Raw genomic sequence first — 46887 nt, 5'->3', positions numbered from 1 at the left:
ATCATTTGAGCTATTTTGAACTTAACTAGCACCATGGGTAAGAAACTATATTTTAGAATCTCACAATCACACTAGCAAAGAAAAAGATTACCAATATAACGATTAAAACCAGTAAATAGATAATCCGTTGTTTCCTCATTTGAAGTTCTTCTTTTTCTTCTGTCGTCATGGAAAAAACAGCCTTGTTTCGGTTTAATAAGTACAAAATCAAGCCTTCTCCCCGTTGACCGCCAGCTGCCAAAACTCCCCAGAACTTAGGATGCTTCATCCCACGCGAACTGCAGCGTCTAATTCAACTAGTTTAAACAATTGATACACAAACAGCCCATTTGTTACGACGAGTAAACCAATCAAGGTCAGCAGATAACTCTTAGAAATTGGAATGATAAAAATAAAGAAAAGAAACAAGAGACAAATATTACATATAAAGGCCAGCAAAATCTTTTTGTTGCTCTTTACAACGTTTGTCGAATCCTCTAAGTGCTGAATCATGCGCTCATATCCTTTCAGCAATTCATCCAAACTAACCTGATACAAATCACTTAACTGCAAAACATACAAAATATCCGGATAAAATTTTTCTGTTTCCCAATTTGAGATGGTTTGTCTAGATACATTTAATTTTTCTGCGACATTTTCTTGTGTCAAACCACTCATCTGACGTGCTTCTTTTAATTTTTTCCCAATTTCCATTATCCCTCTCCTATCTTTCTACCTTTATTTTACTATTTTCGTTTATAAAATCTAGCAAAATTTTTTATATTTAGAAAAAATCCTGCCAAATAAATTTGACAGAGGATGTAATGCTTAAAGCTTTAAACTAATTTTGATTGCTTTTTCCATCGCCTTTTAAAATATTCATCAAAAAGGAGCAAAGCGGTGGCCAGAACCAGTGAGACAAGTACGTAATTCACCCAGATCCGGTCTCCTTTTATAAGCGGAGGATGAGTCATCAATCCATAATTTCCACCAGTTACGGCATTGACACCAACTAAAAACAAATCCAAAGCAAATGTGTAGCCCACAATCTCATACTTCTTCAACAGCTGCTTGTCATAGTGGTTGATAAGATAAACCAGCGAATTAACCAAGAGACAGTAATGCCCCAGAAGAAAAGAAAAGCTGGTGATATGCGGAAAATCATAGGGGTCAAAAACTGGATAACCAATGGCAAAAATCGCCCCGCTGACACCTAAAAGTGCAAAATACTGCTTGCTTCGGCATTTATCTGGCAGCAGCAACATGGCAAACATAGCTAAGCGGCAATGATAAAAAGGCAGATTATTTACAAATGAAATATGGAAACCAAAATACCAAGAATAAAGTATAACTAATTGAAAAGCTTGTAAATATTTAAAAGTTTTCTGATACAGTGGGTTTTGCGCATAGCGAACTGAAATGTAAATGAGGAACAAGAGAATTCCTATCATCGTCACATAGCTCATAGCAGAAATGGGAGGTGGTGCTGTCTTTTGAGTTGTTAAAAAATCATTCAGATTCAGCACAGCTTAATTTTCCTGTCTTACTGTTTCTTCTTGTTCTTGTCTCATTTGTTTAAAAATCAAAGAAACCACGAAAATTGCTAAAATCAAGGTCAATGAAACAAAAATATAATTAGCAATCATTCCATGACTTCCAACTAAAGGTGGTACTTTCAAAAAACCATAATTTCCGCCACTCACCAGATTTACAAATATCAATAAAAGATTCATACTAAAGCTAATCTCTACAATTCGCCGTAAATTCAACTGCTCACTATCATAATGATTCAGCAAATATGTGAGAGAATTTCCCAAAAGAGCATAGTGACCAATCAAATAGGAGGCTAAAGTGATGTGAGGAAAAGCAAATGGGTCAAATAAAGGATAGACCAATGCACAAATAGGTCCAAACACTCCTAAAAGCGCAAAATACTGTTTATAGGTTGAAGAATCAGGCAGAAACAAAATAGCAAACATCGCCAATCTGCAATGATAAAAAGGAAGTGATTCAGAAATTGGTGACAAGGTCACAATATACCAGCCATAAAGCACTAAAATTTGTAAACCTTGTACAGCTTTCAAAAAGTTCTGATAGCGCCTGTTTTTATGATATTTTACAGCACTATACATGACATAAATGATTCCTAAAAACATCATTCCATACCAAAATGGAGTTAATTGAGGGGCCTCCGTTTTATGACTTGTAAAAAATTCTTGTAGATTCATCTCCTACTCATCCATCCTATTACTTAATTCTTTGATAACACTCAGCTTTCTTGTTGTAGCAACAATACCTAACTTTTTTTCAAGAAAATTATTATTTAACTTCTTTTTTCTGGTAGCTCTTGGTAAATACATATAAAGGCAAGCTTCTCCAACTGCAAATATTTCGTCTGTAAAGTTCATTGCTTGTAGTTCTGCCAATTGCTCCGTTGGAATGTGATTGTTTGTAAAAACGAGATGAATCCGTGACGAATCCAACTCCTCAGAAAAGGGATTTCCTAAAATAGCATTTTCTAAATCGGACTTTTCTTTTACGATAATGGATAAATTTGCACCAATGTTTTCCAATATCACCTGATGCATGTGTTGGGCTAATTCTTCAGCTGGTAGGCTTGTTTCGCAAATCACATTGCCTGATTGAATATAACTTGAAACATTATCTAAACCAGATTGTTCCAACATTTGAACCAAATCACTCATCTTAGGGATCCGATTTGGTCCTGTTGGCATCACGCCACGAAGGAGGGCAAGATACTGTACTTGACGGTTACTCTTCATTCTCCAATTTCTCCACTAGACTGGCTAAATTCATAGAGTTACTTCCTTTTATCAGCAATTGGTCCGTTGGTTTGAGTGCTTCTTTAACAGCCTTGACTAAGTCAGAAAATTGATCTTTTTCAGCATTTTTTACAAAATAATGGGCTTTTCCAGGCGGGAAAATTTCCTTAGCATAGGCAAATAGAGCAGCCATGTCCTCTCCATAAAGGAAAATTTCTGAGAGAATTTCTGGATTTAGGCTGGTTATCATGGCACCGTGCATTTGTTTAGAATCAGCTCCCAATTCTTTCATATCAGCTAAAACTGCCAGTTTCCGACCTTTTTCATTAAACGGAATCGTTGAAAATGTCTCCAAAATCAAGCGCATAGCGGTTGGATTGGCATTGTAAACATCTGAAAGGATATCTGCACCATTTTTAGCTTTCTTCCATTCGGTTCGATTTCGTGTTAATTCAAGCGTGGCAAATGCTTTTTGGATCTTATCTTGTGTTACCCCTTCTTTCAATGCCACATAAGCTGAAATCATGGCATTTGTTGCATTGTATTTCCCAGTTACTGGAAGGTCAATGGCGTTATCTAAGAAATTGGTTTCAAAAGTCAAACTATCTTTTCGTTCTTCTAATTTCGTTAGGAAAATATCTTCGTCTGGACCAAAACGGACTACATTTTGCTGGCTCGGTAGAAAATCATTGATAATCTTGTCCGCTGGAACGATTAAAAGCCCCCCTTCTTTCATGCCGTTGGCAATTTGCATTTTTCCTTTTGCAATTTCATGACGACTTTTAAAGAATTCTAAATGCGCTTCGCCAATCAGCGTCACAATACCTACTTTTGGCTGAGCAATTGTAGACAGAAGGTGAATATCCCCCATGTGATCTTGTCCCATTTCCAAAACCAATTTTTCGGTGTCATCTGGCATGTGTAAAACCGTATAAGGAAGACCAATTTCATTATTGTAGTTTCCTTGCGTTTTATAAGTCTTGTAAGTTGTTGACAAGAGGTGAGCCAGCATATCTTTGGTCGTCGTCTTACCGTTAGAACCTGTGACCGCAAAGACATCTACCTTCATTTTTTCCAGATAATACTGTGCCAAACGCTGCAACGCTGCCAATACATCATCAACTAAAATATAAGGATAGTCGTCCAATTCTTTTTCTGACAAGGTTGCCACAGCACCATTTTCAAATGCTGTCGCAATAAAGTCATGCCCGTCACGTGCTCCTTTAAGAGGCAAAAATAAATCCCCTTCTTCAATCAATCGGCTGTCAAATTCTACATTTCTAAATGTACAATTCGGAAATTGATGAACATCATTTTTGGCTTTCAATACAGAAGCTACTTCATAGAACGTTAATTGCATTTTTCTCACCTATATGTCTTAAATTTCTCTAACTCTCTCATTATACCACAGAATAACCTACTTTTACACATACTAGCTAAAGACATACTAAAACAATAGAAAAAAGAACCTTTCGGCTCTTTCAATCTTGTCTTACAACAAATGTTTTTCATGTTTTGTAAACGTTTCTTGGGCTAAAAGGACTAATTTCTCAATCAAATCCGTATAAGAAATGCCCATATTTTCCCAAAGCAGCGGATACATCGACCATTGAGTGAAACCTGGCATCGTATTTAGCTCATTAAGGAGAATCTCGCCCTTATCAGTATAAAAGAAATCGCAACGAGATAAACCAACACCGCCGATAGCATGAAATGCTTTTTCAGCATATTGACGCATAGTGGCAATGACATCTTCTGAGAGTTTTGCAGGAATATCCATGGTGATTTTGTTGTCAATGTACTTGGCTTCGTAGTCATAAAAAGCAACATCTTTCACTACCTCACCTGGCAAACTGCTTTTGACTCCTTTATTTCCAAGCAAACCGACTTCAATTTCACGCGCATTGACACCTTGCTCAATTAAGACACGGCTATCATATTTGAAAGCCAGCTCAAGAGCAGAGCGCAATTCATCTTGATTTTCAGACTTAGAAATGCCGACGCTAGAACCCATATTGGACGGTTTGGTAAAAACTGGGTAGGTCAGATTGGTCTCTACTTCTGCAATCTTTTCGTCTATGTTTTCCCCTTCAATCACTGCTACATAGGGAACTTGCGGAATGCCAGCAGAAGCTAATACACGTTTAGTCGTGATTTTATCCATAGCCACACTCGACGAAAGAATATTGCAGCCAACATAAGGCATTTTCAACACTTCAAGAAATCCTTGAATAGACCCATCTTCTCCCATTGGACCATGAAGAACTGGGAACACAACTGCCCCTTCTTCGTAAACGTCACTCGGCTTAATTTTTTGACTCTCAATGACGGTATCATTGGTCATCAATTTTTCATCAGCAGCCGGTTTCTTTGAAAATTCTTGTGTCTTGATGAAATCACCTGCTTGTGTGATGAAATAAGTCTTCACAAAGAATTTATCATAGTCAATCGCACGCATGACACTCTCAGCTGATAAGACAGAGACCTTTCTTTCCGCACTGCGACCACCGTAAAGGAGAATAATTTGTTGTTTTGCCATTTTTATACCTAACCTTCTTATCTTAAAAGAAATCTACAAATTTAATCGCTTTTTAGTATATCATATTTTAGATTGTTTTTGAATAGAAAAAGAGCTTCCATTTTCTTTTAAAGGAAAGCTCTATTTTCTTTTTTACAATTCTGTGCGATTCTCAATAGCCCGAAGCAGCGTCACTTCGTCTGCATATTCAATGTCAGAACCAACTGCTAATCCACGAGCCAGGCGCGTTACCTTGATACCAGCTGGTTTTAACACCCGCGAGATATACATGGAAGTCGCTTCACCATCTGCTGTCGCATTGGTTGCCACAATTACCTCTGTTACCTCACTATCCATCAACCGTGTAATGAGACTTTTCAGATTGATGTCATCAGGCCCAACACCATTCATAGGAGAAATCAATCCCTGCAAAACATGGTACAAGCCATGGTATTCTTGAATATTTTCCATAGCAGAAACATCTCGGCTATCTTCTACAACCAAAATAGTAGATTGATCACGTGTCTCATCGGTGCAGATAGCACAAGGATCATCATCTGTTAGATTACCACAAATAGAACAATAGGTCAGCTCACGTTTTGCTGCAAGCAAATTTTTAGCAAATTCATTGACATCATCATCACTCATACCAATCGTATAAAACGCCAAACGCGTTGCTGTTTTTATACCAATTCCTGGTAATTTAGAAAAGCTATCAATCAATTTTGCAATCGGTGTTGGATAAAGCATAGTATCCTTTCTAATTCATTGGATGTTGTTGTTGATACAAGTTAATAATATCACGAGTTATACTATGGCTAACGGTTGACGATAAGTTTGTATTATGCGGGAACACAACTGCCACTGCAATCTGCGGGTTGTTACTTGGCGCATAAGCCACTACATTCGTATTAATGGCTTCCTTTCCACCCGCAAAGGTTTCTGCTGTCCCTGTTTTGGCGCTAATCGGCACTGCTTCACCTTGTGACAAAGTACGCCCTGTAGTAAATCCGCTTGTACCATGAACTACTTGATAAAAACCTTGTCGAATCAAATCCATATTCTCTTTTGAAATATCAACTTTATTCAGCTCTTTGGTTGACTTGGATTCAATCAGCTTTCCAAGACCACCCGTCTCATTATTGTCATAAATTCCTTCTACTAAGTGTGGTGCAATACGAGTACCGCCATTAGCCACCGTTGCAGCATATTGCGCCAACTGCATTGGAGTATAGTTATCAAACTGCCCAAAAGCATTGGTTAAGTAGTTCGCAAACGTATATTTCTTAGGTGTGTAACCTTCTGATTCACTTGGTAAATCAATTCCTGTAGATGCTCCCAAACCATATTGAGCAAAAGCTTTACGCAATTTGTCCATAGAGGAATCCAAATTCGTCAAATCAATCGCCATATTGGGCGTATAAGGCGTTCCCATCATATTTAAAGCTAGTTGAACCATATAAGTATTGGATGAATATTCTAGTGCCTCTAAAGCCGTAATTTGACGAGCTCCATATTGTGTGAACCAAGAAGTGATGGCAGAGGAGCCTCCAAAAGAAATTGGTTGATCCGTCATGACTTGATTTCCTGTGATGGCTCCAGATTCCCAGCCAGCTGTTAAAGTAGCTCCTTTCACCACAGAACCCGGTACAAAGTTGTTCATAATCGTTCCAAGAGAGTCTGTTGTTAGTTCTCCTGTATTGGTATCGTGCTTCAGACCAGCCATGGCTAAAATAGCACCTGTTTTAGGATTCATCGCAACAGCATAGACCCCTTCAGAATATGTCGCATTTCCGCTCGCTAATTCCGCACTAAAATACTTTCTCAAAATGTCTTCTACACCGTTCTGAAAAGCTAAATCTGTTGTTAATTTTAAATTATTTCCCTTACTACCATTGGAAATATTTTTCACGCTTTCCATATTTCCATTTTTATCAAGATTGATTTCTTTGACTGCGCGTTTTCCTTGAAGTGTAGACTCATATTGTTTTTCCAAATAACTCGTCCCAACACGATCATTAAGGGAATATCCTTTTTTCAAATAAGTATCCACTTCTTCTGCGGGTAGCCCTGCCTTTTCACTTGAAACACTTCCGATGATAGAAGCCAAAGAAGTATCCAACACTTTCCTGTCCCAGCTGGTGGTAATACTGATACCAGACAGTTCTTTCGAGCTAGAGGCGATTGTCGCAATCTGATCAGCTGATAAATTATCCGTACGAATATTTCCCGTTTCAAAATTAGAAATAGCATTCATCTGACTGAACAAATAAATAGCTTTTTTATCTTCATCTGAGTAGTTTAACTTTGCTACATCAACATTCTTAACGGCATTATTATAAATCTGAGACTCTGCCAAACGATTTCCATCTGTACCATATTTTTTATTTTTAGGCAGCTGATTAACGACCTTCTTATAAACCTCGCTGTCTGCCAAATAATAATCTACTTGTTGACGCTCAGTAACATCTGCGTTGGAAATAGAAACCAATGGAAGCAATTTTTGAGCAATTTCTTTAATCTTTGCAGCCGTCATTTTGTTGCTACGTGTGAAAGAGACAACTTGCTTAGTTGTATTCTCAACCAACGGTTTCCCACTCGCATCATAAATCTGACCACGAACCGAACTGGTCGTCACTTTAGTCTTGCTAGCTGTCGCTAATTTTTTTGTATAAAAACTCCTATGGATAACCTGCATATAGCCCAAACGCACAATCAAACTCATAAACAGTAAAATCACAATTCCAAATAATAAATTCAAGCGTCGTGGGATTGAATGGCTATTAAATGTTCTTTTTTTCTTAGACATGGTATCTCTCATTCTAGTCAAAATGCTATCTTTTATTGTACCATAAATCCACCTAAATGAAGTCGTGGAAAATGGAAAACACTGAGAAAAAACACAAACTAGAAAGAAAAAACTCGCAACACTTTAAAAAGCCCTGCTTGCGCAGAGCTTACAATATTTTATTGGGCTTATTTCCCAAGATAGTATTCGTTGACAAGATTCAATTTTTCATCAAATTCAAATACAAGCGGTGGGAAATTAGGAATTTCCACATTCATGATTTCATCATCTGATAATTGTTTGATATGTTTTACAAGGGCACGGATAGAATTACCATGTGCACCTACGAATACATTTTTACCGTCTTTCAAAGCTGGAGCGATTTTATCTTCCCAGAATGGAAGAGCACGTTCCAAGGTTACTTTCAAGTTTTCTGCATCTGGAATAACAGAGTCATCAAGGTTTGCATAGCGACGGTCAGTATGTGCTGAATATTGATCATCTTTTGCCATAGCTGGTGGCAATACATCATAAGAACGACGCCAAATATGAACTTGTTCGTCACCCCATTTTTCAGCTGCTTCAGCTTTGTTTTGACCTGTCAAACCACCATAGTGACGTTCATTCAAGCGCCATGATTTTTCAACTGGTACCCAAAGTTGATCTGCTGCTTCAAGAGCAAGATTTGTTGTTTTAATAGCACGTGTCAAAACAGATGTGTATGCTTGGTCAAACTCAATACCAGCTTCTTTAATCAATTTACCAGCATCAATAGCTTGTTGCGTTCCCTTTTCAGACAAATCAACATCAGCCCAACCTGTAAAGAGGTTTGCTTTGTTCCATTCAGACTCACCGTGGCGAGCAAAAACTAATTTTACCATTAGAAATTCTCCTTTGATTTTTGAAAACTGTCTCACAGTCACTACTATATTTTACAAAATTTTTTCAAAAAAATCCAGTATCAGTGGGAGAATATTTGATTTTTGATAATTTACTTTATTCAAGCGTATACATCAATTCCTTAACTATTTTTCGAGCACTCATGACAAATTCCGTACATCAAGACTTGTGTCTTTGTAATTTTATAACCTGTTTGTTCTTCAGCTTCGCGCTTCAAATCAGGTATATCTACATCTTCAAAGTCTGCAATTCGACCACATTTTTCACAGACAACATTCAGATGTTCGTGCCCCATAAAATCAAAATAAGTCGTTTTATCATGGCTAATCTTAATTTCTTCTACAAAGCCCTCTTCCACCAAAACTTTGAGATTATTATAAACTGTTGCTAAACTCATATTAGGAAAGTCAGGAAGTAAATCATGATAAATTGCTTCCGCACTTGGGTGTTCATGCGTCCGAATCATATAGTCAATGACTGCCTTTCTAGTCTCTGTAATACGGACTCCCTTTGTTTTCAATCGTTGAATAACGTTTTCATAATCACCTTGAACCGTGAGTTCTAAATAAGGATGTGACTTCATTTCCTACCTGCTCATAATTTTTTCCTTTATTATATCACGAAAATAGGAAAATGCGTATTTAGAATGATTGCAAATAAATGCAAATGATAAAGTTAGTCTCCTTATCTGCCCTTTTACAAGAAAAAAACCTATTGTTCAACGCCGAAACGTTGAAACAATAGGTTTTTTTAAAAATTGCATTATTTAACAGCGTCTTTAAGAGCTTTACCTGCTTTAAATGCTGGTACTTTAGAAGCTGCAATTGTGATTTCTGCACCAGTTTGTGGGTTGCGACCTTTACGAGCTGCACGTTCACGAACTTCAAAGTTACCAAAACCAATCAATTGAACTTTTTCACCAGCTGCAAGGTATTCAGTTACTGCTGCAAATACAGCGTCAACTGCTGCTGCTGAATCTTTCTTAGTCAATTCTGTAGCTTCTGCTACTTTTGCAATCAAATCTTGTTTGTTAGCCATTTAACAAATCCTCCAAAAAATTTTATGAGTTAGCAGTTACTAACTCTAACAAGTATTATCATATCTAAAAATTACTATTAGGTCAAGCACAAAACGAACTTTTTTCTATCTTTCCGAAAATATCCAACTTATTCATAGCGAATAAGAACTGCCCAAGCATTTTCCCCAGTATGTGTTTGGATAATAGAACCCGTTTCTAAAACAGGAATCGGAGCTGTCACAAATTGTTGCAACACCTGTTTCATCTCATTTGCCAACTCAGCAGTCCCTGCATACGAGATTCCAATCTCAGCCACTTTTTTATCTTTTAAGCCTTCAGCTAAATCATTGACCCATTTTTTAAAGGTTTTTACACCACGCCCCTTAACAATCGGTTGTAATTCGTGGTTTTTCATTTGCATAACCACTCGAATATTAAGCAGCGAACTGAGAAGACCAGTCACACGACTAATACGACCGCCTTTTACAAGATTTTCAAGCGTTGAAACACCAATATACAATTCTGTTTTTTCGCGCACTTCTTCGATTTTTGCTAAAATAGCATCAAAGTCTGCACCTTCTTTTGCTAGTTTTGCAGCTTCAACCACTTGAAACTTCAATGCTTGATCCGTAAAGGAGCTATCAATCACTGTTACATCCACATTTGCCAAGGTTGCACCTTGACGTGCAGCTTCGACCGTTCCAGATAAAGCATGCGACATATGAATAGATATGATTTTATCGGCAGTTTCTCCGAGTGTTTCAAAGATTTCTGCAAAAACACCAACTGGTGGTTGACTGGTCTTCGGTAGATTTTTACTTGACTGCATCAGATGAAGAAATTCTCCTTCTTTTAAGTCAGCGTCTGAATAAACAACACCGTCTACCATTACAGACAAAGGGACGATTGTAATCTCTAAATCCTCTACAACTTGCGGTTCAATCGTAATAGATGAATCCGTTACAATTTTGATTTTTGTCATGGTTTTCCTACTTTTATAAATTTTATCTATTTAATTTATTATATCAAAAAAATAACTTTTTGTGGAATAATTTTTCTGGATAAAATATGTAAAAGATGTGTAAGAACCTCTTACTTTTCTAAATAGGCATAATTATTAAATTTTCAGAAAATAATTGACAGTCTTTTATTTTTTTGTTAGCCTAGTGATGTATCTTGCTGAAGCAATTGCTTTTAAGAAAGGGTTGATAAATGAAACAGACAAAATTTTTAGGAATTCTTTGTCTTGCTCTGGTTATGATTTCAATTACAGTTGGTTCTAGCCACTTTTCGTGGTGGCAACTGCTATATGGAGATAAGCAGACCGGGCTGCTATTTTGGGAGTCACGCTTGCCAAGGACAATTAGTATTCTCCTAGCAGGCTTTAGTATGAGCATTGCCGGGCTTCTTATGCAGACTGTTACACAAAATCATTTTGCTGCTCCTAGTACAGTTGGAACGGTCGAGGCTGCGAAATTTGGTATGTTGCTCAGTTTATTTTTCTTTCCGTCAGCCACATTAGCGCAAAAAATGCTATTTGCTTTTGTATCTGCTATTTTTTTTACAATTATTTTTATTAGATTTATCAGAAAATTCTCATTTAAAGAAAAATGGTTGTTACCGCTTGTCGGAATTATTTATAGTGGGGTGATTAGCGCAGCTGGAGAAATCATTGCTTATCGTTTTGATCTTGTCCAAAGCATGACTTCATGGACACAAGGCTCTTTTTCCATGATTCAGAAACATCAATATGAATGGTTGTTTTTAAGTTTAATCATCTTGATTGCGGTATGGAAACTATCAGCCACGTTTACCATTATGAATCTAGGGGAAAATGCCAGTCATAATCTAGGCATTTCCTTTTACCAAATGGAGGGAATGACGTTGTTTCTCATTGCATTGACAACAAGTGTGACGATGATTACAGTCGGCTCTCTTCCATTTATCGGAGTCATTGTTTCAAACATCATTCGGAAATTTTATGGTGACCATATCACGCGCATTAAGGGACTGACCGCATTAACTGGTGCCTGTCTCATCTTAGCCTGTGATATTGTAGCGCGTCTAGTCATTCGTCCCTACGAAGTCTCCGTCAGCTTGATTTTAGGAATTTTGGGTAGTTTGGCGTTCGTGTATCTTTTGTGGCGAGGTGCTGCTCATGAATAAAATGAAGAGTCAAACAAGAAATCTCTTACTTCTATTGCTTTTGTTAGCCAGCTTGAGTGGCTTGTTATATCTCATGCCGATGGACTATCCTTTACCAGGTTTTATTATGAAATTGCGCTTGCAAAAGTTACTAGCCTATCTCTTAGTCGCCATAGCTGGAAGTCTTGCTACAATCAGCTTTCAAGCAATCACAGAAAATCGTTTTTTAACACCAAGCATTCTTGGAATGGAATCTCTCTATGTCTTTATGCAGACGATTTATCTTTTCTTTGCTAGCAAATTCATCGGCAATACCAGTCACCCTTTGCTTGAGTTTATCTTAGTCTTACTCATACAGTGCGGCTTCTTTTTCTGCCTGCAACCTGCATTAAAAAAGCTACTCCAGCAAGGATTTCTATTTATTTTATTGATTTGTATGGCACTAGGGACGCTATTTAGAAGCGCTAGTACATTCTTGCAAGTGCTAATGGATCCTAACGAATATGATAAACTGCAGACAAAACTTTTTCCTTCCTTTCAACGAATGAATATGGATATTCTATCTGTCGCTACAATCATCATTGGACTAGCAGGTTTGTATTTGTTAAAGAAGAACGCTATTTTGGATGTTTTTCATTTGGATAAAAAGACAGCGACGATTTTAGGTGTAGAAGTTGAAAAAGAGCAAAAAAAGATACTATGGGCAATTGTTTTGCTGACTTCAACGACAACTGCTCTCGTTGGACCTATGATGTTCTTCGGCTTTATGATGTCCAATTTAGCCTATCTGTTAATCAAAGAATACCAACACAAATGGTTGTTCTCAGTAGCAATTTTACTCAGTTTTCTTTCTCTGACCACTGGGCAAATACTGGTAGAGCGCGTCTTTCAGCTCCAAATCAATGTCAGCATGGTCATTGAGCTTGTCGGAGGGCTATTCTTCTTTTATCTTTTAGCTAAGGAGGCAAAACGCTAGAATGCAATTAAAAAATGTTGGCAAATCATTTGGAAATCAAGCAATCTTAGAAGATATTCAACTGAATATTTCACCGAGCAAATTCACCGCCTTTATTGGACCAAATGGTGCTGGAAAATCAACGCTGCTTTCTATTATGAGCCGTTTGCTCAAGAAAGATCAGGGGTTTCTCAGTATCAAGGGAAAAGAAATTGAAGCGTGGAACTCAAAAGAGCTCGCCAAAGAATTAACCATTTTAAAACAAAAAATCAATTACCAATCTAAATTAACGGTTGAAGAATTGGTTTCTTTCGGTCGCTTTCCTTATAGTCAGGATCGTTTGACAAAAGAAGATTTCAAAAAAGTAGAGCAAGCACTTGAATATCTGGACATTCTTGATTTAAGAGACCGTTTTATTGATACACTATCCGGAGGTCAATTGCAGCGCGTTTTTATCGCTATGGTGCTCACTCAAGACACTGATTTTATCCTTTTGGACGAGCCACTAAACAATCTAGATATTAAGCAAAGTATTTCTATGATGAAAATCTTGCGTTCTCTCGTTGATGACTTAGGAAAAACGATTATCATTGTCATTCATGACATCAATATTGCCAGTCAATATGTTGATGAAATTGTCGCCTTTAAAGACGGAAAAGTCTTTTACCAAGGCACAACCAATCAGGTCATGAGAAAAGAAATTTTAGATCCATTGTATGAAATGGACATTACCCTTGGTGAAATCAATGGTAAAAAAGTTTGTATTTATCTATAATATTAATTTTGGAGGATTTCTAATGAAAAAGAATACAAAAACACTACTTCTATCTCTCTTCACAGCTATTGCAGTTGTGCTACTCGCTGCTTGCGGAGCCACTAAACAGACCAATTCAAAAACGACAAATTCTTCATCTGCTTCTAGTGAAGTCACTGTCAAAACAGCAAATGGAGATGTGAAAGTCCCTACCAACCCTAAAAAAATTGTAACACTAGATTTAGGTGCAGCTGATACCATTCGTGCTTTAGGTAAAGAAAGCAGCATTGTCGGTATGCCAAAGAAAACTCTTCCTGCTTACTTAAAAAATTTACCAAGTAGCATTAAAAATGTAGGTAACATGAAAGAACCAGATATGGAAGCTATCGCAGCTTTAAAACCAGACTTGATTATTGCTTCTGGTCGTACAGCTCAATATGTCAAGAAACTCAAGGAGATTGCCCCTACTGTATTATTCCAAACAGACAACAAAGACTACTGGGGTTCTACCAAGAAAAACATCCTTTCTTTAGCAAGTATCTTTGGGGAATACGGAACCAAAAAAGCTAAAAGTGAATTAGCTAAATTAGACAAAGAAATTCAAACTGTTGCTGCTGCCAATGAAAAATCAAATAAAAAGGCTCTGACGATGATGTTAAATGAAGGTGCAATGTCTGCTTTCGGAGCTAAATCACGTTTTTCTTTTCTTTACAGCACTTTGAAGTTCAAACCAACAGATGCTAAAATTAAGGAATCAAGACATGGACAAGAAGTCAGCTTTGAAAGTATCAAACAAATCAATCCAGACATTATCTTTGTTCTGAACCGCACTCTTGCTATCGGTGGGGACAATTCGGCCAATAAAGACTTACTGAATAACTCACTGATCCAAGAAACAAATGCAGCTAAAAATAAAACTATTGTAAACTTGACATCTGACCTTTGGTACCTCAGCGGAGGCGGACTCGAATCAACAAAATTGATGATTGAAGATGTAAAAAATGTAGCTGGGAAATAATATAAAAGAGCTGAAGAAAACCTTAAATGGATTTCCTTCAGCTCTTTTATCGTCCCCAACTTCTAATCATCTTCTACCGCGAAACCATCATTTGTGATGAAATGATGTTCTAAAATTCCCTCATTTCCAAATAAAACTCCGTGGAGAACACCGCCATAGACAGCTCCGCCATCCATACCAATTTTTTGATCCTGCGTTTGCCAAAGGCGACTTGTCCCAGGCATCTCAGAAAAAAGATAAAAAGTCGGAGTATGCCCAAATACAATTATTTTCCCTGTTTGATTGAGACCTTGATGAAAGGGCTCACGTATCCAAACTTTTTGATAATCGCTTGTTTCATGCCAATCTTTTAAAGTTAAGTCAACTCCAGCGTGTACAAAAATATAGTTATCTGTTTCAACAAAGAAAGGCATCTGACGAATAAAAGACACGAGGTCTGGCGCCTCTTCCGACACGCGCTTTGCGTCTTCAACTCCATCAACAGGAGTATCTAAAGGTCGCCCCAAAATGGAATTGATTGTTGTATCTCCACCATTGCGACGATAATGAGCATAGCCACTCTCAGGATTGTCCAACCAAGTTAAAAACATGTATTCGTGATTTCCAGAAATACAAATCGCTCCTTGCTTTTCAACAAGTTCTTTCACACACTCCAAAACAGCGCGGCTATCTTCCCCACGGTCAATCAAATCCCCTAAAAAGATGAGTTGGCTTTTTCCATCCCATTTTTTGAGTAATTCTTTTAGCATTTTTGCTTTTCCATGTACGTCACCAATTACAAAATAATTTGTCATGATTACCTCCTGATAACAACTCATTTAGCACAAGCCAAAAGGTGTTTCATTTTTTCAAGAGCTCTCTAGCCTGCGTGAGGGCTGCTTGGGTCACATTTTCACCCGCCAACATTTTGGCAATTTCTTCGACACGCTCCTCATCTGATAACAAACGAACAGTTGAAACAGTCGAATGTTCATCAGATAATTTCTCAATGAAAAATTGATAATCCGCAATGGCAATCACTTGTGGCAAGTGCGAAATTGCGAGGACTTGTCCGTTTGAGCCAATTTTATGAATCTTTTGAGCAATAGCTTGTGCAACACGTCCCGATACGCCTGTGTCCACTTCATCAAAGACAATGCTAGTCTTGCCTTCCTTACGAGAAAAAGCAGATTTGATTGCCAACATCAAACGAGACAATTCACCTCCTGAAGCAACCTTAACGAGTGGTTTGTAATCTTCACCGGGATTAGTCGAAATATAAAATTCAACGTGTTCATTTCCTTCACGACTAAATTTCCCTTTGGTAAATTGAACTCGAAAATTCGCCTTTTCCATATAGAGGTCTTGCAGTTCTTGCTGAATCTCTGCTTCTAACTGCTGGGATAATTCGTGCCGAGCCTGACTAAGACTGCTTGCTAGAGAAACCAAGTCTTTTTCCAGCTTTTTCAGCTCTTTGTCCAAATCATCTGATGAAAGATTTTTCCCAGTAAGTAGAGCATATTCTTTAGAAATCTGCTCAAAGTAAGCTAGGACATCATCTACTTGACCACCGTATTTGCGAGTAATACTATAGATTAAATCTAGGCGATTTTCTACTTCTAAGAGACGGCCACCATCAAAATCCAAGTCTTCTAGAATATCCTCCAAACGCTTTGTCACCTCTTCCAACACATAGTAAGATTCAGAAAGGTTGGTCGCAATTTCTTTGTAAGTGGCGTCGTAGTCTTCAATAGCTTCCATGTCATTCATGGCAGATCGAACATTTGCTAAACTAGAAAATTCTTCATCATCCAGCATGGCATAAGCATTGGTCAAAGTGTCTGCAATCTGCTTATGATTGAGCAACTTATCACGTTCTTGATTTAAAGCTAAATCTTCACCTGCTTTTAAATTAGCTGCTTCAATCTCTGCAATTTGATATTCCAGCATGTCAATCCGCGCTTTATTTTCTTCTTGATTCTTTTGAATCGTCAAGACCTGCTTGCGCAACTGACGATACTGATCAAAAATCTGTTGATAATCAGTTTTGAGCTTGAAAAATGCGTCATCTCCAAACTCGTCCAACATGGCAATATGCAGCTGCGGTCGCATGAGTTCTTCTTGGTCGTGCTGACCGTGAATATCCACCAAATGCTGTCCAACGGCTCGTAAGACAGACAAATTAACCATTTGACCATTAATACGACTGACACTACGTCCATTTTGAAAAATTTCCCGCCGAATAATCAGCTCCTCTGTCATATCAAGTCCTTGCTGCTCAAAAATTTCAACCAAAGCCTTACTTTGTTCAATCGCAAACAGCCCTTCAATCTCTGCTTTTGATGCACCGTGACGAATCACATCTGTTGTCGCGCGGCTTCCTAGCATCATGTTCATAGCATCAATGATAATAGACTTTCCGGCCCCTGTTTCACCTGTCAAAACAGTCATGCCTTGCTCAAAATTGAGGGAAATCTCTTCAATAATTGCAAAATTTTTAATGGAAATTTCAAGTAACATAGGCTATCTACCAATTCCTGATTTGTTCCAATACCTGATGAGCCATTTCTTCACTACGGAAAATAAGGAGAATCGTGTCATCATCGGCTAAAATACTAAAAATGTCATTAGAGAAATCTTCTACAATTTGTCGCTTCACAAAAGCTGTGCTTCCAGGGACAAGATTGAGATTGATCATATTTCCCAATAGATCAAACTTTAAGATATTATTGTCTGCTAACTTCAAACTCGTACTAGCTGATTTCGGTAGTTCATAAATATAAGTGTTATTTTTCAGCGGAATTTTGACAATGCCCAATTCTTTAATATCACGCGAAACAGTTGCCTGTGTTGCTGTAATTCCTGATTTCTTCAAATATTCTACAATTGCTTCTTGTGTTCCAACTTCATAGTCCGACACAAAATGTCTAATTTTTTCTAATCTTTCCTTTTTATTCATCTTTAAATTCCTTATGTGCTGTCTCTACGACCGTTGTAATCATTGTTTTTACTAGATTTTCTGGGTGAGAACTTTTTTCTAAATAGGCTAAAAATTCCACATTCCCATGCCCACCTTGAATAGGGGAGAAATCCAGACCTTGGACAGAAAATCCGGCTTCAACCATAAAGTCCGTTACTTTTTCTAAAACTGCTTGATGCACTTTTTTATCTTTCACAATCCCATTTTTGCCAATTTGCTCTCTTCCTGCTTCAAACTGAGGTTTGATGAGAGCCACAACTTTTCCATTTTCAGCCAAAATCTTATACAGAGCTGGCAAAATGAGACCAAGCGAGATAAAACTAACATCAATGGAAGCAAAGCTAGGTGTCTCCTCAAAATCAGCTACTTTGGCATAACGAAAATTAAACTGCTCCATGCTGATGACGCGTTCATCTTGGCGCAATTTCCAAGCCAATTGATTGGTGCCGACATCTACCGCATAGACCTGTCGTGCCCCGTTTTGTAGCATGACGTCCGTAAAACCGCCCGTTGATGCCCCAATGTCCAACGTGACCTGATTTTCAACTGAAATTTCAAAAATCTGCAAAGCCTTTTCTAATTTTAAACCACCACGGCTAACATATTTGAGCTTTTCACCTTTGAGTTTTAACTCAATGCCTTCATCAATTTTTTCGCCAGGTTTATCAAAACGCTCACCATTCGCAACAGCAACGACTAAGCCCGCCATCACACCGCGCTTGGCCTGTTCTCTTGTTTCAAAAAGCCCTTGCTTATAAGCTAGAACATCTACTCTTTCTTTCGTCATTGAGTTTTAAACTTTCTATTATCTTTCTGATAGCCGCGCCTGAAAAAGCAATCTCTGCTTCTACTTCTGCCAATAAATATTCTGTTTCCTCTAGCTGTTCTTCAAAGAATCGCTTTGCTCCATTCAAGCCCAAAATAGCTGGATAGGTGGCTTTTTCTGCTGCCACATCTTTCTGCGGTGTCTTGCCCAAGTCTTCAAAGTTTGCTGTGATATCTAAAATATCATCTCGCACCTGAAAGGCTAGTCCCAGCAGCTGACCTATTACTTTCAATTTTTCCTGCTGTGATTCTCCTACTTCAGCAATCAAACCCGCAGCAACAAACGGATAGGTCAGGAGTTTGCCAGTCTTATTGGCATGAATATTCTGTAGCTCTACTAAACTGATGTCCTTTCCTTCACCCTGCATATCAAGGACTTGACCTCCGACCATACCAAAAGTTCCAGCCGCTAATGACAATTCTGCAATCAAATTTACCTTGATTTGACTAGGTAGTGCCGCTTCTGCTATCAAGGCATAAGAATCCAAAAAGAGAGAATCTCCCGCTAAAATAGCCATTGCTTCGCCAAATTTCTTGTGGCTGGTCAAGCGACCACGACGATAATCATCATCGTCCATAGCCGGCAAATCATCATGAATCAAGCTACCTGTATGAATCATTTCAAGTGCTGCTGCCACTTGGAAATGTGCTTCTGTCAGTTCAAGTCCTAGACCTTCTAACAATTCTAAAAGTAAAAGAGGACGAATTCGCTTACCGCCTGCATTAACTGAGTAAAGAATCGCTTCTATCAAATCAGCAGATACTGCTTTTTTAGCATAAAAAGTCTCAATAGCTTGCCCAATTCTAGCTAATTTTTCGTCTTGTTTCATTCCATTTCCGTTTCTGTGCCATCAGCCTGCATAACTTTTACCAGCGTTTTTTCTGCCTGATCTAGTGTTTTTTGCAATTCTTTTGAAAGCTGCATCCCCTTTTGAAACTCAGAAATCGCTTCTTCCAAAGGAACATCTCCGTTTTCTAACTTTTGTACAATGACTTCTAAGTCTGCTAAATTTTCTTCAAATTTCTTTTCTTTCGACATTTTTTACCTCAACTTCTATCTGACCATCTCGCATCAAAATGGTTAATTGATCTTTTTTATTGACTTTCTCAATAGATTCTAACACCTGTTTATCTTTTTTGACAATAGCATAACCCCGAGCCACAATTCGGCTAGTATCCAGCATGAGCAAAGCGTCAGACAGACGCTTGACTTCAGCCACTTTATGGTCATAAACAACTGCCATATTGCTGCGCAGAAGCCGTTCCAACTGAGCTACACGCTCTTGATAAATCTGAACCTGACTTAAAAGAGCTAGAGCCTCCAAACGATGTTGTAAAAGCCTTGCTCGCTGCACTTCCTCGTTATAATATTCGCGAATTTTTTGCTTGAGCCGTAAATTTAGTTGATCTAATTTTTGCAGGTAGCTATCATATAGTCGTTCTGGTTGTCGAAAAATGACAGACTGACTCAGCTTAGCTAGTCGCTCACGATTGTAAGTAAGACGATTAGACATGGCGGCTGCTAACCGATTTTGTTGCTGCTGCAAGTGTGCTAGGAGATCCAACTTTGTTACAGGTGTTGCTAATTCAGCAGCCGCTGTCGGCGTTGCAGCCCGTCTATCTGCAACAAAATCTGCCAAGGTCGTATCCGTTTCATGCCCTACACTCGAAATAATCGGAATGTGAGATTCAAAAATTGCACGGACAACCACTTCCTCATTAAACGCCCAGAGATCTTCAATTGAGCCACCACCTCGACCGATAATAAGGACATCTAAATCATTTCGCTCATTAGCACGACGAATATTTTCAGCTACTTCAGCAGACGCTCCTTCGCCTTGCACCTTCGTCGGATAAAGAATTATCTCAACTCCCGAAAAACGACGGCTGACAGTCGTTATAATATCGCGAATCACTGCACCACTAGGACTGGTCACTACTCCAATTTTCTTTGGAAATTGCGGTAAAGCTTGCTTAAAGCGCTCCTCAAAAAGCCCTTCCTCGCCTAGCTTTTTCTTGAGCTGCTCAAACTGAATTGCCAAAGCTCCGATACCGTCTGGCTCCGCTTTTTCAATGATAATAGAATAAGATCCACTTGGTTCATAGAGTTGAACACGACCGATGACATTAATCTTCATACCCTCTTCCAAGTCAAAACCTAACTTCTTATAAACACCACCCCAAATTGTTGCCTGAATGACTGCTTTTTCATCTTTGAGAGAGAAATATTGGTGATTAGGTCGCCTACGAAAATTAGAAACTTGCCCCGTCAGATAAACTCGTTCTAAATAAGGATCTTTATCAAACTTTAATTTTAAGTATTTGGTCAAGGTTGACACGGATAAATACTCAGACATTCCTCTCCTTTCATTTCCTGTAATGCTTCTTTATTCATAATTTTTATTATACCAAACAATCTATAAAAAATCATTTCCAGCCCTCAACGAAAAAGGAAAGACTAGTTTCCCATATCTTAAGCAGAGCCTAGCCCAACAAACTTGCCAAAATATACAAAAGATAGATATGCACAGGATAAAAAATGTAGAAAAACAACTTCATACCACGCCCCTTTTCACCATTGTAAAAATACATTGGAACAATCGCAAAAACCATCATCCATTGTACAGACATTGGATCTGTCAGATGCACAAATAAAGAGACTAGTGCTAATATCACCATTTGTGCTATGCAGTGTCTGCGGAAAATATAAAAGAGAAGACCAGGGTAAACCATGATATACCCTCCTTCAACCACGAGAATGTTCGGAATAGCCATGATAAAAAAGGAAATAATCTGAACCATAAGAGATGGTACATTCTCACTCGTTAGATAACTCGATAAAAACAAGACCGGCAGAGCCAGAAGAATCGGCAAAAAAAAAGCCCTAGCCCTTTCCAAAATGGACGAACTTTCTTTTCCTTCACCCCTTCAACCATCAAATCCCAAGCACAGATAGATATGCCTGCTAGGAAAAAGGCGCCAAAAGCATTATTCGCCAGCCAAACTTTACCATTAGTGAAAAAGTGACTGACAATCATGTTCCCAATAATCATAAACCATGTCATAAAGAGCAACCGTTTCAAATAAGCTTTTCGATTATGCGTATAATAAAAACTATCAGCTGCCAGAAACATAAAAAGAGGAAAAACTACGCGTCCTAGCATTGTTAGCCATATCGGAGCACCAGAAGCACTAAACATTTCGTGGATATGATCTAAAAACATAAGACAAATAGCTAAAAATTTCAAGTTCGTTGCATTTGACACTTTCTTTAAAGATTGTAACATCATAAAATCTCTATTTCATTTTTTTCAACAAGCATTATCTTATCGAAAATTTCCCGTTCTTTCCATTACATAAACTTACATTTTCAGAAAGAAAAGTGACATTTTTGTAAGGCAAAAAAATAAAGTCAAGATAAGAAATCTCAACCTCATTAAATACAATGGTTTTTCATAAGATAGTGGATATTGAAAAAGATTATTCTTCCTTTCAACTTGTAGTTAAGCCTCATGAGCTAAATATCAAATTCATTACTCCAATAAGCAGACAAGAAGAGCTAAATTTTCTAATTTTTAAATGCTCCTGCAGACTTTTTCATTATAACATATTTTCATTTTTAGCTAGCTTCTTCATCCACTTAGGGATTTCTTTGCTGATTTCTGTTGGCAAGACTACATAGTTTTCTTTACTTAACTCCTCAGCAATGGCTGAATGCAGATAGACTGCGGCAGTTACACGTTCCAGTAAAGAACTACTATTGAACTGCCCTACAAAGCCTGCAATCATGCCTGCAAGAGTATCTCCCATGCCACCCGTTGCTTGATAAGGGCCGCCTATGTTCAGTTGGAAATAATCTGCATTTCCACTTTGGAAAATAATCGTTCCGTGCTTCTTTTGAACAACGATAGTTCCAACAGGAAAGGAATTAACAGCTTCTTGGCTTTTTTCAACCGTTTGCTCAGCTATCTTTAGTCCGCTCAACCGCTCCCACTCTTTTTGATGCGGGGTAAAAATCATCTGCGCTTTCGAAAATGGTAGAGTTTCTTGGCTAAAGAGGGAAATAGCCCCACCGTCCATGATGAAGACTTGATGTTCACTGACCAGTTCCACTATCAACCGCAAAGTGGCTTTTTCAAGTTTACTTTCAGCTAAACCTGGTCCAATCAATACTACATCTGCTTTTTGGACTTGCTCGGTCAATAGCTTTTTATCTTGTACATCAAAAGCCATTGCTTCTGGTAAATGAGCATGGAGAGCTGCGATATTTTCCCTATCCGTCGCAACCGTCACTAGACCAGCTCCGCTATGAACTGCCGCTAAAGCTGCCATGATAATCGCTCCACCAAAAGGATACGTCCCGCCAATCAACAACAAACGACCGTAATCTCCCTTGTGACTATTGAGCGCACGTGGCTGAATAATCTTTTTCAATAATGTATAGTCTACTACTTCCATGTTTGCTCCCTTCACCTATGCCAGTAGAGAAGTGACACCCTTGTTTACCTTTGTTTTACCATAAAAGAAATAGACGTGTCGCATTCTATTTCTTCAAACTCCGCTTGCACGCTCGATAAGTTTGCTCCATGAGCATGGTAATGGTCATCGGACCAACCCCTCTTGGTACAGGAGTGATGAGACTCGCGATTTCAGATACTTCATCAAATTTCACATCACCAATCAATTTACCATTTTCATCACGGTTCATGCCAACATCAATCACGACCGCGCCTTCTTTGATAAAATCTTTAGTCACAAAATGCCCGCGGCCGATAGCGACAACTAAAATATCAGCTTCTTTTGTAATCTCTGACAAGTGATGTGTCCGTGAATGCGTCAGAGTTACTGTTGCATTTTTAGCAAGTAAAAGCTGTGACATAGGCTTTCCGACAATGTTACTCCGTCCAATGACAACAGCACGTTTACCTTCTAATTCTACACCGTACTCATGAAACATTTCCATAATGCCAGCAGGTGTGGAGGGAATCATGACAGGATGACCACTCCAAAGGTGTCCCATATTCATTGGGTGAAAGCCATCCACATCTTTATCAGGGTCAATTGCTAACAGTACCGCCTCTTCATCAATATGCTTTGGCAGCGGCAATTGAACTAAAATCCCATGCCAATCTGGATCTTGATTGTACTTTTCAATCAAAATCAGCAGCTCTTCTTGGGTTGTTGTTTCTGGCAGACGCACCACTTCACTTCGCAGTCCTGCAGCCAAAGCTGACCGCTCTTTATTTCTCACATAGATTTGACTAGCTGGGTTATGGCCCACTAAAATCACTACAAGTCCAGGTACCAAGCCTGTTTGGTCTTTTAGTTTACGAACTTTCTCCGCTAATTGTGCTTGTAATTTTTCTGCCAAAGCTTTTCCGTCAATTATTTTTGCCATATAACTCTCATTTCTATTTTCTTCATTCTATTATAGCAGAAATTCATTCATTTGCCCTATAGACTTTTTTATAGAAAGTTATAGAGCGAAACCAACCTTGTCTTTCCCCCTTTTTCTACCATTTTATGAAAATTTACACAAAAAACAGAAAAAAAGGAGCCAAAAAACTTAAAATTACCTTAAACCTTAAAACTATTTTAAGGTAACTGCTTTAACATAGAACACGGTACCGATTTAGTTTAAAATATATAGAAGGGAAGAAAATTATGCAAATAGCCAAGCAGGCTTTGAATTACATCAGTAGAAAAAGAGTTAAAACTCTTCTTGTATTTCTGATACTTACTCTCATTTCAACTGCCTTAACTAGTAGCTTTTCTATTATGGGAACGACTAATAATATCGAAAAGAAAATCTATGACGCATCAAATACTGGCTTTACAATAACTAGCAAAACACTTGAACGACCACTTTCACTAAAAACAGCAGAAAAATTACTTGAGAATAAAGAAATTTCAAAATTCAACTTCAAATACGATGCTTTAGCAAGTTTGACAGATAAAACTGTTGTCAAGAAAAAACAAGGTGTCACAAGAGACAATCAAAACCCTGTCCTCAACAATCTGGTTGCTGCATTAGGAACAAGTGATTCTACTCTAGAAACAACCTTTGCAAGTGGTGTTTTCAAACTTGAACAAGGAAAGCCAATTCGTAAAGGCGATAAATCCAAGATTCTCATCCATGAAAAATTAGCTAAAAAGAATCATTTAAAGGTTGGAGATAAACTAAAACTAAAGGGAGCTTCCTTAAAGGATGAGGATGCTAAACAACTCCATGAAGTAGAGTTTGAAATTGCTGGTATCTTCTCTGGAAAAAAAGAAGAGAAACAAACAGGTTTAAGCTCAGATGCGACAGAAAATACTGTCTATATGGACTATGAATCGAGCCAATACTTACAGGACTACAAACCAGCTGATTATAAATTATCTGCAGCCGTTTATTTCGTATCAAATCCAAATCAAATTGATAAAGTCATCAATACAGTCAAAAAGTCAAAAATTGATTGGAAGCAAACTGATCTTGTTAAAAATTCTAAGGCTTTTGAAGCAGTTTCTTCTTCTGTTACCAGTTTCAAACAGATTATTAATGTTTTAACTTTCAGTATCATTATTGGAAGTATCATCGTTCTTTCCTTGATTCTCATGTTCTGGTTGAGAGAAAGGATTTATGAAATCGGAGTACTATTATCTCTCGGTATTTCAAAAGCGATGATTATCTCTCAATTCATACTGGAACTGGTTATCATATCAGTATTTAGTATGGCACTAGCTTCTATTAGTGGCTCTTATATTTCCACTATGGTATTCAAAGGGTTTATAAAAGGCGGTCAACAACAAGATAGCTCATCCGCTATTTTTGAAAATATCGTTCCGCACTTACATGCCTCTACTATTCTGATGACTTATGGAATACTGCTCATCATTATTTTACTTGCAGTAGTAGGTTCATCTTCTATTATCCTACATAAAAAACCAAAAGATATTTTAACCGATATAAGTTAAGGAGACAAAACATGACAATTTTAAAAATGGATTCAGTTAGTTACCAATACAATAGCCTACAAGAAAATGTATTGAATCAAATCACAGCTTCATTTGAAGAAGGAAAATTTTATGCTATTATAGGGAAATCTGGTGCAGGAAAATCAACCTTGCTTTCCCTTCTTGCAGGACTTGATACTCCTACAAAAGGAAAAATCCTCTTTGAAGATCAAGACATCGCTCAAAAAGGCTATAACTATCACAGACGGAAACAAATCTCCCTGGTTTTCCAAAATTATAATTTAATCGATTACTTAACTCCGATGGAGAATGTTCGACTCGTAAATTCTCAAGCAAATAAAGATAGCTTACTACAACTTGGACTCAACGAAAAAGAAATCCATCGTAACGTATTACGATTATCAGGCGGTCAGCAGCAACGGGTTGCTATTGCACGCGCTCTTGCATCTACAGCACCAATTATCTTAGCAGATGAACCAACTGGGAACTTAGATGAAGGTACTGCCATGGACATCATTGAAGTCCTAATTAAATCAGCTAAACAAAAAAATAAATGTGTGATTGTGGTGACACACAGCAAAGAGTTAGCTAATAAAGCAGACGTCGTCTTAGAGTTAAGCAATAAGAACTTAGTCGAAGTCACTAAGAATTATAAATAAGACCTCCAAGGAGAAGAAATTATATGTTAACGATAAAGAACGCTCTTGCCTATGTATGGCGCAAAAAAATAAAAACACTGATTATCTTTTTAATCCTGTTAGCCATCTCTACTTTAACACTTGGCAGTATTGCTGTTAAAAATGCAACAGACGCCGCTTCAAAAGAGACTTTCAAAAATATCACTAGCAGTTTCTCAATGCAGATTAACCGCGAAGTGAACCAAGGTACCCCTCGCGGAGCAGGAAATCTTAAAGGCGAAGATATCGAAGCTGTGGAAAAAGTTAAAGGTATCTCTGGCTACATCAAACGAATGAATGTTGTCGCTGACTTAATTGATCACCAATTGGTTGAATCTGGAGAAACCGACTTTGAAAGCGAAGATAGAAAACAAAAATTCGGCCGTGCCATTATGGCAACAGGTATCAACGATTCATCTAAAGATGATAAATTTACCGCAGAAACCTTCAAACTAGTTGAAGGTAGACATATCAACAAAAATGACAAAAATGTTGCTTTAATTCATAAAGATTTTGCAGAAAAGAACAAACTTAAAGTCGGCGATACGATTAATATAAAATCGAATACTTATGACTATGATAACATTCGCAAAGCTAATAAAACTACTAAAGTGACAGTTATCGGAATTTTTGACGGGAAAAATAAAGGAGGCGTTTCTAGTCCTCAAGAATTGTATGAAAATACCTTTATCACAGACTTAGAAACGACTAAAACTTTACAAGGTTCAACAGATAAAAACGCTATTTATCAAGATGCTACTTTCTTTGTAAACGGTAGCCAAGATATTGATAAAGTTATGGCGAAAGTAAAAGAAATATCATCTATTGATTGGGAAGCCTACACCCTTGTTAAGAGCACAAGCAACTTCCCAGCACTTCAATCTTCTATTAACGGTATTTACGGCGTTACTGGAAACCTCTTAATCGGAACTCTAATCTTTGGAGCGATTGTTCTTACGCTAGTCTTGTTCTTATGGATCAATGGTCGTAGAAAAGAAATGGGAATCATGCTTTCAATGGGAATTAGCAAAACAAAGATTTTCTTCCAATTTATCATAGAAGTTCTCTTTGTAAGTATATTTAGCTTCATTGGTGCTTACTTTGCAGGTAGTGCTGTCAGCAAGGTGATGGGAAATAGCATTTTAAAACAAGTTACCAGTGGTATTGCTGAAAAACTAGCTCGAGAAGGTAAGAGCGCCAATCTTGGAGGCGGGGCTGAAGTGGATGGCTTTAACAAGACCCTCACTAGCCTCAATGTACATGTATCTCCTGATGATATGACCAAGGTGGTCATCTTTGGACTTGCCATTATCATTGTTTCCGTCCTCATTGCTTCAATCACGCTCCTTAGTAAGCAACCAAAAGACTTGCTAATGGGAGATAACAGCAAATAAGAGATCAATGAGTTCAGACAAAATCGGTCCGTCAGCTAAGTTGACGGACCGATTTATTTTATAGACAGCTGGACTGACTATCGGATGAAATGACGTGAGGTTCTCTTTGTCGACTTGGTCGATAAAATGAACCGCTTTGGATTGGTTGGCTCTGTCGACCCAGTCGAAAAGATAAATAACTTTTAGTTTACCACGTCGACCCGGCGGACGAGATGAACTACTTTTGGTTTGCTCCATCAACCCGGCAGACAGGATGAAACTGTTTTGATTGGCTCCGTCAGCTCGGCGGATGAGATGAAACTATATTGATTTAATTTACCCAATCACTCAGGTATATTATTTATGTCTCATTTTTTCTTTGATTTCACATTGGCAGTCGCAATTGCCACAACTTCCTTTTCCCTTAATGATATGGTGCATAGCTGCACCTGCTAGAAATAAAATAATAACAAATACAATAATCGTTGACATAGTTTCTCCTATACTGTTTGATGTGTCAGACTATCTAAAGTGATAACTTCTATTTTTTCTTTCCGTGGTTTTCTAAAGATGAAATAGAGACCAACTGCTACAACGAATAAAGCAAAAATAGTCCCAAAAGATATTCCTTTTCCATATAGCAACGCTTGACCAAACTGATAAATCACAAGACTAACATTATAAGCCAATAGCGTTTGGAAAGATATGGCAATCCACGTCCACTTTGCATTGCCCATTTCCCGATGAATCGCACCAATCGCTGCAAAACAAGGAGCACAGAGCAGATTAAAGACAAGGAATGAGTAAGCGGAAAGTGCCGTATAATGCTGTTGAAGATTGGTCCACAACTCTTTGGTAGTCTCTGTCGCGTCTGTCACTTTATACAAGATTCCAAAAGTCGAAATCACCGTCTCTTTAGCTAATAAGCCGGTAATAGCCGCAACCGTTGCTCGCCAATTTCCAAAGCCAAGAGGGCTAAAGATCCAAGCTAGCCCCTTTCCTAATGCCGCTAAGATACTATCTTCCGTCTCAACCGCCTGCAAGCCAAAGTTATAGGAACTAGCAAACCAAATGAAAATATTGGTCACAAAAATAATCGTTCCAGCACGCTTAATGAAGCTCAAAGCCTTCTGCCCTGCATAGCGCAAAACCGTTTTGACTTGTGGCAGGTGGTAACTCGGCAACTCCATGATAAAGGGCGCTACTGCTCCACCGAGACTCGTTGTCTTTTTCAGAGCAATTCCCGATAAAACAATGGCTCCCATTCCGACAAAATAAGCACTTGGTGCAATCCAAGGATTGCTGGGGAAGAAAGCTCCCGCAATCAAGGAAATAATCGGCAACTTGGCAGAACAAGGCATAAAGGTTGTTGTCATAATGGTAATTCTACGGTCACGTTCATTTTCAATGGTTCTACTCGCCATGACACCAGGAACGCCACACCCCGTCGAAATCAACATGGGGATAAAGGATTTTCCAGACAATCCAAACCGTCTAAATAGACGATCCATGACGAAAGCAATCCGGCTCATATAGCCGATGTCTTCCAAGATGCCCAAGCAGACAAACAAGACAAAAATCTGAGGCACAAAGCCTAGCACAGCTCCGCAGCCTGCGATAATCCCATCAATGATTAAAGATTGAAGCCAGTCAGCTACAGCTAATTGCTCTAGCAATGATTTAACACCATTTGGAATCCATTCTCCAAAGAGAACATCGTTTGTCCAATCCGTTCCCATCGTTCCAATCGTTTGAATAGAGAGGAAATACACCAACCACATAACAAGCGCAAAAATCGGCAAGGCTAAATAACGATTGGTCACAATACGGTCAATCTTATCCGACAAACTTAATTTAGTAACATCGGCTTGCAGCGCCATTTTGACTGCCGATTCAATAAACTCATAGCGCGCATTAACAACAATACTCTCTGCGTCTTCTGTGTAGATTTCTTCCGTAATCCGAATCGCATCTTCAATCTCTGTTTTTTGAAAATCAGACAATGCCAGCTGTTCAGATAATTCTTTATCACGTTCAAAAAGCTTAATGGCATAAAAACGAGCTTGTTTTTGAGGTACTGCATTCCCCAAAATACGGATAATTTCTGACAAAGCCGCTTCAAAATGATTGTCGTAAGCTGGATAAACTTCCTCCTCTGCCTGGTTCATCACTCGCATGGCCTGCTGCATGACTTGGTCAATCCCTGTCTTTTTCAAAGCACTAGTCGCTACGACCGGCACACCCAGTTGGTAACTTAATTTTTCTGTATCAATCCATTTTCCTTGTTTTTCAACGACATCGCTCATATTTAAAGCCAGCACAACCGGAATCCCCGTCTCAATCAATTGCAAACTCAAATACAGATTTCGTTCCAAATTGGTTGCGTCAACTACATCCAAGATCCCGTCTGCATTACCGCTTAAAAGATAATTTCTACTGACCATTTCCTCTGATGTATAAGGAGACAAGGAGTAAATTCCCGGTAGGTCTTGGATAATGATTTCTTTATTTTTGCGAAATAACCCACTTTTCTTTTCAACCGTTACCCCAGGCCAATTTCCCACATGCTGGCTACTACCGGTTAGAATGTTAAATAAACTAGTCTTTCCACTATTCGGATTTCCCGCAAGCGCTAATTCTTTCATCCTTTTGCTTCCTTTTCACCTTTCACAACACTAACCAGACTCGCTTCTGACTTTCTCAATGTCAAATCGTAGCCTCTCAACTTAATTTCTAGTGGATCACCTAATGGTGCAACCTTCTGCAACTGAACTTTTGTATTTTTCGTCAATCCCATGTCCATCAGCCTCCGTTTTAAAGCACCCTCTGCATGAATTGCTTCTATATACGCCACATCTCCAACAGCTAACTCAGATAAAGGAAGAGCTGAGCGATTGCTATCTTTCAGAACAACGTCCAACTTTTCCAAAATAGATTTGTCCAAAGCAATCCTAGCAGCTCGAACTAAGAGAATGGCTGTATCATTTGTTTTTGAAATGATTTGAATAAAACTGCCTATCTTAATCCCTAAATCTGCTAAATGACGGACGCTCGCTTCCTCCAGATCGATTCCGACAATTTCATATTCTGTTAATAATGTTATCCGAGATAAATCCATACTATCTCCTTTTCTGTTTGTCAAGAAATATGCTTACTATCACCATTAGTATACCACTTTTTTCTAAGAATTTCTGACAATTCTAAGGTAGATAGGCAAAAATTATTGCAAAATAAATACCCCTAAGCAGGTGCCTAGAGGATATCTTATTAGAGACTAGCAAATTAATACAACAATTCATAAATTTCCATAGCAATCAAATCAATGCTATCAAAAGTATAGGTTTCACGCGCTGCAACATCGCGAAGAGTGAATACTGAGCCATTTTCTTCATCATAGCTATAAGCTACTTCTGCTACAACAACCCCGTCACGTTCAAAATTACGTTTCAAATTGCCGCCATCTTTTGTCATAGCATCTAAACGATTGATAATTCTTACTAAATGTGATTCCATTTTCCTTCTCCTATTCATTTATACGTTACTATTTTACCACAAATGAAAGATGAAATACCAGTAAAAGCCCTGTTTTTGATAAATTTAACACAAAATGAAACGCTTCAGTACAAAAATCTGTCTTTTAACACTTTATTCTTGCAATGTTTTAGAATACTGATATAATAAGACTAAGAAGTTTGACTATTATTGACCAATTGGTATCAGTCAAACAAATTTTAAAAGAAAGAGGTAGCACATGCTTTGTCAAAACTGTAAAATAAATGAATCAACCATTCACCTTTACACGAATGTGAATGGAAAACAACACCAAGTTGACCTCTGTCAAAATTGTTATCAAATCATGAAAACAGATCCAAATAATGCCTTATTTCGTGGCATGACCAATATGAACAATCAAAATAATTTAGACCCTTTTGATGATTTCTTTAGCAATCTAGGGAATTTTCAAAATCATCAAGAACCGCAGACCCCTCCTACTCAATCTGGAGGTAGTTACGGCAATGGAGGTTACGGTTCCAATCAAGGTGGGGGTGCACGCCAGCAAACTCCGCAACAGCCTAAAGGCCTCCTAGAAGAATTTGGTATCAATGTAACCGAATTTGCTCGGCGCGGTGAAATTGACCCTGTCATCGGTCGTGATGAGGAAATCGTCCGCGTCATTGAAATTCTCAACCGTCGGACGAAGAACAACCCTGTCCTCATAGGAGAGCCCGGTGTCGGTAAAACAGCTGTTGTAGAAGGCTTGGCCCAGAAGATTGTGGACGGTGATGTTCCACACAAACTCCAAGGAAAAGAAGTCATCCGTTTAGATGTAGTCAGCCTAGTGCAAGGAACTGGTATCCGTGGTCAATTTGAAGAACGAATGCAAAAACTCATGGAAGAAATCCGTTCTCGTCAGGATGTGATTTTATTCATTGATGAAATCCATGAAATCGTTGGAGCTGGTGCAGCTGGAGATGGCAATATGGATGCTGGCAACATCTTAAAACCCGCTCTTGCTCGCGGTGAGCTTCAATTAGTTGGTGCCACAACTCTCAATGAGTATCGCATTATCGAAAAAGATGCAGCACTGGAACGCCGGATGCAGCCAGTAAAAGTGGATGAACCAACGGTTGAAGAAACCATTACTATTTTAAAAGGCATTCAAAAAAAATACGAAGACTATCATCACGTTAAATATACAGATGATGCCATTGAAGCGGCAGCTGTCTTATCCAATCGTTATATCCAAGATCGTTTCTTGCCAGATAAGGCTATTGACTTGCTAGACGAAGCAGGTTCTAAAATGAATCTGACACTTAATTTTGTTGATCCCAAAGTTATTGATCAACGCTTGGTAGAAGCTGAAAATCTCAAGGCACAAGCTACTCGTGATGAAGATTTTGAAAAAGCTGCCTATTTCCGTGACCAAATTGCCAAATACAAAGAAATGCAGCAAAATAAAATGGCAGACCAAGATACACCTATTATCAGTGAAAAAACCATTGAGCATATCATTGAGCAAAAAACAAATATCCCAGTTGGTGATCTAAAAGAAAAGGAACAATCGCAACTGATTAGTCTAGCTGATGATTTGAAAGCTCATGTCATCGGTCAAGATGATGCCGTTGATAAAATTGCCAAAGCCATTCGCCGTAATCGTGTCGGGCTTGGCTCTCCTAATCGACCAATTGGTTCCTTCCTCTTTGTCGGACCAACCGGTGTCGGTAAAACAGAACTTTCTAAACAATTAGCGATTGAGCTCTTTGGTTCAGCTGACAGCATGATTCGCTTTGATATGAGTGAATATATGGAAAAACACAGCGTAGCCAAACTCGTTGGAGCACCTCCAGGCTATGTTGGCTACGAAGAAGCCGGACAATTGACAGAGCGCGTACGCCGCAATCCTTACTCTCTCATTTTACTTGACGAAGTAGAAAAAGCGCACCCAGATGTCATGCACATGTTCCTGCAAGTTCTTGACGACGGACGTCTGACAGACGGACAAGGGCGCACAGTTAGCTTTAAAGATACGATTATCATTATGACTTCAAACGCTGGTACTGGCAAAGTCGAAGCAAATGTTGGCTTTGGAGCAGCGCGTGAAGGACGGACTAACTCTGTTCTCGGTGAATTAGGCAACTTCTTCAGTCCAGAATTTATGAACCGCTTTGACGGTATTATCGAATTCAAGTCCCTTGATAAGGAAAATCTCCTAAAAATCGTAGACTTGATGCTTGAAGATGTCAATGAACGGCTTGCAACAAATGACATTCACCTCGACGTGACAGACAAAGTCAAAGAAAAATTAGTTAATTTGGGTTACGATCCGAAAATGGGAGCTCGTCCGCTCCGTCGGACAATCCAAGATCACATCGAAGACGCCATTACTGATTACTACCTTGAACACCCAAGTGAAAAAGAACTCAAGGCTGTCATGACAAGCAACGGTAAAATTGTCATCAAATCAACTAAAAAAGCTGAAAATGAAGCCAACAAAGAAATCCAAACACCAGCAGCAGATGACAATGCTAATTAAACATGAAATTCACTCCTTAGAAGTCTAGGGAGTGACTTTTTAGTTACTGAACACTGTATCTCAAAATTGTCTTTAGTCTCTCTGGAGCGGTGCGATTTTTATTGTTCAAATAAATTTCACGATGATATGCTGTACAGCGTTTTAACCCATTTTCTTGACAGAAAGCATCCATTTTCGCGAAGGTCTGTGGCTCATCGTCAAATGGTCCTACATGAAGCATTGCAACGCTGCTTCCTTCGCTTATTCGTTCAAAGCGAATCTCATTATAAAACGGATTTGGTTTTTTCACTTTTACTTTTACGAGAGCTGTTTCAACTATTTCATTTGTAATAAACTCTGGCTGGGCAATCATAATCGTATAAACTAAGTCGTCTTTTACCAAAGTCTTCTCTGATTCTGTTTGCTGCCAAATCCCTTCCAAAGGGTAAACGGTAAAATCAGTAAATTCCTGATGATGAGCAGTTTTTTTATACTCCATTTTAATCGCATAAGCGAGGGAATAAAGAGCAGAAACCCTTTCTGAAAAGTCAGCTTTATTTGGATTTCCTTGACCATTTAACATGATAAATGACTGCACAGGGTGTTCAATGACCACAGAATTTTTTGGAACTTGATAAAGTTTTTTATCTAATTTTCTCCATTCATATTTCATTTGTTTGCTCCTTTCATTTTTCTATCATGAGTATAACAAAAGAAACTTGTCGCTTGATGTCAACTTTTATATAAAAGTAAAATTTATTTGAAGATTTTTCTTCTGTTTTCCCATATTTTTTATAATAGATATTCTGTTTTTTCAAAATAATCAGAAAATTTCAATTTTTCTATTGTTTTTTTGGAATAAGATGTTATAATATACAACAAGAAAAATAAAAAAGGAGTTACGTTATGTTGATGATAGCTATTATTATCATTATTTATAGTATTTTATCAAGGCGTAGCTACCGTTTTAAAATGGGATAATCATCTCCGTTTTTACATGACTCCGCCTTATTCTCATTTGGGATAGGGCGGATTTTATTTTTCAAAAATAAAGGAGTTTTTTATGACAAAAGAAAACACAACCGTATCACTTACCCCTAAATCATTTTTGCATAAAGTTCTAAACGGAACCGCAATTGGTGTTATCGTAGCCTTGCTGCCTAACTGTATCTTTGCCATTATTTTCTCTTTAGACTTTTTCAAAAATAATGCTTTCTTTGCAACTTGGAATGTGGCTAACGTTCTTTTCCAAGTCACTTTATCAGCCGTAATTGGAACGCTGGTTGCCTTGGAATTTAATTTCAAAGGAATGAAAGCTGCGCTTCTAGCAGCCATTGCTTTTGTTAGTTCTGGTACTTCTAGCAAACTAGCTGGAGCAACGGAGTTATTAGGATATCTCCAAAAGCAAAAAGCCCCTGCTGAAATTACCGCAACTGCAAACAAAATGGTTACTGGATTCTACACGACTGGTACAGGGGACATTATCAATGTCATGCTAATTTGTGCCCTCAGCGTCCTCGTATTGCTCTGGCTAGAAGGAAAATTTGAATCCTTTAATTTTGTTCTTCTTCCAATCGTTGGATCGCTTCTTGCGACTGTGGGGCTATTCACACTTCCTTATGTCAAAATGATTTCTAGCTTAATCGGGCAAGGAATCATCTACTTTACGGATCTTCAGCCTTACCTAATGAGTGTTCTCATCTGTGTTACTTTTGCTATCTTAATCGTGGCTCCAATCTCAACTGTTGCAATCGGTCTTGCCATTGGACTAAATGGACTAGCTGCTGGTGCTTCTGCTATGGGAGTCGGAACAACTTGTATCGTACTTGTTGTTCATTCATTCTTTGTCAATAAACCTGGTGTAACTGCTGCTGTCGCCCTTGGTTCAATGAAAATGATGATGACCAATGTCTTTGAACATCCAATCTCTTATGTTCCTATCGTTGCAACTTCTGCTGTAACTGGGCTGTTGGTTCCACTATTCACTATTACTGGGACTCCTGCATCAGCAGGTTTTGGACTCGTTGGTCTGACAGGACTCTTCGCTTCTGTTACAGGCGGACTTTCCATGGAACTGGCAATTCTAGCTTGGCTTGTCATCCCAACAGTCGTTGCCATTCTTTTCCGTCTTCTCTTTGAAAAAATGCTCAATTTATACACAGCAGATATTTTCAAATTTGAACCTTAAAATGCTTGAAAGCCTTGACAGCGCTTGATTTCTGCATTATGATATTAGTAGCATATAAGAAAGAGTGGAAATGATATGACAGTCGCAACTTTTGGAGAAAAGCAAGAAGGCGTGCAATATGTGAATCGCTATGGCGTTTATGCAGTTATTCCAGATGAAAAGCAAGAAAAGATAATTTTAGTGCAAGCTCCCAACGGCGCGTGGTTCTTGCCCGGAGGCGAGATTGAGCAAGACGAAGATTACTTGACTGCCTTAAAACGTGAACTGATTGAAGAGCTTGGTTTTACCGCTCAAATCGGTCAATATTACGGACAAGCAGATGAATATTTTTATTCTCGCCACCGCGATACCTATTTTTATAACCCTGCTTACATTTATGAAGTAAGCCAATATAAGCAATCGCATGCACCTTTAGAAGATTTTAATCAGCTCGCCTGGTTTCCAATCGAAGAAGCTATTTCCAAATTAAAACGTGGCAGTCATAAATGGGGAATTGAAATGTGGAAAAAGAATCATAAAGTATGAGAAATTGTTCACATTTTTTATGAAAAAGTGCTATAATAGGAATAGAATATAGGAGGAAGTCAGATGAAGCTTATTAACACGACAAACAGCCATGCACGCCTTGTACAAAGTCAATTAGAAAGTACAGATGCTACACTAGTTGAGACTTTTTCCGCTGGAAATACAGACGTCGTCTTTACGCAAGCACCTTTTCATTATGAAATTCTGATTTCAAATAAACACCGCGCTATCCGTGAACAAGAAGTTGAAAAAATTCGAGAATTTTTTCTGAAACGAAAAATTGATACAAAATCGATTGACGCTTCTCGAATTAAGACACTCTATTCAACGAACCTCATTGAAATATCCATCCCAACTAAATAAGCCCGTCAAGGCTTATTTTTTTGTTTAAAAAAGAGTGAATTCGCAACTAAGTGCTCAATCCACTCCCGTTTTATTTCTGTCTGACATAGTTCATCATGTCGTATGGTAATGTATTGGCGGTTTCTTTGAGAGAATAATTTTCTAAATTATTGACATTTTGACGGAGAAATTTTGCATAACTAGCTGAAATCAGCTTTTCGTGTTCGTATTCAAAAATAATCTTCCGCTCCAAATAATAACCTCGCAGCATTTCCTTGATATTATTCGGTTTGATACGCGTGATAACCCGCTCAATAAAAGCACCGCTTTCAATAATTGCTGTCTCACGGATACGCGAATCTTGCAAGAAATTGATAAGCGCAGTATTATAAACGCCCTTCAGATTTTCTAAACTGCCGATAATCACTTCTGTATTGGCTAGATACAGTTCGGCAATCTCTTCTCTTTCAGCCTTACTAGGCTTTGCTCTATCTTGATTGAGCCAATTACGGAAAGTAGAGCCAAACGTAACAATCTCATGTAGCAATAAGCGAGTCATTCTGAAAAAGCTAATCAAAAAATAAGTGAAGCGCGAAGCAAGATTGCGGTTGATTCTTTGCTCCATATTCCATAAATAACGTTGGTAAATGGAATAGGCACGGTTACTCATTTTTCTTTCTTCGTAGGCTTGTTCCAAACCGTCACTTTCAATACTCAGCATCAGCAATTGTAAATCTGTCAAATCTTTTTGAACAGATTTGCCTTCCTGCTCCAGAATAAGATGCTCGATTCGTCCATGATAATTATCAATAGCCGCATAAAGCGGAGCTTTGACTTTGGTATGCTTCAAATCTTCTTCTAATTCTTGGACAACGTCATTTAAAATAGCAATATGCATGAGGTAGTCTGATGATTCTTCCTTATTTTCTGATAAACGAGGCAACACTACCAGTCCTGTCAAAAAACTAAGCAATGTAACTCCAGCCACCAAGAAAAGCAAAAGAGGATATTCCTGCTCTAAAGCTGTTGGAATCAAGAGAATGGTTGCAATGGATACGGTTCCTTTTACGCCTGAAAAAGTTAACAGAGCAATATCTCTCCAATATTTCGACATTTTCTTTTTCAAACATAGGCTTCTCCAGAAATAAAAGCCATAAATCATGACAAAACGAATGACAAATAGCACAATCGTCAGCAAAAGAATCGTCAGAAGGAGCCAGAGATTATCATAAACTGGGCTTTTCAAAATGGGTTCAGCTATCGTTTCCAACTCAATTCCTAAAATGACAAAGACCGATCCATTCAGCATAAATGTGACAGTTTGCCAAATCGTATCTGTCACGGTATCAACTTGAGCCTCTAATAAAGTAATCCTTTTAAAACGACTAGCCTTAAAAATCCCTGCCACGACAACTGCAATAATCCCTGATACATGGAGTTCTTCGGCTAAAAAGAATGTCAGCAACGGTAAACTTAATTCTAACAACAACTCTCCTGCTGTGTCTGAGGCTCGCACCGTATACAGCAGCTTTTGCAACTGACGATTTAAAAAAGCAGTTAGACCACCCACAATAAAACCGCCAATGATTGAAAGGATAAGTGAGGTGCTGGCTTCCTGAGCTGAAAATTTCCCTGTTGTCCAAGCCGTCAGGGCAAATTGAAAGGCAACCAACCCGCTCGCATCATTTAGCAAGCCCTCCCCTTTCAAAATATTTTCTACACGTTTTGGAAAGGTAAAGCGCTCAGATAAGGACGCAAAAGCCACTAAATCAGTCGGACCCAAGGCGGCTCCAACCGCGATACACGCTGCAAGAGGAAGGGACACCCATAGCCAATGTGACAAAAAGCCAAGACTCAGAGTTGATAGAAAAATAACTGGAAAAATCAGATAAACAACAATCTTCCAGTGCTTAAGAATACTGGTAATATCGCTTTCTTCTGCTTCTCGAAACAGTAGCGGCCCAATGATTAAAGCTAGAAACAGCTCCGTCTCTAAATGAAACGTTCCAACTGGAATGAAAAAGCCCAAGCCAATCCCTAATAGAATTTGTATGAGTGGCGTCGGCAAGCTTGGAAATAGCTTGTTGGTGGCATTTGAAACAATCAGAACAGATAAAAAGATAATAATATAAAGGAGTAAATCCACATTTTCCTCCTTTATTTTTGTTTACAGCATTTTTCAAAAAGCATCTTCTGCTCGGAGATTTTTTGCTCAATTTTCGATAAATCACGATGTTCAATCATTTTTTGACAGCGCTCCATTTCAAGATTGACTAATTTTTTCTTAATCCGAAGCATTTTTTTGCTCATCTGCACATCATTTACTTGCTTTGCTAAGATTTCTCCATTGGTTGAATCTAGATATTGACTACGCAAGCAGTTCAATTTTTCATGTAGATATTGCTTATCCATTTTTCTCTCCACTTAAGTCATTTTTAATTTCTCAATCATCACTAAAAAGGGGGGCTGATTGATTTGGTTGATTGTTTTATAAAGGGCGACAGTAAATTCCTGCTGCGGCAATTGACTGACAAAGTCTAAAACTGCATCTCGCTCCACATCACCACCTTCATGCCCATAATAAATCATGATTGCAATCCGACCGCTAGTTACTAAACGCTGACATAATTTTTCTAAGGCCTGTATCGTTGTATGTGGTTGCGTAATCACTGTTTTATCTGCCGACGGAAGATAGCCTAGATTAAAAATAGCTGCTTTAATGCTTTCAACATATTGATCCACATTTTCGTGACCTGTCAAAAACAGTTCAACATTGTCCAATTTAGCTTCTGCCAAGCGCTTGGTGGTTTGCTCAATGGCTTGCTCTTGAATATCAAAAGCATACACTTTTTTAGCTAATCGTGCCAAGAAAAGCGTGTCGTGACCATTCCCCATAGTGGCATCTACGACTATATCTTCTTTGGTTATGACTTCTAATAAAAAGGCATGTGCCATTTGTAATGGTCTTAACATATAAATCGCTGCTCCTTTGCCTTACATCCTTGAACACTGCCACGACGGTTCATTTCTTGCTCAATCGCATTTAGCACTTCCCATTTATTGAGACTCCACATAGGGCCAATTAACATATCTCGTGGCGCATCCCCTGTAATTCGATGAATGACGATATGTTTAGGGATTATTTCTAATTGATCACAGACAATAGAAACATACTCATCTTGGCTAAGCAGCTGCAAGCGTCCTTCATGATAATCTCGTTGCATGCGTGTGTTGGTCATTAAATGCAAAAGATGCAATTTAATCCCTTGAATGTCATTGTCTGTCACACAGCGGCGAACATTTTCTATCATCATTTCATGAGTTTCACCAGGCAAGCCATTGATTAAGTGGGAGACAATCTCGATTTTTGGAAATTTCCGCAGACGTTGAACCGTTTCAACATATAATTCATAGGAATGTGCGCGGTTAATCAATTGCGAAGTGGCTTCATAAGTCGTCTGCAAGCCCAGCTCTACCGTCACATGCATGCGTTCAGACAATTCTGCTAAATAGTCAATCGTTTCATCAGGTAGACAGTCTGGCCTAGTTCCGATATTGATACCGACAACCCCTGGCTCATTGATAGCTTGCTCATATCGCTCACGAATGACCTCCACCTTATCATGGGTATTGGTAAAATTTTGAAAATAAACTAGATATTTCTTGACTTCAGGCCATTTGCGGTGCATGAAATCAATTTCCTTGTAAAATTGTTCACGAATCGGTGCTTCAGGAGCTACAATGGCATCACCAGAACCTGACACCGTACAAAAAGTACAGCCACCATGAGCAACCGTTCCATCTCGATTGGGACAATCAAATCCCGCATCAATCGGAACTTTAAAAGTCTTCTCTCCAAATAGTTTTCGATAATAAGCATTTAACGAATTATATGGTTTCATAACTTCCATTGTACCACAAAATAAAACAGAACTCGCGCTCGGAGTTCCATTTACACTTTATTCATGTCAATTGGCTTCCATTGGTGCTTTTTCAAATCCACACAGCCATTCGTTTTAAAAGTCACTCCTTCAGCCCAAAGAAGATGTCGCTGATCTTCCCATGCTGGTGCTAAGCGTCCTGCTGCATTAACCACACGGTGGCAAGGAAATTTTCCATAAAGTTCTGCTTGAGACAGCACGCGCCCCACTAAACGAGCATTTCTTTCTCGCCCTATCAAATGCGCAATTTGTCCATAGGTAGCCACTTTTCCTACAGGAATCTGCTCAACTATTGACAAAATTTGAAGAATCAGACGTTTATCTAAAACTTTTACCACCCTGCCTCCTCTAAACTGTCTGCTAATAATCTATTTTTGCTTTCCTGCAAAACGCCATTGGAAGCGCACCTTATCATAGTATGGAAATTCAATATATAAAATCCCCACTCCTAATAAAAGGCTTCCTAAAACATCTGTTGGATAATGAACTCCTAGATAAACACGTGACATTACAATGAGAAGAATCATCGCAATCAATAAACCTTGCAATAAACGTTTTGTCTGTACGGTTTGCACTCGTTGGCTAACAATAATCAACAAAGTACCAAAGATTAAAGTCGAAGCCAAGGCATGTCCGCTTGGAAAAGAAAAACCACTTTCTACCACTAAATGTTGAAGTACAGGACGTGGACGTTGATAAACACCCTTTAATAACTTGATCAACAATCCTGTTAACACCAGATTGCCTCCCAACAGCAAAGCCTCACTCCACCATTTTTTATAAAGGAAAATCCCAAGTAAAAGAGCAACCCAAGTTACAATAACGGGTATGTTGATTAGACTTGTCACATTAGAAAAGAAAAATGTCAAAGAATCTGGTAAATCCCCACGTAAAATTGTCTGAATTGGCCGATCAAAGCCTTTTAAATAATTAGAATGAAACTTGACAACATATCCTAAAATCACAAAAAGTAAAAGGGCAAAAGAGCCCTTGGTTAAAAAAGTTTGTTTATTTTTCATATTTGATTAAAATCGGTTTTAAAAGCAAATGAATGAGCCAGAAGGCAACTGCAAAAACCACACCTTCTAATAGATTAAATGGAATGACCATTGCAAATAGATAGTTTGCCACGCCCAGAATCTTTGAAATATCAAAATTAGCAAATGTTGCATAGAGTGGAATAGCATAGGCATAGTTGAGAATCAGCATTGCCAAGGTCAATCCGAGCGTTCCCACCACAGAAGCGATTAGAAAACGAACGGTTGTCTGCTCTTTTTTCCAAATCAAGGCAAAAGCAATTACGAAAACAGCAACCGCAATGATATTCATCGGCAAGCCAATATAAGTATTGACGCCTTGATTGTTCAGCAGCAGTTTGAGTGCTGAACGAACCAATAAAATACTCAAAGCACCACCTAAATCCAGCACCACTAATCCCAGTAGGATTGGTAAAATACTGAAATCCAGCTTTAAAAAGCTAGCCCCCGGTAAAATCGGGAAATCAAAGAACATCAGCAAAAATGAAATTGCTGAAAGAATGGCAACAACAGCCATTTTGCGTGTATGTGTCATAACAGGTTCCTCCAATTTATAAAAATTAGAGAAGTTGGAAGGCTTGCTGAAGAATGGTTTCTCCAAATCAACGGAACCTTTGAAATAGTATAAGAAAATCTCCTTAAATAAAATTTAAAAGCTGTAATTTTAGACCTTCTTCATTGCCTTTCGTCTTCTCCCATCCAGACTGTACTGTCGGTTGTGGAATTACACCACATCAGCTTACGCTCGCGGACTTAAAGCAGCTATCCAGTTGGCAAAGATTTTGTTTTTAAATGAAGTGGCGTTTCAAGGGTACACAAAGAAACTACAACGCTATATAAAAACAAAAGATTGTCAACGGCTACAAATTACCGCCGGTCGGGAATTTCACCCTGCCCTGAAGACCCTTTAATCATAACAAAAAAAGCCTGCTAGAGCAAGCATTTTATCCGATGTCGTCCATTCTTTTAAGAAATCCTATTTTAATTTGTCATGTGCATAGTGATGTACTAGATCTAATCCTGTAAAATCTTGCTGGCGCAGGGCTTCATACACCATCATACAAACTGTATTTGACAAATTCAGACTTCTGACATGCTCATCGTTCATCGGAATCCGCAGGGCTTTTTCAGAATGAGCACGCATAAAATCTTCTGGCAATCCCTTATCCTCACGCCCAAACATGAAATAGTGATTTCCAGCAGTTGCAAAATTTTCTTCCGCATAAACCTTCTCCGCAAACTTAGAAATCAAATACAATTGTCCGTCCATTTTACTCATGAATTCTTCTAAATTGTCATAATAAGTAATGTCCAGCTTATCCCAATAATCCAAGCCAGCTCGTTTCATCTTACGGTCATCAATCGGAAATCCCATTGGTAAAATGATATGAAGAGGAGAATTGGTCGCCGCACAAGTCCGTGCGATATTTCCTGTATTTTGAGGAATTTGTGGTTCAAAAAGAACAATGTGATTTTGAAATGTTTTCATATCTTATAGCCTTCTCATCTATCTTAGTGAACTGTGATTGCTACCAAGCAAAAAAATAGCCACACTGCCCGGAGTCAAGCTCAGCAGACAGCGTGGTTTAAGGCTCATTAACTTACATCACAACAGGTTTGAGGTAAATCAATGAGGGTACTTTCTTAGTATATCACTTTCTTAGCACATGTCAACAAAAAAAGCTTTATTTTTTTATATTTTCTAGATTTATATGACGAATTTTCAAGTTTTATCTTTTTATTTTCAATTACTAGACTCTTCTGAATAAAATATCTCTTTTTCTTTCTTCAAAACGATGAAATTTTTGCAAAAAAAGGGTATGATAGAGGGGGGTACTTGGGAGGTATAACATGAAAATTATTGTCGTTGGTGGCGGTAAAGTAGGCTCTGCACTTTGTCGTTCACTTGTGGCTGAAAAACACGATGTGATTCTCATTGAGCAAAACGAAGCCGTACTGAATCGCATCACCAAGCGTTATGATATTATGGGCATTGTTGGTAACGGTGCCAATTTTAAAATTTTAGAGCAAGCTGATGTAGAGCATTGCGATATTTTCATTGCCATGACAGAGCACGACGAAGTCAATATGGTATCAGCTGTGTTGGCAAAAAGAATGGGAGCAAAAGAAACGATTGTCCGAGTGCGCAATCCAGAGTATTCTAATTCTTATTTTAAAGAAAAAAATATCCTTGGTTTCTCTCTCATAGTCAATCCTGAATTACTAGCAGCACGCTATATTGCAAATATCATTGAGTTTCCAAATGCGCTCTCTGTTGAGCGATTTGCCAATGGACGCGTCAGCTTAATGGAATTTAAAGTTAAGCAAAATAGTGACCTCTGTCAGATGACCATGTCTCAATTTCGCAAAAAATTTGGCAATGTCTTGATTTGTGCCATTAACCGCAATGGACAATTGCTCATTCCAGACGGTGAAATTACCATTTTACAGAATGATATTATCTATGTCACCGGAAATCGGGTAGAAGTCATTCTTTTCCATAATTTCGTGCGACCCAAAGTCATTAAAAGTTTAATGCTCATTGGTGCAGGAAAAATCGCCTACTATCTACTTAATATTTTAAAAAATAGCAAAATCAAACTAAAAGTGATTGAAATCAATCCAAAGCATGCTGAATGGTTTAGTCAAGAATTTCCACATTTACATATCGTTCAAGGTGACGGTACTGCAAAAGATATTCTTCTGGAAGAAAGTGCGCAGCACTATGACGCTGTTGCCACTTTGACTGGTGTCGATGAGGAAAATATCATTTCATCTATGTTCCTTGAAAGCATGGGTGTGCAAAAAAATATCACGAAAGTCAATCGGACTAGCTTGCTTGAAATCATTGATAGTCAGGAATTTTCAAGCATTGTAACACCAAAGAGAATTGCTGTTGACACGATTATGCACTTTGTCCGCGGACGTATGAATGCTCAATATTCTGATTTACAGGCCATGCACCACCTTGCCAATGGACAACTTGAAACTCTGCAATTTCAAATAAAGGAAGAAAATAAAATGACTGGAAGACCACTTTCCAGCCTCAAACTAAAAAAAGGTGTCTTGATTGCTGCCATTATCCGAAATGGAAAACCTATTTTCCCAATGGGGGAAGACCACATTCAAATCGGTGACCAAATCATCGTCACAACTCTGATCCAAAATATCACACAAATATATGATTTGTTAGAGAGGTAAGCCATGAATAGAAGTATGATTCGTTTCCTCCTCTCAAAATTGTTAATCATTGAAGCAGGGTTACTGCTAATTCCACTCATTGTAGCGTTTATCTATCATGAACCCAATCAAAACCTGCTCTCAATTTGCACCACAATTGGTATTCTCTTAGCAGTCGGATTTTTAGGTATCTCTTTTAAACCTAAAAATCATCACATTTATGCCAAGGAAGGGGTCCTGATTGTCGCCTTATGCTGGATACTTTGGTCCTTTTTTGGAGCTCTTCCTTTTGTTTTTTCGGGACAAATTCCTCATCTCATTGATGCTTTCTTCGAGATCAGTTCAGGCTTTACAACAACTGGAGCTTCAATCTTACCAGATGTTTCTGTTTTGTCGCATTCCCTCCTCTTTTGGCGCAGTTTTACCCACTTAATCGGAGGTATGGGAGTACTTGTCTTTGCTCTGGCTATTATGGAAAATAATAAAAATAGCCATTTGGAAGTGATGCGAGCAGAAGTTCCTGGTCCTGTTTTTGGGAAAGTTGTCTCTAAATTAAAGGACACTGCACAAATTCTCTATTTGCTGTATTTAGCACTTTTTGCTATTTTTGTAGTGATTTATTATCTGGCAGGAATGCCTTTATTTGATAGTTTTATCATTGCCATGGGAACAGCGGGAACAGGAGGCTTTAGTGTTTACAATGATGGAATTGCGCATTATCACAGCTTATTGATTACTTATTTAGTGAGCTTTGGTGTGCTCATCTTCGGTGTGAATTTTAATCTGTATTATTTCCTACTACTACGAAAATTCAAAGCCCTTTTTGGTGACGAAGAATTACGAACCTATCTCATTATTGTAGCATCCGCAACCATTTTTATCTGCCTTAATGTCTTTCATATCTACCAAAACCTCTCTCAAACTTTGGAGATTTCATTTTTTCAAGTCTCTAATATTATTACCACAACTGGATTTGGTTTAGGGGACATCTCAGCTTGGCCACTATTTTCTCAATTCATTCTCCTCATTCTCATGTGCATAGGAGGGTCCGCTGGTTCAACCGCCGGCGGTTTAAAAGTGGTTCGTTGCTTAATCTTAGTCCGCATTGCTAAAAATCAAGTATTGTCCACCCTCTCACCAAAGCGGGTATTGACTCTGCACGTCAATCATAGTGTCATTGACAAAGACACCCAGCATAAAATTTTAAAATATCTTGTTCTGTATACGATGATTATCATCTTTCTCATTTTTATCGTCAGTTTAGACAATAATAACTTGATGACAGTCGTCAGTGCTGTTCTTAGCTGTTTCAACAACATTGGACCAATGTTAGGAACAACTGATAGCTTTGCAATCTTTGGTCCTATTTCCAAACTCTTACTCTCTCTTGCCATGATTGCAGGGCGTTTAGAAATTTACCCAATGATCCTGCTCTTTATGCCACAGACATGGTCAAAACGATAGCATATCACCTGAAACTCACTGGTCATAGAACTAACATCTCAGACTGTAGACAAATCACCATTTTGGTAGGTTTGTCTTTTATTTTTTAGTGGAAATGCTTCTTTGCTAATTTTTTATTTTCTTTTATCAGCTAAGTCATAAATAAAATCCGTAAGAAACCTGAATTTCCTACGGATTTCGTTTGTATATTCTTTTATAAATACAAGATTTTGTAAGTTAACAGTCTCACAATGTTAAAATTCAAGAGCAAATATTTTGACAGGGTTAAATTCTGGGTGATAAAATAGTTCAAAATAAAAACGTTTTCAAATAAGAAATAATTTTATTCTGTAGCTTCACCAGCTCTGTTTATTAAACTACAAATGATTAAGGAGTACAGAACAATGCCTTTAGAAGTAATTACTAAAGAAGTATTTAAACAACATTATCAAAAGGCGAGAAGAAAATCCTTTATCCAATCCTTAGAAATGTCTATTCTATTGAAAAAAGAGGGTATAATGTTGAGTTCATTGGCTTCTTTACTAACAATCAATTACAAGTATCAGCAT

At 38.3% G+C, this 46887-nt stretch carries 50 protein-coding genes and 1 riboswitch; of the genes, 13 read left to right on the top strand and 37 right to left on the bottom strand.

What is annotated here, in order from left to right; genetic code table 11:
• Window positions 1-52: 52 nt before the first annotated feature.
• The 13 genes from HMPREF3249_RS00605 to HMPREF3249_RS00545 all read right to left on the bottom strand — a co-directional run bounded on the left by HMPREF3249_RS00605 (window position 53) and on the right by HMPREF3249_RS00545 (window position 10968).
• Window positions 53-268: a hypothetical protein gene (locus HMPREF3249_RS00605; RefSeq protein WP_049534539.1), complete on the bottom strand. Its 216-nt coding sequence runs from the start codon at window positions 266-268 to the stop codon at window positions 53-55.
• Entirely contained in the window at window positions 265-693 is a 429-nt protein-coding gene (locus tag HMPREF3249_RS00600; RefSeq protein ID WP_003041390.1) for a helix-turn-helix transcriptional regulator, read from the bottom strand. Before HMPREF3249_RS00600 ends, HMPREF3249_RS00605 begins: the two co-directional genes overlap by 4 nt.
• Before the next feature lie 122 nt (window positions 694-815).
• Window positions 816-1496 (bottom strand): YwaF family protein, encoded by a 681-nt coding sequence (locus tag HMPREF3249_RS00595; RefSeq protein WP_059221336.1) that lies wholly within the window; start codon window positions 1494-1496, stop codon window positions 816-818.
• Window positions 1497-1508: 12 nt separating this feature from the next.
• Window positions 1509-2207 carry a YwaF family protein gene (locus HMPREF3249_RS00590; protein ID WP_049534543.1) on the bottom strand — a complete coding sequence of 233 codons (699 nt, stop codon included), beginning with the start codon at window positions 2205-2207 and terminating at the stop codon, window positions 1509-1511.
• A 3-nt stretch (window positions 2208-2210) separates the two neighbouring features.
• On the bottom strand, window positions 2211-2762 hold the full coding sequence (locus HMPREF3249_RS00585; RefSeq protein ID WP_049534545.1) for a DUF1697 domain-containing protein: 552 nt from the start codon (window positions 2760-2762) through the stop codon (window positions 2211-2213).
• On the bottom strand, window positions 2752-4122 hold the full coding sequence (gene murF / locus HMPREF3249_RS00580) for a UDP-N-acetylmuramoyl-tripeptide--D-alanyl-D-alanine ligase (RefSeq protein ID WP_049534547.1): 1371 nt from the start codon (window positions 4120-4122) through the stop codon (window positions 2752-2754). The genes HMPREF3249_RS00585 and murF overlap by 11 nt, the downstream gene beginning before the upstream one ends.
• A gap of 132 nt (window positions 4123-4254) precedes the next feature.
• Window positions 4255-5301 carry a D-alanine--D-alanine ligase gene (locus tag HMPREF3249_RS00575; RefSeq protein ID WP_049534549.1) on the bottom strand — a complete coding sequence of 349 codons (1047 nt, stop codon included), beginning with the start codon at window positions 5299-5301 and terminating at the stop codon, window positions 4255-4257.
• A gap of 132 nt (window positions 5302-5433) precedes the next feature.
• A complete protein-coding gene (gene recR / locus HMPREF3249_RS00570) occupies window positions 5434-6030 on the bottom strand; it encodes a recombination mediator RecR (RefSeq protein ID WP_003030149.1) in 597 nt (198 codons plus the stop codon).
• 10 nt (window positions 6031-6040) lie between these two features.
• Window positions 6041-8101: a penicillin-binding protein PBP2B gene (gene pbp2b, locus HMPREF3249_RS00565; RefSeq protein ID WP_180363189.1), complete on the bottom strand. Its 2061-nt coding sequence runs from the start codon at window positions 8099-8101 to the stop codon at window positions 6041-6043.
• 155 nt (window positions 8102-8256) lie between these two features.
• Window positions 8257-8949 (bottom strand): phosphoglycerate mutase, encoded by a 693-nt coding sequence (locus tag HMPREF3249_RS00560; RefSeq protein WP_022525049.1) that lies wholly within the window; start codon window positions 8947-8949, stop codon window positions 8257-8259.
• 140 nt (window positions 8950-9089) lie between these two features.
• Window positions 9090-9551, bottom strand: a complete 462-nt coding sequence (locus tag HMPREF3249_RS00555) for a Fur family transcriptional regulator (RefSeq protein WP_049534552.1) — start codon at window positions 9549-9551, stop codon at window positions 9090-9092.
• Window positions 9552-9730: 179 nt separating this feature from the next.
• The gene (locus tag HMPREF3249_RS00550; protein WP_003023726.1) at window positions 9731-10006 is read right to left on the bottom strand and encodes an HU family DNA-binding protein; all 276 of its coding nucleotides are present in this window, start codon (window positions 10004-10006) and stop codon (window positions 9731-9733) included.
• Window positions 10007-10134: 128 nt separating this feature from the next.
• Window positions 10135-10968 (bottom strand): DegV family protein, encoded by an 834-nt coding sequence (locus tag HMPREF3249_RS00545; protein WP_049534555.1) that lies wholly within the window; start codon window positions 10966-10968, stop codon window positions 10135-10137.
• Window positions 10969-11198: 230 nt separating this feature from the next.
• Here HMPREF3249_RS00545 and HMPREF3249_RS00540 point away from each other — a divergent pair, with 230 nt between their 5' ends.
• Genes HMPREF3249_RS00540 through HMPREF3249_RS00525 form a run of 4 tightly spaced genes read left to right on the top strand, consistent with a single transcriptional unit; the run spans window position 11199 to window position 14858 of the window.
• Window positions 11199-12152 (top strand): ABC transporter permease, encoded by a 954-nt coding sequence (locus HMPREF3249_RS00540; protein WP_059220973.1) that lies wholly within the window; start codon window positions 11199-11201, stop codon window positions 12150-12152.
• On the top strand, window positions 12145-13107 hold the full coding sequence (locus tag HMPREF3249_RS00535; RefSeq protein ID WP_059220975.1) for an iron chelate uptake ABC transporter family permease subunit: 963 nt from the start codon (window positions 12145-12147) through the stop codon (window positions 13105-13107). Before HMPREF3249_RS00540 ends, HMPREF3249_RS00535 begins: the two co-directional genes overlap by 8 nt.
• A gap of 1 nt (window position 13108) precedes the next feature.
• Window positions 13109-13861, top strand: a complete 753-nt coding sequence (locus tag HMPREF3249_RS00530; protein ID WP_049534559.1) for an iron ABC transporter ATP-binding protein — start codon at window positions 13109-13111, stop codon at window positions 13859-13861.
• A gap of 22 nt (window positions 13862-13883) precedes the next feature.
• Window positions 13884-14858: a siderophore ABC transporter substrate-binding protein gene (locus tag HMPREF3249_RS00525; RefSeq protein ID WP_059221337.1), complete on the top strand. Its 975-nt coding sequence runs from the start codon at window positions 13884-13886 to the stop codon at window positions 14856-14858.
• A 62-nt stretch (window positions 14859-14920) separates the two neighbouring features.
• Here the strand turns inward: HMPREF3249_RS00525 and HMPREF3249_RS00520 are convergent, their stop codons facing one another.
• The 11 genes from HMPREF3249_RS00520 to HMPREF3249_RS00470 all read right to left on the bottom strand — a co-directional run bounded on the left by HMPREF3249_RS00520 (window position 14921) and on the right by HMPREF3249_RS00470 (window position 24040).
• Window positions 14921-15652 (bottom strand): metallophosphoesterase, encoded by a 732-nt coding sequence (locus HMPREF3249_RS00520; protein WP_003041302.1) that lies wholly within the window; start codon window positions 15650-15652, stop codon window positions 14921-14923.
• Window positions 15653-15698: 46 nt separating this feature from the next.
• A complete protein-coding gene (gene recN, locus HMPREF3249_RS00515) occupies window positions 15699-17357 on the bottom strand; it encodes a DNA repair protein RecN (protein WP_049534561.1) in 1659 nt (552 codons plus the stop codon).
• 7 nt (window positions 17358-17364) lie between these two features.
• On the bottom strand, window positions 17365-17796 hold the full coding sequence (locus tag HMPREF3249_RS00510; protein ID WP_059220977.1) for an arginine repressor: 432 nt from the start codon (window positions 17794-17796) through the stop codon (window positions 17365-17367).
• Complete coding sequence (locus tag HMPREF3249_RS00505; RefSeq protein ID WP_049534564.1) at window positions 17789-18604, bottom strand: TlyA family RNA methyltransferase; 816 nt, start codon at window positions 18602-18604, stop codon at window positions 17789-17791. Before HMPREF3249_RS00505 ends, HMPREF3249_RS00510 begins: the two co-directional genes overlap by 8 nt.
• Entirely contained in the window at window positions 18570-19472 is a 903-nt protein-coding gene (locus tag HMPREF3249_RS00500; protein ID WP_003041356.1) for a polyprenyl synthetase family protein, read from the bottom strand. Before HMPREF3249_RS00500 ends, HMPREF3249_RS00505 begins: the two co-directional genes overlap by 35 nt.
• On the bottom strand, window positions 19469-19681 hold the full coding sequence (locus HMPREF3249_RS00495; protein ID WP_003041167.1) for an exodeoxyribonuclease VII small subunit: 213 nt from the start codon (window positions 19679-19681) through the stop codon (window positions 19469-19471). The genes HMPREF3249_RS00500 and HMPREF3249_RS00495 overlap by 4 nt, the downstream gene beginning before the upstream one ends.
• Window positions 19659-20999, bottom strand: coding sequence for an exodeoxyribonuclease VII large subunit (xseA, locus tag HMPREF3249_RS00490; RefSeq protein WP_003041334.1), 1341 nt, complete (start codon window positions 20997-20999; stop codon window positions 19659-19661). The genes HMPREF3249_RS00495 and xseA overlap by 23 nt, the downstream gene beginning before the upstream one ends.
• A gap of 127 nt (window positions 21000-21126) precedes the next feature.
• Window positions 21127-21489: a TraX family protein gene (locus tag HMPREF3249_RS09575; protein ID WP_231466435.1), complete on the bottom strand. Its 363-nt coding sequence runs from the start codon at window positions 21487-21489 to the stop codon at window positions 21127-21129.
• Window positions 21468-21932, bottom strand: coding sequence for a TraX family protein (locus HMPREF3249_RS09570; protein ID WP_239985414.1), 465 nt, complete (start codon window positions 21930-21932; stop codon window positions 21468-21470). Before HMPREF3249_RS09570 ends, HMPREF3249_RS09575 begins: the two co-directional genes overlap by 22 nt.
• A gap of 310 nt (window positions 21933-22242) precedes the next feature.
• Window positions 22243-23100, bottom strand: a complete 858-nt coding sequence (locus tag HMPREF3249_RS00475; protein ID WP_059220980.1) for an NAD(P)H-hydrate dehydratase — start codon at window positions 23098-23100, stop codon at window positions 22243-22245.
• 85 nt (window positions 23101-23185) lie between these two features.
• Window positions 23186-24040: a bifunctional methylenetetrahydrofolate dehydrogenase/methenyltetrahydrofolate cyclohydrolase gene (locus HMPREF3249_RS00470; RefSeq protein WP_059220982.1), complete on the bottom strand. Its 855-nt coding sequence runs from the start codon at window positions 24038-24040 to the stop codon at window positions 23186-23188.
• Window positions 24041-24306: 266 nt separating this feature from the next.
• On the opposite strand from HMPREF3249_RS00470, the gene HMPREF3249_RS00465 reads away from it, so the two are divergent.
• Genes HMPREF3249_RS00465 through HMPREF3249_RS00455 form a run of 3 tightly spaced genes read left to right on the top strand, consistent with a single transcriptional unit; the run spans window position 24307 to window position 27670 of the window.
• Window positions 24307-25599 carry an ABC transporter permease gene (locus tag HMPREF3249_RS00465; RefSeq protein WP_059220984.1) on the top strand — a complete coding sequence of 431 codons (1293 nt, stop codon included), beginning with the start codon at window positions 24307-24309 and terminating at the stop codon, window positions 25597-25599.
• Between the two features lie 11 nt (window positions 25600-25610).
• The gene (locus tag HMPREF3249_RS00460) at window positions 25611-26258 is read left to right on the top strand and encodes an ABC transporter ATP-binding protein (protein WP_059220986.1); all 648 of its coding nucleotides are present in this window, start codon (window positions 25611-25613) and stop codon (window positions 26256-26258) included.
• Window positions 26259-26281: 23 nt separating this feature from the next.
• Window positions 26282-27670, top strand: a complete 1389-nt coding sequence (locus HMPREF3249_RS00455) for an ABC transporter permease (RefSeq protein WP_059220988.1) — start codon at window positions 26282-26284, stop codon at window positions 27668-27670.
• Between the two features lie 336 nt (window positions 27671-28006).
• On the opposite strand, the gene HMPREF3249_RS09125 is transcribed toward HMPREF3249_RS00455, so the two are convergent.
• From HMPREF3249_RS09125 to HMPREF3249_RS00435, 4 genes are all read right to left on the bottom strand, one after another.
• On the bottom strand, window positions 28007-28141 hold the full coding sequence (locus tag HMPREF3249_RS09125; RefSeq protein WP_003030194.1) for a FeoB-associated Cys-rich membrane protein: 135 nt from the start codon (window positions 28139-28141) through the stop codon (window positions 28007-28009).
• An 8-nt stretch (window positions 28142-28149) separates the two neighbouring features.
• A complete protein-coding gene (feoB, locus tag HMPREF3249_RS00445) occupies window positions 28150-30294 on the bottom strand; it encodes a ferrous iron transport protein B (RefSeq protein WP_003030196.1) in 2145 nt (714 codons plus the stop codon).
• The gene (locus HMPREF3249_RS00440) at window positions 30291-30767 is read right to left on the bottom strand and encodes a FeoA family protein (RefSeq protein WP_003030197.1); all 477 of its coding nucleotides are present in this window, start codon (window positions 30765-30767) and stop codon (window positions 30291-30293) included. The genes feoB and HMPREF3249_RS00440 overlap by 4 nt, the downstream gene beginning before the upstream one ends.
• Before the next feature lie 164 nt (window positions 30768-30931).
• The gene (locus HMPREF3249_RS00435) at window positions 30932-31162 is read right to left on the bottom strand and encodes a DUF1797 family protein (protein WP_003023686.1); all 231 of its coding nucleotides are present in this window, start codon (window positions 31160-31162) and stop codon (window positions 30932-30934) included.
• Between the two features lie 238 nt (window positions 31163-31400).
• Between HMPREF3249_RS00435 and HMPREF3249_RS00430 the strand changes: the two genes are divergently transcribed.
• Complete coding sequence (locus HMPREF3249_RS00430; RefSeq protein ID WP_037582766.1) at window positions 31401-33683, top strand: ATP-dependent Clp protease ATP-binding subunit; 2283 nt, start codon at window positions 31401-31403, stop codon at window positions 33681-33683.
• A gap of 43 nt (window positions 33684-33726) precedes the next feature.
• Here HMPREF3249_RS00430 and HMPREF3249_RS00425 read toward each other — a convergent pair whose 3' ends face one another.
• Window positions 33727-34335 carry a GyrI-like domain-containing protein gene (locus HMPREF3249_RS00425; protein ID WP_003030207.1) on the bottom strand — a complete coding sequence of 203 codons (609 nt, stop codon included), beginning with the start codon at window positions 34333-34335 and terminating at the stop codon, window positions 33727-33729.
• Between the two features lie 390 nt (window positions 34336-34725).
• Between HMPREF3249_RS00425 and HMPREF3249_RS00420 the strand changes: the two genes are divergently transcribed.
• The 3 genes from HMPREF3249_RS00420 to HMPREF3249_RS00410 all read left to right on the top strand — a co-directional run bounded on the left by HMPREF3249_RS00420 (window position 34726) and on the right by HMPREF3249_RS00410 (window position 36738).
• Window positions 34726-35850 (top strand): PTS sugar transporter subunit IIC, encoded by a 1125-nt coding sequence (locus HMPREF3249_RS00420; RefSeq protein WP_059220991.1) that lies wholly within the window; start codon window positions 34726-34728, stop codon window positions 35848-35850.
• A gap of 75 nt (window positions 35851-35925) precedes the next feature.
• A complete protein-coding gene (locus tag HMPREF3249_RS00415) occupies window positions 35926-36375 on the top strand; it encodes an NUDIX hydrolase (protein ID WP_059220993.1) in 450 nt (149 codons plus the stop codon).
• 63 nt (window positions 36376-36438) lie between these two features.
• Window positions 36439-36738, top strand: a complete 300-nt coding sequence (locus tag HMPREF3249_RS00410) for a DUF1827 family protein (protein ID WP_003023675.1) — start codon at window positions 36439-36441, stop codon at window positions 36736-36738.
• A 70-nt stretch (window positions 36739-36808) separates the two neighbouring features.
• Here HMPREF3249_RS00410 and HMPREF3249_RS00405 read toward each other — a convergent pair whose 3' ends face one another.
• From HMPREF3249_RS00405 to HMPREF3249_RS00370, 8 genes are all read right to left on the bottom strand, one after another.
• Window positions 36809-38863 carry a cation:proton antiporter gene (locus HMPREF3249_RS00405; protein WP_003030218.1) on the bottom strand — a complete coding sequence of 685 codons (2055 nt, stop codon included), beginning with the start codon at window positions 38861-38863 and terminating at the stop codon, window positions 36809-36811.
• 11 nt (window positions 38864-38874) lie between these two features.
• Complete coding sequence (locus HMPREF3249_RS00400) at window positions 38875-39129, bottom strand: hypothetical protein (protein ID WP_003041513.1); 255 nt, start codon at window positions 39127-39129, stop codon at window positions 38875-38877.
• Between the two features lie 12 nt (window positions 39130-39141).
• Window positions 39142-39690, bottom strand: coding sequence for a tRNA 5-(aminomethyl)-2-thiouridylate-methyltransferase MnmM (locus HMPREF3249_RS00395; protein WP_003030220.1), 549 nt, complete (start codon window positions 39688-39690; stop codon window positions 39142-39144).
• Window positions 39684-40628: a tRNA modification radical SAM protein MnmL/YtqA gene (locus tag HMPREF3249_RS00390; protein ID WP_003030221.1), complete on the bottom strand. Its 945-nt coding sequence runs from the start codon at window positions 40626-40628 to the stop codon at window positions 39684-39686. The genes HMPREF3249_RS00395 and HMPREF3249_RS00390 overlap by 7 nt, the downstream gene beginning before the upstream one ends.
• Before the next feature lie 41 nt (window positions 40629-40669).
• Complete coding sequence (locus HMPREF3249_RS00385; protein WP_059220997.1) at window positions 40670-40996, bottom strand: MGMT family protein; 327 nt, start codon at window positions 40994-40996, stop codon at window positions 40670-40672.
• A 30-nt stretch (window positions 40997-41026) separates the two neighbouring features.
• Entirely contained in the window at window positions 41027-41677 is a 651-nt protein-coding gene (locus HMPREF3249_RS00380; protein WP_059220998.1) for a phosphatase PAP2 family protein, read from the bottom strand.
• The gene (locus HMPREF3249_RS00375; protein WP_059221000.1) at window positions 41667-42230 is read right to left on the bottom strand and encodes an ECF transporter S component; all 564 of its coding nucleotides are present in this window, start codon (window positions 42228-42230) and stop codon (window positions 41667-41669) included. Before HMPREF3249_RS00375 ends, HMPREF3249_RS00380 begins: the two co-directional genes overlap by 11 nt.
• 148 nt (window positions 42231-42378) lie before the next feature.
• Window positions 42379-42603, bottom strand: a riboswitch (FMN riboswitch).
• A gap of 68 nt (window positions 42604-42671) precedes the next feature.
• Entirely contained in the window at window positions 42672-43184 is a 513-nt protein-coding gene (locus HMPREF3249_RS00370; RefSeq protein WP_059221002.1) for a tRNA (cytidine(34)-2'-O)-methyltransferase, read from the bottom strand.
• 362 nt (window positions 43185-43546) lie between these two features.
• On the opposite strand from HMPREF3249_RS00370, the gene trkA reads away from it, so the two are divergent.
• Together trkA and HMPREF3249_RS00360 are read left to right on the top strand one after the other, a co-directional pair.
• Window positions 43547-44896, top strand: coding sequence for a Trk system potassium transporter TrkA (gene trkA, locus HMPREF3249_RS00365; RefSeq protein ID WP_003041567.1), 1350 nt, complete (start codon window positions 43547-43549; stop codon window positions 44894-44896).
• A 3-nt stretch (window positions 44897-44899) separates the two neighbouring features.
• On the top strand, window positions 44900-46339 hold the full coding sequence (locus HMPREF3249_RS00360; RefSeq protein ID WP_059221003.1) for a TrkH family potassium uptake protein: 1440 nt from the start codon (window positions 44900-44902) through the stop codon (window positions 46337-46339).
• Window positions 46340-46887: the final 548 nt, after the last annotated feature.

The organism is Streptococcus sp. HMSC36C04, from assembly GCF_001839535.1.
Taxonomy (GTDB): domain Bacteria; phylum Bacillota; class Bacilli; order Lactobacillales; family Streptococcaceae; genus Streptococcus; species Streptococcus hominis.
The sequence above is the reverse complement of the archived record's forward strand: the minus strand, read 5'-3'. Positions and strand labels throughout refer to the sequence as shown.

Excerpts from the sequence above, each read along its gene's own strand:
- HMPREF3249_RS00605 (WP_049534539.1), bottom strand. The coding sequence starts at position 268 with ATGAAGCATCCTAAGTTCTGGGGAGTTTTGGCAGCTGGCGGTCAACGG.
- HMPREF3249_RS00600 (WP_003041390.1), bottom strand. The coding sequence starts at position 693 with ATGGAAATTGGGAAAAAATTAAAAGAAGCACGTCAGATGAGTGGTTTG.
- HMPREF3249_RS00590 (WP_049534543.1), bottom strand. The coding sequence starts at position 2,207 with ATGAATCTACAAGAATTTTTTACAAGTCATAAAACGGAGGCCCCTCAA.
- HMPREF3249_RS00585 (WP_049534545.1), bottom strand. The coding sequence starts at position 2,762 with ATGAAGAGTAACCGTCAAGTACAGTATCTTGCCCTCCTTCGTGGCGTG.
- murF (WP_049534547.1), bottom strand. The coding sequence starts at position 4,122 with ATGCAATTAACGTTCTATGAAGTAGCTTCTGTATTGAAAGCCAAAAAT.
- HMPREF3249_RS00575 (WP_049534549.1), bottom strand. The coding sequence starts at position 5,301 with ATGGCAAAACAACAAATTATTCTCCTTTACGGTGGTCGCAGTGCGGAA.
- recR (WP_003030149.1), bottom strand. The coding sequence starts at position 6,030 with ATGCTTTATCCAACACCGATTGCAAAATTGATTGATAGCTTTTCTAAA.
- pbp2b (WP_180363189.1), bottom strand. The coding sequence starts at position 8,101 with ATGAGAGATACCATGTCTAAGAAAAAAAGAACATTTAATAGCCATTCA.
- HMPREF3249_RS00560 (WP_022525049.1), bottom strand. The coding sequence starts at position 8,949 with ATGGTAAAATTAGTTTTTGCTCGCCACGGTGAGTCTGAATGGAACAAA.
- HMPREF3249_RS00555 (WP_049534552.1), bottom strand. The coding sequence starts at position 9,551 with ATGAAGTCACATCCTTATTTAGAACTCACGGTTCAAGGTGATTATGAA.
- HMPREF3249_RS00550 (WP_003023726.1), bottom strand. The coding sequence starts at position 10,006 with ATGGCTAACAAACAAGATTTGATTGCAAAAGTAGCAGAAGCTACAGAA.
- HMPREF3249_RS00545 (WP_049534555.1), bottom strand. The coding sequence starts at position 10,968 with ATGACAAAAATCAAAATTGTAACGGATTCATCTATTACGATTGAACCG.
- HMPREF3249_RS00540 (WP_059220973.1), top strand. The coding sequence starts at position 11,199 with ATGAAACAGACAAAATTTTTAGGAATTCTTTGTCTTGCTCTGGTTATG.
- HMPREF3249_RS00535 (WP_059220975.1), top strand. The coding sequence starts at position 12,145 with ATGAATAAAATGAAGAGTCAAACAAGAAATCTCTTACTTCTATTGCTT.
- HMPREF3249_RS00530 (WP_049534559.1), top strand. The coding sequence starts at position 13,109 with ATGCAATTAAAAAATGTTGGCAAATCATTTGGAAATCAAGCAATCTTA.
- HMPREF3249_RS00525 (WP_059221337.1), top strand. The coding sequence starts at position 13,884 with ATGAAAAAGAATACAAAAACACTACTTCTATCTCTCTTCACAGCTATT.
- HMPREF3249_RS00520 (WP_003041302.1), bottom strand. The coding sequence starts at position 15,652 with ATGACAAATTATTTTGTAATTGGTGACGTACATGGAAAAGCAAAAATG.
- recN (WP_049534561.1), bottom strand. The coding sequence starts at position 17,357 with ATGTTACTTGAAATTTCCATTAAAAATTTTGCAATTATTGAAGAGATT.
- HMPREF3249_RS00510 (WP_059220977.1), bottom strand. The coding sequence starts at position 17,796 with ATGAATAAAAAGGAAAGATTAGAAAAAATTAGACATTTTGTGTCGGAC.
- HMPREF3249_RS00505 (WP_049534564.1), bottom strand. The coding sequence starts at position 18,604 with ATGACGAAAGAAAGAGTAGATGTTCTAGCTTATAAGCAAGGGCTTTTT.
- HMPREF3249_RS00500 (WP_003041356.1), bottom strand. The coding sequence starts at position 19,472 with ATGAAACAAGACGAAAAATTAGCTAGAATTGGGCAAGCTATTGAGACT.
- HMPREF3249_RS00495 (WP_003041167.1), bottom strand. The coding sequence starts at position 19,681 with ATGTCGAAAGAAAAGAAATTTGAAGAAAATTTAGCAGACTTAGAAGTC.
- xseA (WP_003041334.1), bottom strand. The coding sequence starts at position 20,999 with ATGTCTGAGTATTTATCCGTGTCAACCTTGACCAAATACTTAAAATTA.
- HMPREF3249_RS09570 (WP_239985414.1), bottom strand. The coding sequence starts at position 21,932 with ATGATGTTACAATCTTTAAAGAAAGTGTCAAATGCAACGAACTTGAAA.
- HMPREF3249_RS00475 (WP_059220980.1), bottom strand. The coding sequence starts at position 23,100 with ATGGAAGTAGTAGACTATACATTATTGAAAAAGATTATTCAGCCACGT.
- HMPREF3249_RS00470 (WP_059220982.1), bottom strand. The coding sequence starts at position 24,040 with ATGGCAAAAATAATTGACGGAAAAGCTTTGGCAGAAAAATTACAAGCA.
- HMPREF3249_RS00465 (WP_059220984.1), top strand. The coding sequence starts at position 24,307 with ATGCAAATAGCCAAGCAGGCTTTGAATTACATCAGTAGAAAAAGAGTT.
- HMPREF3249_RS00460 (WP_059220986.1), top strand. The coding sequence starts at position 25,611 with ATGACAATTTTAAAAATGGATTCAGTTAGTTACCAATACAATAGCCTA.
- HMPREF3249_RS00455 (WP_059220988.1), top strand. The coding sequence starts at position 26,282 with ATGTTAACGATAAAGAACGCTCTTGCCTATGTATGGCGCAAAAAAATA.
- HMPREF3249_RS09125 (WP_003030194.1), bottom strand. The coding sequence starts at position 28,141 with ATGTCAACGATTATTGTATTTGTTATTATTTTATTTCTAGCAGGTGCA.
- feoB (WP_003030196.1), bottom strand. The coding sequence starts at position 30,294 with ATGAAAGAATTAGCGCTTGCGGGAAATCCGAATAGTGGAAAGACTAGT.
- HMPREF3249_RS00440 (WP_003030197.1), bottom strand. The coding sequence starts at position 30,767 with ATGGATTTATCTCGGATAACATTATTAACAGAATATGAAATTGTCGGA.
- HMPREF3249_RS00435 (WP_003023686.1), bottom strand. The coding sequence starts at position 31,162 with ATGGAATCACATTTAGTAAGAATTATCAATCGTTTAGATGCTATGACA.
- HMPREF3249_RS00430 (WP_037582766.1), top strand. The coding sequence starts at position 31,401 with ATGCTTTGTCAAAACTGTAAAATAAATGAATCAACCATTCACCTTTAC.
- HMPREF3249_RS00425 (WP_003030207.1), bottom strand. The coding sequence starts at position 34,335 with ATGAAATATGAATGGAGAAAATTAGATAAAAAACTTTATCAAGTTCCA.
- HMPREF3249_RS00420 (WP_059220991.1), top strand. The coding sequence starts at position 34,726 with ATGACAAAAGAAAACACAACCGTATCACTTACCCCTAAATCATTTTTG.
- HMPREF3249_RS00415 (WP_059220993.1), top strand. The coding sequence starts at position 35,926 with ATGACAGTCGCAACTTTTGGAGAAAAGCAAGAAGGCGTGCAATATGTG.
- HMPREF3249_RS00410 (WP_003023675.1), top strand. The coding sequence starts at position 36,439 with ATGAAGCTTATTAACACGACAAACAGCCATGCACGCCTTGTACAAAGT.
- HMPREF3249_RS00400 (WP_003041513.1), bottom strand. The coding sequence starts at position 39,129 with ATGGATAAGCAATATCTACATGAAAAATTGAACTGCTTGCGTAGTCAA.
- HMPREF3249_RS00395 (WP_003030220.1), bottom strand. The coding sequence starts at position 39,690 with ATGTTAAGACCATTACAAATGGCACATGCCTTTTTATTAGAAGTCATA.
- HMPREF3249_RS00390 (WP_003030221.1), bottom strand. The coding sequence starts at position 40,628 with ATGGAAGTTATGAAACCATATAATTCGTTAAATGCTTATTATCGAAAA.
- HMPREF3249_RS00380 (WP_059220998.1), bottom strand. The coding sequence starts at position 41,677 with ATGAAAAATAAACAAACTTTTTTAACCAAGGGCTCTTTTGCCCTTTTA.
- HMPREF3249_RS00375 (WP_059221000.1), bottom strand. The coding sequence starts at position 42,230 with ATGACACATACACGCAAAATGGCTGTTGTTGCCATTCTTTCAGCAATT.
- HMPREF3249_RS00370 (WP_059221002.1), bottom strand. The coding sequence starts at position 43,184 with ATGAAAACATTTCAAAATCACATTGTTCTTTTTGAACCACAAATTCCT.
- trkA (WP_003041567.1), top strand. The coding sequence starts at position 43,547 with ATGAAAATTATTGTCGTTGGTGGCGGTAAAGTAGGCTCTGCACTTTGT.
- HMPREF3249_RS00360 (WP_059221003.1), top strand. The coding sequence starts at position 44,900 with ATGAATAGAAGTATGATTCGTTTCCTCCTCTCAAAATTGTTAATCATT.